Below are 55457 nucleotides of genomic sequence, written 5' to 3'. Positions count from 1 at the left end.
CCGAGGCTTCGGAGGGCGCGATGATGTAGTAGGTGGGCAGGCCGTAGCGGAAGCGGGGGCAGGAGATCTCTTTGACTTCGGCGCCGAGGGCTTCTAGCTGGGCGATCGCCTTGCGCACTGCATCATCCACCACGCTGTCGAGACCCTCCCCGAAGGTCTCGGTGATGATGCCGACCCGCAGACCCTTGAGGTCTGGCTTGAGAAACTGGGTATAGTCGGGAATATCGAGGTTGAGGCTGGTGGAGTCTTTGGCGTCGTAGCCAGCGATCGCATTCAGCAGGATCGCCGTATCTTCCACAGAGCGGCCGAAGGGGCCAATCTGGTCTAGGGACGAGGCGTAGGCCACCAGGCCAAACCGAGACACCAGACCGTAGGTCGGCTTGAGGCCCACCACGCCGCAGAAGGACGCGGGCTGACGAATCGAGCCGCCGGTGTCTGAGCCCAGGGCCACGACGCATTCATCCGCCGCCACCGCCGCCGCAGATCCGCCCGAGGAGCCCCCCGGCACGCGCTCGAGATCCCAGGGGTTGGCGGTGACTTGGTAGCCCGAGGTCTCGGTCGAGCTGCCCATGGCAAACTCGTCCATGTTGGTCTTGCCAACCATCACCGCCCCTGCCTCGGCCAGCTTGCGCGTGACCGTGGATTCGTAGGCTGGCACAAAGCCTTCGAGAATCCGGGAGCCGCAGGTCGTGGGGACGCCTTGGGTGCAGAGGTTGTCCTTGATGCCGATGGGAATGCCGGCCAAGGGGCCAATGTCTTCACCCGCGGCAATCTTGGCATCCACCTGCTCTGCTTGGGCGATCGCCTGCTCTGCGGTGATGTGTAAAAAGCTGCGCAGCTTTGGCTCTAGCGCCTGAATTCTATCTAAAGCTTCTTGGGTGATTTCTTTAGCAGAGCGATCTTTTTTCAGGAGTTGTTGATGCAACTCGCGGATGGATGCCATGCAATGACCTCGCTTCGACTCACAGTCTAAAAGTCTAAAGTTTCAGTATATTCTGTGGACGTCTTTGCCGCTGTTTGGCCCAGATTTTCGCCCACGAGAAAGGGAGGGTCCGGTGCTGGGGGCTCCGTCCCGCTTTGGGGGGCGCTACGCGGCGATCGCACTTTTCAGTCCCAATCTCTAGTCGCGGTAGCGGTCCAAAATCTGCATCGCTCGCTGGCGATACCACGCCTCGGGGTGGCCGGGATAGTCGCGGCGGGCGCGCGCCTCCAGCCGGCGCAGCAACTTGGTTGGTGTGGGCCGCTTGAGGGGAGCGGTCTCGGGCTGGGGAGGCGGTGCTACTTCGGTGGGGCGAGGTGTCCCAGTCGTCAGTCCAGTGATCAATGCCGTCAGGGCAGCGAAAATGGAAGTCATGGCATTCGGGGGAACACGAAGGGTTGTTCCTAGAGTGCCACTTTGGCAGGGCTTTTGGGCGATCGCCCAAAGTCCGTCACAGACTGCAACACAAGCCGCAACAATGCCAGACATTTCGGTACACGGGCTGGGAGCGGCATTGGCACCAGCGTTTTTCGGGAGAGGGAGGAAACCCATGACAGCGGCGATCGCCTTACATCACGGCAGTGCGGGATCGGGTTTTCCGGTGCTGTGTCTCCACGGCCATCCTGGGTCGGGCGCGAGTTTGTCGGTTTTCACGGGCCATTTGTCCCGGCGCTTTTGCACGATCGCGCCGGATCTGCGCGGCTACGGCAAAAGCCGCGTCGAGACCCCTTTTCAAATGGCCGATCACCTCGCCGATCTCGAAGCCTTGCTCGATGCCCAAAACATTCAGCGCTGCCTGGTGCTGGGCTGGTCCTTGGGCGGCATTTTGGCGCTGGAGCTGGCCCTGCGCCTGCCCCAGCGAGTAAGCGGCCTGATTTTGGTGGCGACGGCGGCCCGCCCTCGGGGCAACCATCCGCCCATCACCTGGCAGGACAATGTTTATACGGGGCTGGCGTCTTTGATCAACCTGGCTCAGCCCGGAGCGCAGTGGCATATCCAGACCTTTGGCCAGCGATCGCTCTATCGCTACTTGCTCCAGCGCCACACGCCCACCGCCTACGAATATCTGGCCCGCGAAGGTACCCCCGCCTTTTTGCAGACCTCTCGCAGTGCCCAGCAGGCCCTCACCGCTGCCCTGCGTCAGCGCTACAATCGCCTGTCTGATCTATCGCAAATTCAGTGTCCGGCCCTGATCATGGCGGGGTCGTGCGATCGCCACATCACTCCAGAGGCCAGCTACGAGACCGCCCAGCACCTGCCCCACAGCACCTGGCAACTCTATGAGGATGTGGCGCACCTGTTCCCCTGGGAGATCCCCGATCGGGTGCTTCAGGACATTGATCACTGGCTCGATCGCCACCCTCACGTGGTCAAGGCGATCGCCTAACCCAGGCGCAGCCTGCCCACAGCAGTCCCCACAAACACGAAGAAGCGATCGCCTTTTGTTGGATCAAAGGGCGATCGCTCCTCGCAAGCATCAGGAATCTTTGAAATCAGGAACCCAAGGCTGTCAAAAACCGCCGAGGAAGCAATTTTCAGTGCCTAGAGTTGGCTGCTGAAAACCGGAACGCCTCCCCGGCGCTCAGCTTCCCCCAGGTCATCAGCGATTGTCAGCACAGGAGGCTTGCAGCGTCGAATAGAAACCGCGATGCCCTGAGCGCCTTCTTGCTCCAAGTCTTCAATGTAGCCACTCTTCGCCCTTTGAGCTTCATTCGAGGTTAGGAAGGGACCGAAGTAGTAGGTGCAATGAGGAGTGTCGGTTTTCAGCTCGACCCACCAAGCTAGCCCAAAGGTATGAAGCAAGCTAATTAAGAATTCTTTCATGGTATCCGCCAATTCTTCGCCAACGATGCCAACGATTTACCAAGCGTCCCACACGATACTGCAAGCGTCTGTACGCTGCTTATCAGCCTTCCTCAAACCTTGTTATACTCCGTTGCAATTCTTTTTTCAACGCCATCTTTCTTCATGCTACTGAGGTTCAAAGTTGTGATCCACCGCTGTCGATAGATTTCGTACAGGGCCATACCAGCAGCAACTGAAGCATTGAGGCTCGGGGTTTTTCCTTGCAAAGGAATGGAAACCAAAACATCACAGCAGCGCTGAGTCAGCAAGTTCAATCCTTCCCCTTCTGCCCCAATCACCAGCGCGATCGGGCCGCTGAATTGAACCGTGTGAACGGGCTGACTGGCTTCGGAGGATGTGCCATAAATCCAGAAACCTGCTGCCTTTAATTCTTCCAAGGCTCGGCTGAGGTTGACAACCCTTGCCACTGGAAAAGATTCTAAAGCTCCGGCAGCAACCTTCATGACCGTGGACGTCACACCCACCGCTCGCCGCTGGGGGATCACGAGGCCCTGGGCTCCAATGGATTCGGCTGTGCGAATGATAGCGCCCAGGTTATGGGGATCTGTGATTCCATCGGCGATCACAATCACTGGATTGTCGGCGGCGGCTTTGGCCTGCTCGATCAGATCGCCCATCTCCAAATATTCGTAGTGGGCGACCTGGGCCGCGACGCCTTGGTGGTTGGCGCCTCGGGTGATCTGGTCGAGGCGGCGGCTGTCGACTTCGTCGATGACGGTGCCGTTCAGTTTGGCTTGGTTGAGCAGGGAGTGAAAGCGGGGATCGTAGCGCAGACGGGTGCTGACCCAGATTCGGTTCAGGGGCCGCTGACTTTCGAGGATGGCAAGAATGGGGTGACGCCCGTAGACCAGGTCAGAGTCTTCTGACGTGCTGGCGTTGCCCAGGGGCGCTTCAGCGCTTGGGTGTTCATTGCGATCGCCCCGGGGAGGACGGCCCGCGCGATCGCCCCGGTCGTAGCGCTCACCGCGATCGCTCCGCTCACCCTTGAAGCGAGGCGGGCGATCGCGATCCATGCGGGGCTTGCCCCCCTCAAAGGACCGCCGCTTGGGAGCGTCATCACTGCGGCGCTCTGGTCGATCCGAGCGATCGGCGCGCTCAGGGCGATCGCCGCGATCCAGGCGAGGCTTCCCACCTTCCGCCGATCCGCGACGCAGCTTCGGCTTGCCGCCCTCCGCCGATCCGCCCTCAAAGGAGCGCTTGAACTTCGGCTTGCCGCCTCCACCGGAGGAGCGATTGAATTTGCCCTTAGAAGAATTGTCTTTGCGAGGATGATCAGTCATGGCAGAAGAGATGTTGGGTAGAACTAGATTGGCAAAACCGACGGTCTAAACAGGCGATAAAAGCGATCGCCCCTAGACCCAGCGCGCCTCGTCACATCCGCGATCGCGGTTGGGCGCTGAGTCAAAACCGTTTAAAAAACAACGTTATTAAGAGTGGGCCGTCAGACTCGACTTCGCTTCGAACGGCAAATAGCTAAGCAACTGAAACAACCGAGCCGGATCCGTGAGATAGAGATAGCCCATCAGCGTTTCTAGACTAGAAGCTTGTTGATAGATTTCCGGGCTCACCCGCTTCGTGCGTCCCGACGGCACCGCATTGCGCCCCCGCTTGAGGATGTCGAGCTCCTCCGGCGTGAAATAGGGCTCCAAAGACTGCAAATACTCCGCCTGGCGCTCCGCCCGCACTTGATCCACCACCTCATGGTGATACGTCTGAATCCGTCGAGGCGGCATCAAGTAGCGAGTCCGCACAAACAATTCATAAACCGCGTCACCCAAATAAGCCAGAGCCACCGGAGAGAGCCGACGAATCTCAGCCGAGGTGAGGGCTTGAGACTGGTCACAGGGTCTCCCCAAAGCCGCCCAAGGCAGCGCAATCTCCAACTCAGGTCGTTCCGGTAACGGCTGTGACGGCGTATCCAACGTATTCACCAAAGGAAGGCACCAACGCGCGATCGAAGAGAGGCGAGCAAAGACAGAAACCCAAGGGACCCTGTTTCAGCCCAGAGCTCTAGCAACCCCGACAGGCAACTCATACACAGCAGCGTGATCCACCGGACTGCGCCACCGGGAAAGAAAAAGACTGAAGGAAAAGACCCAAAGCGTCTAGAGGCTATTTTAAACAGTTTTGCTAGAACAGCCTGATCAACCTTAGGCGACTACCGAGACTCTGCAAACCAAAAGCTATCCGACAAGGCCTATCGGATAGCTTTTTCAGTACTGAAATTCATAGCGGCAACTAAGCAGATTTGGTGTTGCCAATGGCGGTGTCTACCGAGGGCTGGAGCGAAAGAAACTGCTCTAGGCGAACAAGCTTGACCGTCTGGGTCACTCGGGGATTTGTGACGATTTGCAGCGTTCCTTCACTTCCCTGGGCTTTCTTTGCGAGCTGCACCAAAGCACCAAGGCCTGAGCTGTCCACGAAGTCGATCTGGGAGAGGTCCAGGATGATATTTTTGGGACCTTCTTCGAGTAATTTGGTCATCACCTTACGGAAGGTCGGCTCCGAAAAGGCGTCTAGCAGACCCGTAAGGCGAAATAGCTGGTAGTTATCCTTAACTTCGCGAGTCCCTCTCAAACTCACGGTCAAGGTCAGTGGCTCAGGAATAGGACCCTCCTAGCTTGATATTCCGCAATTCGAGGCTTCAGTATATGCCAGGACGCCCAGAATCGCAACCTGCTCTCTGGTGGACTTGGTGCGTCCTGGCCGTCAGTCCTGGGGCGCCTCAGGAAGCCGCCGACCTTTGGCGCGCAGCCCGCATCGCCTCGACAAACTGCTCAAACAGATAATCTGCATCGTGGGGACCAGGGCTGGCCTCCGGATGGTACTGCACCGAAAATAGCGGCAGCTCTTTGTGACGCAGGCCGGCAACCGTGCGATCGTTCAGGTTCAGGTGGGTGATCTCGACGTCCGCGCCCAGAGACTCCTCGGTAATCGCGAAGCCATGGTTTTGGCTGGTGATCTCCACCTGGCGCTGCTCGAGACCCGCCGGCTGGTTGAGCCCCCGGTGACCAAACTTGAGCTTGAAGGTGTCAGCCCCAAGGGACAGGCCCAAAATTTGGTGGCCCATGCAGATCCCAAACATCGGTTTGGCTGCTTTGAGGAGTTCTCGGGCGGTGGCGATGCCTTCGGTGACCGCGGCGGGGTCCCCAGGCCCGTTGGACAGGAAAATGCCGTCGGGATTGTGGGCCAGGATCTTCTCGGCGGACGTGTCGGCGGGAACGACGGTGATCCGGCAGCCGTAGCTCGCCAGGCGTCGCAGAATATTGCGCTTGAGACCAAAATCCAGCGCCACGACATTGAAGGGTGCCTCGTCACTGGCGCCGGCTGTGGGGCTAAATTCCCACTCGCTGGGGGTTGCCTCGACCCATTCGTAAGTGTTGCTGGTGGTGACTTCGCGCACCAGATTGAGACCGGCCATGCTGGGAGCGGCTTGGACCTGGCGCAGCAGCTCGTTGGGGTCCAAGATAGTGGTGGAAATGCCGCCGTTGATGGCCCCGGTGGAGCGAATTTTGCGGGTGAGGGCGCGGGTGTCGATGTCGTAGATGGCAACGACGTTGTGCTGCTTGAGATAGTTGGGGAGGGACTGGGTCGCGCGCCAGTTGCTGGGACGAGTGGTGATGTTGCGCGCAATCACGCCGCGAATCTGGGGGCCGCTGGACTCTTCGTCCTCGGGGTTGATGCCGGTGTTGCCCAGTTCGGGGTAGGTGAAGGTGACAATCTGGCCGCAGTAGCTGGGGTCGGTGAGGACTTCTTGGTAGCCTGTCATGCCGGTGTTGAAGACGACTTCTCCGATGGTGGTCCCGGAGGCTCCAAAGGATTTGCCGTGAAACACGGTTCCGTCCGCGAGAACGAGGATGGCGGGTTGGGCATCAAATAGGGACATGGCGACCTTCGCACACAGATTGGCACGAAGGCCATTATGGCATGACAGATTTCGTCAAGATGCAGAAGTCAGAAAATCTCGAAAAGTGTAAAAAGCCGGGGCATTGCTGGGGGATAAACCGTTGGTCATTGGCCTAAGGATTTCGCCACAATGGGGGCTAGGAAGATCGATCCTTCGCGGTTATAGACGGGGCGATCGCACTTCTGTTGACCTTGGTATGGCCCACAGCTGTTGTTTACTGAGCAATCGCGATGGAAGGCTGGATATCGTGCGGTGGAAACGTTGGGCGATCGCTGCTGGACGGGTTGTGGCGGTGGCGGTGGCCGGGACTGGGGATGGCGGTGATGCTGGCGGCGGGGCTGCCGACGGGGGCGATCGCCCAGCCGTCCTCAGATGAGTGCTACATGGTGCAGGCCAACGGCCAGGTGCTGGACTTGGGCTATCTGTGCACGAATACGGGGGCACCGCTACCCCGGGCTATGCAGATCAATGCATTCCAGGTGCCGATCAAGCGCCGCGAGTCAGGGATTCCTGTGATCGACGTGACCTTCAACGGTCGCCATACCTTTGAAATGATGCTGGATACGGGCGCTAGTAATACGGTGATCACGCCGCGTATGGCGAGCCAGCTTCAGGTGAAGCCGGTGGGTGTGGCTCGGGTGGATACGGCGAGCCAAGTGGGGTTGGAGATTCCGGTGGGCGTGGTGAGCTCCATCGCGGTGGGGGGAGTCCAGGTGGCGGATGTGCCGGTGGCGATCGCCGGTCCTGTCTTGGATACGGGGCTGCTGGGCCAAGACTTCTTTGGCGGCTACGACCTCACAATTCGCCAAGATAGGATTGAATTTCAGGCTCGCTAGGGAGCAAAAACAAGACAGTCGGGGGGCAAAGCGATGATGAAGGGCGATCCCAGGGCGGCCAATCAGGGCCTCTGGCGCGTGCTGCAGTTCACCGGTCGGGGGGTGGGGCTGGCTCTGCTGGTGCTGGGAACGAGCGGCTGCGCGCTGGTCGAGATCGTGACCGAGCTGGCGGCCGATCGCCGAGAGGCGGCCCAAGAGCTGGCAGCCTCGACATCCACCCCAGCGCCGATCACCCCTTCGCCCTCGCCGTCCGCTGCGCCCCCGACGCCCAGCGCGCCGCCCCGCGACCCGGCGGCTTTGTTTCAAGATGCAATGGATATTGCGTTTAGCGCGGCCAGCATTGCGTCGTCGGCCCAGTCCTCGGCGGATTGGGAGCTGGTGGCGAGCCGCTGGCAGGAGGCGATCGCCCTGCTCCAGGCGATTCCGGCGGGCAGCCCCAACCGCAGCCAGGCCCAGGCCAAGATCGCCGAATATCAGCGAAATGTGGCGATCGCCCGCGAAAAAGTGCAGCAAACGGCCAATCTCAAGCCCCCAGTGCGCCTGAGCTCCGGTGCGCCCAGCGAGTCGCCGGTGGCCGGGGCCGCCCAAGGGGCGATCGCCGTTCCCATCAAGCGCCGCATTGCCGGCACCCCCGTGATTGACGTCAGCTTCAACGGCGGCTCGACCTACGAAATGATCGTCGACACCGGCGCCAGCATGACCCTGATCACCCAGCCCATGGCCGCTGCCCTCAACGTCCGCCCCGAGGATCCCAACCGCCGCGTGCAGGTGAACACAGCCAATGCTAAAGGCATCGAGCTACCGGTAGGAACGCTGAAAACCCTCGAAGTGAGGGAGGCCAAAGTCGAAAACCTACCTGTGGCGATCGCCGGTCCAAAGCTCGACATTGGCCTGCTGGGGCAGGATTTCTTTGGCCAATACGACGTCACCATCAAAGAAAGCAGCGTGGAGTTTCAAAACCGCGCCTCGGCGCCGTCCCCTGCGCCCACAGCGTCCCCGTCCCCCACGCCCTAGCCCAAGAAATCCACCAGCTGCTCAGCCTTTTGCCAGGCGGCCCCGCTCGCCAAAACCGCGCGCGCTTTCTCAATTCCCGTGCCGTGATCAAGCATGGGCACCGCTCCCCCCACCTGGAGGGCCAAGGACGCGTTTAGGGCCACGACGTCTTGCTGCGCCTGCGTGCCCTTGCCCTGGAGGACCGCCCGCAAAATCTCGGCATTCTCGGTCACATCACCTCCCCGCAGACTCTCCGTCGGCGCGTGGGCCAGCCCCAGCGCCTGGGGATCGAGGACCTGCGTCTCGACCCGACCGTCCGCCAGGACCGCCAAGTCCGTCAGGTCTGCTAGACCCGCCTCATCGAGGCGCTCGCGCCCGTGGAGGACGATCGCCCGCTGCACCCCCAGCTGGCCCAGCGCTTCGGCCATGGTGCCCACCAGGGCTGAGTCGGGCACGCCGATCACCTGACCGGTGGGACGCAGGGGATTGACCAGCGGTCCCAGCAGGTTAAACACCGTGCGAACGCCCAGGGTTTTGCGCAGGGGCGCGACGGCCTTCATGGCTGGGTGCCAGCCCGGAGCGAACAAAAAGGTGATGCCAACGGCCTCCAGGGCACCGTGAATTTTCTCGATGGGGGCACTCAGGTGAATGCCTAGGGCCTCGAGAACGTCGGCGGAACCGACTTTGCCGGAGGCCGAGCGGTTGCCGTGCTTGGCGACCGGAATGCCAGCGGCGGCCACCACAAAGGCCACAGCCGTTGAAATATTAAAGGTCGAAGCGCCGTCGCCACCGGTGCCGCAGGTGTCCACCAAGGGCAGCGTGCGATCGCCCTTGAGGTCGGTCTGGACCGACTGGGCCTGGAGCACCCGCGCCATCCCCGCCAGCTCATCCGCCGAGACGCCCTTGGCCTGGAGCGCGGCCAAGATCCCGCCCGACAGCACCGGCGGGATCGCTTCGCTCAGCCACCCCTGCATCAGGTCGGCGGCTTGGGCTTGGGTGAGAGACTGCTGAGCGAGCAGCTGCTGGAGCAGGTCGGGCCAGTGGAGAGAGGGCGCTGCGGAAGACATGGGTTTCAACGCAAGGGAAAAACGACGCGATACCAAACAGTATTTTCGGCTTGAAAGGCCAGATTTGCCAGCAGTAGACCTTCCGAAGAACTTAAGGCGATCGCCGCGTTTGCCACCAAGGCCAAACGGTATGGTGAAAGTGACGTTTCTCGTCTTCCGCCAAAAAAAGGTCCTCGTCACTATGCCCTGGACAGCTTGGTTTCCGATTTCCGCGATCGCCCTTGGGCTGGTGTGGCCCAGCAGCACTCTGGCCCAGGCCGATTCGCCCCTTGTTTGCCCCCAGACCCAGACCCAAGGCGCTTACAACACTGCCCAAGAAGGCAGCGTCATCGTCCTAGGCCGTCCCGCAAACCATCGCTACGTTGTGATTGTGCCTGCTGCCCGCCAAGAAGCCGCCACCCTCGCTGCGGTGCGCCGGTGCGTCCCCGACGCCTTTCGGACGAGCGCGAAAATGGGCACCTACGTGAATGCAGGCGCCTTTGAGCGCCGGAGCGACGCTGAGGATCTCGCCGAACTGCTGCGTCTGCGGGGCCTAGATGCCCGGGTCGTCTACGCCCGCGAGCTGCGATAGCCCGCTGCCTTGCTCCCGATTGGCCACCGTTGCAGCCAGGGCTTTGGCAGCCAAAAACAGCCCTGGCTGCGCCACGTTGCCAGCAGTGGCGAGAGAGGCTTGGCTTCGGGCAAACTAACGATACGGCCCGGTCAATGCCTGCTCCGAGCGGCGATTTTGTAGGCCCTCAGCTGTATACATGCAAGGTTCTCTGTAATATGAGCCAGACGCCAGAGGTTCAGTTTCCGGTTACCAACCAGCAAGAGCGTCTCATCATGCAAATGCCGCCGCGCATGAGTGTGGTGGAAGCGGTGCCGTTCAAGCAAGCCTTTCAAGACCTTTATGCTCAGTCTCCGTTTCCCACCCAGGTGATTTTAGATTTTCACCAAACAACCTTTATTGACAGCAGCGGCATCGGGGCGCTGGTGAGTAACCTCAAAACGATTCAGCGGCACGGCGGCGGCTTGACCTTGCGAGGCGTGCGATCGCCCGTGATGGCTGTCTTTGCCATGACGGGCCTAGATGCGCTGCTGACCTTCGAGGCCGAGCCCCATCAGGCAACCCCGAGCCCCACCCCCCGCGAAGCAGAAATCTACCCCACCCATCCCTCGGTGCGCTCCTGGCTCAAGCGGCTGATCGACATTGTGGGAGCGCTGACAGGTCTGGGCATCACGGCGATCTTGCTAGTGCCGATCGCGATCGCGATCAAGCTCGACAGCCCTGGCCCGATCTTCTTTGGCCAGGTGCGCTGCGGCTGGATGGGCAAGCGCTTTCGCATCTGGAAGTTTCGCTCGATGTGCACCGATGCAGAGGCCCGCAAAGCCCAGGTGCGCAACGAGCTAGCGGGGCCGCTGTTCAAGAATGCCAATGACCCTCGCGTCACCAAGGTGGGTCGCTTTTTGCGGCGCACAAGCCTTGATGAGCTGCCCCAGTTTTGGAATGTGCTGCGCGGAGAGATGAGCCTGGTGGGCACGCGTCCGCCGACCCCCGATGAGGTGGAGCGCTATGAGGTGCCGGAGTGGCAGCGCCTCGATGTTAAGCCGGGCATGACCGGGGAGTGGCAGGTCAATGGGCGATCGCAGATTCGGGACTTCGAAGACGTGATTCGGCTAGACCTGCGCTATCAGCAAAACTGGAGCCTTTTGTACGACATCAAGCTCATTCTCAAAACCATTGCCATCGTGTTCAATCGCCGCAGTGGTGCTGTTTAGTCCCAAATGGGAACTCTAGCTCTATCGACCGACCCCTGGCGGGGATGGTGCAGACTTCTTGAAAGTGCTGCAGTTGCCAGATCCTCGGTCGCGATCGGGGTGTGAGCTTTTCAAAATTTTGTTGACTTATGCAGTCAGACTTTCTGATTCGACAATCGTCTCTGCAAGTGACCAGCGATCTCAAGGCGCTGGAGACGGTTTTGGCGTGGCTAGAGCAGTTCAACCATCCCGATCTCACCCAAGAAACCTGGTGGCAATACCAGGTCATGGTGGCTGAAGGCTTCACCAATGCGGCCCGCCATGCCCACCAGCACCTACCAACAACAACGCCCATTCTCCTAGAAGTGCATCTCTACACACAGGCGATCGAGATTCGCATTTGGGATCAGGGGCTACCCTTCGACTTGCCTGGGAAACTGGCAGACCTGCTACAGCAACAGCCGCTGCTCGACCCCCTCGAACAAGAATCAGGACGGGGCCTGCTGTTTTTGCACCGCTTGAGCGATGAGCTGAGCTACTCCCCTGTGGAGCCCCAAGGCAACTGCCTACTTCTGCGCAAGTACCTGGTCACGGCGCCTGCACCCTACTCCTAGCTGGACGCCAATGGGTCCGGCCATGGGCGATCGCCCGCCTAGCGCCAATGATGCCCAATTTTAAAAGCTTGATCCCCGACAGGAGCCAGCTTGAGTTCTCAGCGCTAGGGCCAAGTTTAAAGAAAGTGTAAATGGGCGATCGCGTCTCAGCCGTCTTATTGCCTATCTCAAGGCAAGATAGACTCTGCGCGATTCCTGAAACGCACCTCGAAATCCACTTTCCGCCATCCAACCAAAAGCAGATTTTTCGCGGCCCCAAATTCTCCCCAGAGTATGATGGCTGTAACTGTCTACCACCCGCTTGCATGACTGAGTCAGCCTCTCAGGCCGAGATCGTTTGTGCTCACGTCTTCATTTCAGGCATTGTGCAGGGAGTTGGATACCGCTTTGCCGTGCTCGATCAAGCGAGCCGCCTCGGAGTCCAGGGCTGGGTCCGTAACTGCCGCGATCGCCGGGTAGAAGCCCTTTTTGAAGGAAACCCAGAGGCCGTCAAAGCCCTCATTCGCTGGTGTCACAATGGCCCCCCTGCTGCTCGAGTATCCGATGTAACCTTCACCTATGAAGTCCCCAAAGGCATCGAAGGGTTTGAAATTCGGCGCTAAGTCCAGCTTCGTCAAACGCTGACCAAACTTTAAAGGATTCGTAGAACGCCTTTAAAGAATTGAGATCCATTCCTGACCTTTGCCAGTCTCACTGAAACTTCGTTCAGGCATCAGCCCCCATGAAGATTTCCCAAACGCTAATCTGTAGCGTTTCCTGGGGAAACCTATCTGTATGTAAAGTGTAATCGGCATCCTACCGTTCCCTGCCTCGCTCTTGCCGGAACCAGCCCAGAGGACGTCATCGCGAGCGTCCTACCGTGAATAGCCGCCAAACCTATGCGTGTTCTGATTTATTCCTATAACTATCATCCCGAACCCATTGGCATTGCGCCATTGATGACGGAGCTCGCCGAAGGCCTTGCGGCCCGAGGGCATCAGGTCCGGGTGATTACGGGTATGCCCAACTACCCAGAGCGTCGAATTTATCCCACATACCGCGGCAAGCTCTACGCAACAGAATACAAAAACGGTGTGCGGATCGACCGGAGCTATGTGTGGGTCAAGCCCAAACCCGGCCTGCTCGATCGCATCCTGCTAGATGCCAGCTTTGTGGTGACGAGCTTTTTTCGGGCGCTGGGGAGCTGGCGGCCAGACGTGATCTTGCTGACGGTGCCGCCGCTGCCGGTGAGCGTGCCAGCGGCCTTGCTGGGCTGGCTTTATCGGTGTCCGGTGGTCCTGAACTTGCAGGATATCTTGCCGGAGGCGGCGGTGCACGTGGGCCTGCTAAAAAATAAGGCCATGATCCGCGTGTTTGAGGCCCTAGAGCGCTTCGCCTACCGCACGGCAGACGTAATTAGCGTGATCACAGACGGCTTCACGGAAAACCTGGTAGGCAAGGGCGTTTCTCCCGACAAAATTGTCTGCATTCCCAACTGGGTGAATGTGAATTTCATTCGCCCGATGCCCAAGGAGAATGCGTTTCGCGCGGAGCACGGCCTCCAGAATAAGTTTGTGGTTCTCTACTCTGGCAACATTGCCTTGACCCAGGGGCTGGAGACGGTGATCGAGACGGCGTCTCGCTTGGGGCACTGCCCAGAGATTGTGTTTGTGATTGCGGGAGAGGCCCAGGCGCTGCAAAAACTCCGCGACTACTGCCAGGCCTGCGGCGTCACGAATGTTTTGCTGCTGCCCTTCCAGCCGCGAGAGCGGCTGCCGGAGATGCTGGCGGCGGCGGATGTGGGCTTGATTGTGCAGAAGCACAATGTGATTTCGTTTAATATGCCGTCGAAGACGCAGGTTCTGCTGGCGAGCGGTCGCCCGATTTTGGCGTCGGTGCCGGCGGACGGAACGGCGGCTCGAGCGGTGCGCGAAAGCGGAGGTGGTCTGGTGGTGCCGCCGGAGGATCCGGGAGCGCTGGCGAATGCGGTGATGGACCTGTACAAAAATCCTCGAACGGCGGAGGCACTGGGCCAGCAGGGACGGCGGTTTGCCCTGGAGCGCTACGCTTTCGAGCAGTCACTCAATCAGTATGAGGCGCTGTTCAAGACGATGGTGGCGGGGACGGTGGTGACGCCGCCCGCGATCGCGCCTTCGACGGGCGTGACCCACTAAGGCGACGGCGAATCAAGCCGGTTGAGAATCAGCTGAGACGGGCGATCGCCGCCGTGATCGAGGCGCAGGGTGACAATTTGGGCGGTCAGTGTGCGGGCGCTGTGGGCGCGATCGCCGGTCCCCGGATTGACCGGGAAGGCCGGAAAGCAGGCGGCGCTCAGGCTCAGGCGCAGGGCGCTGCCCGGCGCGATCGTCTGGCAGGTGGGCTGGAGCGCAAGGGCGATCGGCTGAGCCTGGGGGGTATCGATGCGCCGATAGCCCTGGCTAAAGGCGTAGACGCGCCCGTCGGGCAGCACTTCGGAGAGGACCGCGCACAGGTCAAAGCTGGGCACATCGGCCTGACAAAAGACTTCAAGCCTCAGATCGCCCGCTAGGCAAAGCTCGACGTCGAGCGGCGCGCTGCTGTAGGTCAGCACATCGCTGCGGCAGTCCACCGCGCCGCGCTCGACGGGGCCAGCGGGAAAGCTGGCGTGGCCCCCAGCGGCGGGGACGGGCCGCCACGGATCGTGGACCCAGCGATCGCGCCCTGCCTGAGACGGCGGCTGGGGCGTTAGGCGTCCATCATCGGTGCGGATGCCCGCTTCTCCGTGACTGGTCAAGAAAAAGCGCTGGGGATGGGCGGTGGGCCAGCTTGGCAGCGATCGCCACTGATTGCGCCCCATCTCAAACAGCGTGACCGGCGGGCGATCGCCCCAGGCCTCGGGCTGATCCTTCAGCCAGCGATCGAACCAGGCGATTTGCCAGCGATCGACCGGGCTCTCGGCGGCGGGGCCGTAGTCGCGATCGCCCACCCGCCGACCCCAGGGCAGGTGCCCCCAGGGCCCCACCAGCAGCGCCTGGGATTTCTGGCTATGCTCAGCGCGATCGCGATAAAAGCGCAGCGTGCCCCGCAAATAGGTGTCAAACCAGCCGCCAATGTGCAGCATCGGCAGATCGACGGCGTCCATTTGGCCCTGGGGGGAGAGCGATCGCCAGTACTCGGCCTGCGGGTCTGGGTGAGCCAGCCAGTCATGATAAAAGGAGTCCGGCGCCAGATCCCGCAGGATCTGGGGATTGGCGGGGACCGGCCCGCCCAGGGGAAGCTGGCGAGACGCCGCCAAGAGGGCGTGGTACGCCGCCTCATCCCCGCGCCGCCGCGCTGTTTCAGTGGCTAGCTGCAAGGCCCAGCCCAGATTCATTTGCAGGCAAAAAGCGCCCCCCTCATAAGCCCAGTCGCGGTGGAGGTCGTAGCCGATCATGGCGGGACACAGGGCCTGGAGCTCCGGCGGACGGGCGATCGCCGCGTACAGCTGCGTCATGCCCTGATAGGAAAAGCCATACATGCCCACCCGCCCCGAGCTGCCGGGAAGCGCCGCCGCCCAGCGCACCGTGTCTTCGCCGTCGGCAATCTCATCGGCAAACAGGCGAAAGGTCCCCTCGGAGGTGCCCCGCCCCCGGACGTCTTGGATCACAACCAGATAGCCGTGGGCAGCGTACCATTCGGGATGGGCGTACACCACGGTGGAGGCGATCGCCCGTCCGTAGGGCTGGCGCATCAGCAGCACCGGAAACGGCCCTTCCCCCTCGGGGCGATAGAGATCGGCATCCAGGCGCACCCCATCGCGGGTGACCATCGAGACGGTTTCCTTGGGCTTGACGGGCAGCATAGCGGGCGATCGCACCAAATCCACAGCTTGTTCACCATATCAAGTCTCGGCAGGATGCGCCCTGGGGCCGACTGTGCCAAAATTGGGCGATCGCTGTGGGCATCTCCCCGGGCTGCCCCACCTGCATTTGTTTTGGACTTCTCCTGGGAAAAAGGTCAGGGCCGTGAACTTTACGATTCAGAACGCGCTTATTCCGGTTGAGACAGGGTATGAAACCGTTGATGTTCATATCACCGCGGGCCGCATTGGCGCGATCGCCCCGCACCTCGACCCCCAGGGCACCCTCATCGACGGCACTCACAAGCTGCTGCTGCCGGGCTTTGTCAACGCCCACACCCACTCCTCCGAAATGTGGCAGCGCGGCATCATCCCCTCGGTGCCGCTGGAGCTGTGGATCGCCGAACTCTACGAATTCGCGCCCCTCGATCCCGAGCATATGTACCTGAGCGCTCTGGGAACCGCCGTCGAAACGCTGCTCTCTGGGGGCACCTGCGTCGTCGATCACGTGGTGCCGATCCCTGGCAAAGAAATCGAGAGCGTGGCGGCGGTGGCCCAAGCCTATCAAGAAGTCGGTATTCGCGCCTTCGTCGGCCCCCTGATCCAAGACCAAGTGGCGGGTGCTGGTATGCCTGCGGGCAGCAGCCCCAGCGACATTGGCCGCTGTCTGCGATCGACCCGCGAGACCCTAGAAATCCTGGAGCAAATAGCCCAGCGGTTCCATGAACCCGACGCGGGCGTGAGCATCATGACAGCGCCCACAGGGATTCAGCTGTGCTCCGATCGCCTCTTTGAGGGCTGTGTGGAACTGAGCGATCGCTACCAGCTGTGCCGCCACTCCCACCTCCTGGAAACCAAAGCCCAAAAGCTCCTCGCCCAAGAAAAATACGGCTGTAGCGCCGTGCAGCATCTCAAAGAAATCGGCTATCTAGGCCCCCAGACCTCCCTGGCTCACTGCGTGTGGCTGGAGGACGCCGAAATCGACATCCTCGCGGCCACCCAGTCCACCGTGGTGCACAATCCCCTCAGCAACCTGCGCCTGGGCAGCGGGATTGCGCCCCTGCTGACCTATCGACAGCGCGGGGTGAACGTGGCCTTTGGCTGCGACGGGTCCGCCAGCAATGACGCTCAGGATCTGCTAGAGGCGATCAAAATCGGCTCGATTTTGCACAACATCACTGACTTTGACTATCGCCAGTGGATCACGCCCCGTCAGGCAGTCGAAATGGCCTCCCTGGGCGGCGCCAAGGGCCTCGCCTCGGGCGATCGCTTTGGCTCCCTCACGGTGGGCAAAGACGCCGATCTCGTGCTCTACGACCTCACCAGCCTGTCGCTGCTGCCCCGCACGGACCCCATTGGGCTGCTGATCCTGGGCCGCCCAACCAATGCGATCAGCCATAGCTGGGTGCGCGGCCGCCCCGTGATCGCCGACGGCCAGATCACCACGACCGATGTTGCTCACCTGCGCCAGCGCCTGTTCGAGCTGTCGAGCTGGATTCCCCAGCGCCAATCCAAGACGGTCCAGGCCATTGAGGCCCGCTACCGCAGCGTGATGGGCCTGCCGGACTAGGGGCCACGGGGTGGGCGATCGCCCCTGAATCCCTGAAAAAATAAATCTGCATAATTTAACGGCACTCCTGCCCGCGCCTTGCTCCAATAAAAGCAGAAGCGTTTGAGAAGCAGGATGGGACTCAAGGGGCAGTTTGCGCGCTGGGTCAGCGTGCTCGGCCTAGCGGGATTGGTGGCCTGTAGCGGCCTGACTTCAACCGATATTGCAACCGATATTGTGGGGGAGGCAACCCCAATGAACCTCGAAAGTACTGCTTTTGCAGCGGGCAGCGAAATCCCGTCGCGCTACACCTGCGATGGCGACAACCGATCGCCTGCCCTGACTTGGGAAGCGCCGCCCGAAGGCACCGGGAGCTTGGCGCTGGTGGTTGAAGATCCCGATGCCCCTGGAGGGACCTTTGTGCACTGGCTGGTGTACAACCTGCCCCCCGAGACGCGATCGCTGCCCGAAGGGGTGACGCCCGACAGCCGCTTGGCCAATGGTGCGCTCCAGGGCAAGAATGACTTTGGCAAAGTCGGCTACGGGGGGCCGTGCCCGCCTCGGGGCACGCACCGCTATTTCTTCAAGCTCTATGCTCTCGGTTCGCCCCTCAATTTGCCGCCAGCAGCGCTCAAAGGCGAAGTGCTCAAAGCGATGCAGGGCAAGGTCTTGGGCCAAGCAGACTTGATGGGGCGCTACACGCGCCAGCGCTAGAGCACGGCCCAGCGGAAGCGCGATCGCCCTTAGAAGGGCAAAACTCGGCATTTTGGCCAGTTTTGGCCGGTTTGGGGCTCTAGGCACGCTAGAGCCTGGGAAGCTCCCGGTTTGGAATCCCAGCAGTTGTTGCTAAAATTTTCGATTAGCTTTCAGGTTTGTGACAAAACATTGCGCGATCGCCTGGAAGTCGAGTCGTCAACAGACGGCAGTGGGGTGAGGTTCCTTCCAGTAAAAATGTCCGGATTTGCGTCTAGGCGATCGCATGGGTTAAAAACCCTCGGAGTCGCCTGAAAGCCGTTCGCTCTCTTACAACCATCTCCGTGTATAAATATCTTCTCCCCCTCGGTGTTTTGGCTGTGACCGGTGCGCCCGTGGTGGCAGCCCCCCAACCAGCCGCCCTCGTGGCGCAAGCTAGCTCTGATCAGGAGCTGCGCGATCTCCTCAAGCAAGGACGAGAATTAGTCCAATCCGGGGACCTGACAGGAGCGCTGGCCGCCTACGAGCGCGCCGCCACCCTGTCCCAGGACAATCCCCGCATCTTCTCTGGGATTGGCTATGTGCAGGCGCGTCAGGGCAACTATGCTGCTTCGGCAGAGGCCTATCGGCGGGCGATCGCCCTCGACAACAAAAACGCCGATTTCTACTACGCCCTCGGGTTTGCCCTGGCCAACCAGGAAGACTATCGCGGAGCCAGCGACGCCTATCGGCGATCTGCCCAGCTCGATCCCAAAAACATTAATGCCCACCTCGGCCTAGGAACGGTCCTCTATCGCCAAGGAGATCCCGCAGGCGCCCTTCAGGCCTATCGCCAGGTCACCAGCCTCGACGCCAAAAACTGGCAGGCCTACGAGTCCATTGGCTCGATCTATTTGCAGCAGGATCGTCCCCAGGATGCGCTGCGCTCGTTCCAGCAGGCCTTGGCGATCGCCCCCAATAGCGGCAACGTCCACCTCAAGCTTGGCGTCACCCAGCTTCTGATGGGCAATACCCAAGCGGGCATCGCCTCTCTTGAGCGCGCCGCTGAGCTAGAGCCCCGCAATGCCGAGGTGCATCTGCAAGTGGGTAAAGTCCTCCAGGCCCAGGGCCAAAATGAAGCGGCCCTCAACTCGCTGCGGCGCGCCGTGGCCCTGCAGCCAAACTTGGCCGAGGCCCAAGCCGCGATCGGCGAGGTGTACATCAACCAAGAAGACTACCTCCGGGCGATCGTCGCCTACCGACGGCTGCTGGAAATTACCCCCAACAATCCCACGGCCTACTACCAGCTCGGCGTCGCCCTCAAAGGCCGCGATCGCCCCCAAGAAGCCAAAGAAGCCTTTAACCGGGCGCGGGATCTGTTCCGTCAGGCCAACGACGCAGAAGGCTTGCAGAAAGCCGAAAGTGCCCTAGACGGCCTGAATTAAGCCCAGCGGCTTTGCCCGAATCTTCCAGGCCCTTGATGATCTCAAGGGCCTTTTTTGAATCTCGGTGCGGCGACTCTCTGGCATTGGTTGAGCCGCTACATTAAGGTCACTGCCTGCTGAAGCTCGTGCTTGGTCGATGGCAGCACTCACTTTTATCTTCTGCGAGATCTGTGTGAACGCAGAGCCGTCTTTTTCGTCTCCTTCGGCTATTGAGCAGCGCTATAGGCGACTCCAAGCAGAACTCATTGGCGGTGTGGTGGCCTTGGTGGGCGTGTTTGTGGCCGGGACGCTGTGGTATTGGCTGGTAGAGGGCTGGCCCTGGACCGACGCTGCCTACATGACCATGATCACCCTGGCGACGGTGGGCTACGGCGAGATCCATCCTCTGGGCGATCGCGGTCGATTGTTTACGATGACGCTTATTTTGCTGGGCGTGATTAGCATCGGCTACATCGTCAACCGATTTACAGAGGCTCTGATCCAGGGCTACTTTCAGGAAAGAATTCGACTGCAACAGCGACGGCGGCTGATGGACACCCTAGCCAATCACTACATTATTTGCGGGTTCGGTCGGACCGGCCGGCAGGTAGCTCTAGAGTTCGCGGTCGAGGGAATCACCTTTGTGGTGGTAGACCTCGATGGGGCGCTGCTGCAAACAGCCCAAGACCTGGGATATCCGGCGCTCCAGGGAGACGCGACGCTGGATGAAACCCTGTTGCGGGTCGGGATCGACCGGGCTGCGTGCATCGTGGCGGCGCTGCCGTCCGACGCCGAGAATCTGTACACGGTGCTCTCTGCCAAGACCCTCAATCCCAAAATTCGCGCGATCGCCCGCGCCAGCACCGAGGAAGCCGTGAAGAAAATGCGGCGAGGCGGGGCTGATGTGGTGATCTCGCCCTACATCACGGGCGGAAAACGCATGGCAGCGGCGGCGATCCGGCCCGAAGTGATGGACTTTTTGGACGGGACGCTGACGGGAGGCGATCGCGCCTACTACCTAGAAGAATTCTTGATCGATCCGGAGACCTGCCCCTTGGTTGGTCTCTCCCTGCGGGACGCGCGCCTGCGATCGCAGTCCGGCGCCCTGGTGCTGGCCATTCGGCGCTCTGAGGGCGCCCTCACCGTGGGGCCGACCGCAGACACCCAGCTATTGCCGCGCGATGTCATCATTTGCCTGGGCACCGCTGAGCAGCTCCGCAGCCTCAACCAAATCCTCAGCCCGAGGCAGGGAAAAAAACTGCGCCTGCCTCGTTCGAGTTCGAGCTAAGGGCGATCGCCCCTAGTCCAGCTTCAGCGCATTCACGGGCACCTCGTCCCAGGTTTCGACCGTGCGCATCCGCGCCACCCAGCCTTCGGCTTTTTGCTGGGGCGTCAGATTCTGCTCAAAGGACTTGTGGCATTCCTTCGCGTGAGCCTCGCTCTTGCTGGCAATGCAGGAATACAAAATTCCGATCGGATCAATCTGCTCATTTACCCAGATTGTCATGGTCTCCCCCTAAAAATCGTGTCGGCAGACTCAGGCTTGCGCCGCTTCCATGGTCTACCGAAGTGCTGAGGGGAGCAAGGGGCGAAAGACCTTTGTTCACACAAAGCCCGCTAGGCCTCTAGCGCGTGCCGCCGCTGTCGCTTGTGGTTGGGCCGCCATCGACGGTGGGCGTGTAGTCCTCCGCCCACGCGGGCTGAAACCACAGGCCTACAACCATCACAACCATCAAGCCATTCATCAGCAGCGCGATCGCTGTTTTTGGAGGATTAAGCCTAAACTGAAAACTCGAGGCTAGAGAGGCGTTCATCAGCAGTAACCGAGGCTGGGGAACAAATGGACGAAAGCCGGAAAGTGAGGGCGAGCGAGCGGGGGACGTTGATGATACTATGCCGTACTCTCCACCCCCAAGGATGTGATAGCCCATCCACTACAAGCGTGATGTTGGGGTCCTTTGCGAGTGACTAAAACCCCTGACCCTTGTGCCCAAATCAGGAATAATGAGTGACTCAGATCACAAAGCTTCTTGCACATCCATCGTACTTGCAGATCCGATAACTGAGTAGCGGACCATCAATTTCAACCCACTGTCCGCAAGGCTGCTACTCCTTTTTACGGGGCCAAAGTACTCAAAGCCGGATCAGTGACCCGACAAATTCGCCAATCGGGTAGCAAAGTTGCCCCGATCCGCTGATAAAACTCAATGGCCGGTGCGTTCCAGTCGAGAACATTCCACTCTAGGCGGCCATAACCGCGATCGCGGGCCACCTGGGCGACCCCCTGGATCAGCGCTTTGCCTATCCCTTGACCGCGATAGTCCGAGCGCACAAAGAGGTCCTCAAGATGCAAACCGGGACGAGTCAGGAACGTGGAATAGGTTGGAAAAAAGAGGGCGAAGCCCACCAGCTGGTGACGGACTTCAGCCACTAGCACTTCGGCATAGGGGCGATCGCCAAACAAGTGGCGCTCCAAGTCCGCCTCAGTCCCCACCATTTCTGGGAGCAGGCGCTCGTAGTCTGCCAAGTCCCGAATGAGTCCGAAAATTGCCCCTGTATCCGTCGAGACAGCCGGACGTATCAGAAAATTTGCAGACATTGCCCTCCTCGAATTCCCTTCAGTCACTAAACTTGCACAGACATATACCCACCCAATCCTACACGCACAATCACTAAAATTCTGCATCCGTCTTTACCTTGAAATCCCAAAAATCTCAGGATTTTCTAGGAAGCCTTAAGGTTCACGACCTCAGAATGTCAGCGATCGCTCAAAAACCGACCAAAAACTTCATCGATCAGCGAGGATGCAGCGCCGTTCCTATTTCAGCCAGCCCTGCAAGCGTCGGGCGACCTGAGGCCGCCGCAGTTTGCGCATCGCTCGAGTCTGGATCTGGCGGACCCGCTCTCGGGACAAATTGAAAATGTTGCCGACCTCCTCCAGCGTATGGGTTTCGCCGGTCTCAATGCCGTAGCGCAGGCACACAATCTCTTTTTCGCGCTCCGTGAGGACCTCGCTGAGCACCTCAGCGATTTCCTGGCGCATCATGCGCTCGCTCATCTGGGCTTCGGGCGATCGCGAATTGTTGTCCTCCAGTAGATCTACGAGCTCCGTATCCTCTTCGCGGCCCACCCGCACGTTCAGCGACAGGGACTGGCGGCGCACCTGCAACAGCTGCTGGAGCTGCTCTTCCGTGATTTCTAGGACCGTTGCCAGCTCCGCCTCCGTCGGCGGGCGCTTGAGGTCGCGGCGCAGCTCTCGCTGGGCCTTCTTGAGCTTGTTGAGCTTCTCGACGATGTGGATCGGTAGCCGGATCGTGCGGGCATCGTTGGCGATGGTGCGGGTAATGCCCTGACGAATCCACCAGTAGGCGTAGGTCGAAAATTTGTAGCCCTTGTCGGGGTCAAACTTCTCCGTGGCCCGGTTGAGGCCCATGGCTCCTTCTTGAATCAGATCTAGAAACGGCACCCCCCGATTGAGGTAGCGCTTGGCGATGGAGACCACCAGCCGCAGGTTCGAGCGGATCATTTTGCGCTTGGCGACCTGGCTGCGGTGCAGCCGCTGCTCTAGCTGGCGCTCGGTCAGGCCCAGCGCGTCGGCGAGTTCTGCCTTGTTGGGGCGGCGGCCGTGCTCTTCTTCAAATTGAGCTCGCAGCTCCTCGATCTCGTTGAGCTGCTGAATGTGGCGCGCCAGCTCGACTTCTTCGTCTGGCTTCAAGAGGGGGTAGCGAGCCATCTCCTTGAAGAAGGCGCCGACGGCGTCGTCGGAGGCATCTTTGCGATAGCTGCTGGTGCGGGTGCTGGGGGCAAGGGAGGTCATGGCTGACTCCTCGGTCAAATGGTCTTCGGTTAAACGGTCTTCAAAAGTGCTAGGAGCGTCTTCGGTTGGGGGATGGCGAAGCGTTGTGTCAGTGTCCATAGCCGTCAAATACTAAATCGGAACTGAAAAGAGCTGAAACTCAAAAAGGGTCGCTTTTCTCCTGGGGGCTTGGGATAGGAGGAAGAGCGATCGCGAATCAAATAATGGTCTGAGCTTGAATCAAAGCGGTTGTCAATGAAGGCTCAGATCTGGCGTAGATTGAGGGCTTCTAAAGAGTGCTGAAAGTGTGCTCAGGTGAAGAAAACTGATTTTGCTTGATGATATCAGGCAAATTTTGAGATTTTGGAGGCCTAGGAGCCTTCTAAGTACAAAAACAAGCATTTTAAAAAGCCAGATGCTCTAGATTTCCGTCAGTCGTGCTGGATTCGGCGTCATCAGTAACGCTCTGAGCCGTTATTCAGGATTTCATGAATAAAGATTAGGATTTCCTTAAGATTTCTCGTTTGGGACGGGCTAAGCAACTGAACAATTGCCATAGAAAAGTGCCAAGAGAATGGGTTTGCGCAGGTCTATTCATGCTGAAGTTAAAAGCGTATACCGCAGGATTTGATTCTGAATTCGAGGAAGAGAAATGAGGATGTGGTCTGCTTCTAGAATCCCACAGGAAAAAGGTTTTGCTGATCTATCAACGGGGAGAAATTAAACTTAAAAAGACTGTTTAGAAATAATTTAGGGTGATGCTAATGTTCTGGAAATTGTATGCCAAATGAGGGATAAGAAAATCTATCAAAATAAACTCTAAAACCTGGCTTGAGTCAATGACAGGGTGCCAAAAATATGGGCCTACGGACAGAAATAGGTATGATTTTTAACCCATCAGGCTGATGATTTGAAGCTCTCTAAAAGGGGGACTGCTGATCCCCGAGAGGCTCTGGCGGCGATCGCGATCGCCTGCGGACTGATTTAGGTCTTTGGCAGGTGGGAGGCAGAGCGGGCCTACCGCAGCCATTGATACGTGCTCGCTGGCCCGCCCTACGCCAAAGCCCCGGAACTATTGCAGTTCCGGGGCTTTGGCAAAAGGAAGACGCTAAGGGCGATCGCTAGCTGCGAAAGCGGCTTTTGGGGACGCGGCCGAGCTGGTAGGCACCCGCGCGATCGAGCTCTTGGTAGTCACCTACCCGGAGACCGAGCTGGCGCATCCGCTCGGGATAGGCCAGCACCAGTACAGTGTCGGAGCTGCCAGGGGGTGCGGCGGTCTGAGCAAGGTACTCTAGGGCCGACTGAGTGCGGGCAAAGTACTTGACTGGGCTACGGGTGTAGAACACCACGCTGGGTTTCTTGAAGCCCACCATGACGAGCTCTTCGTTGGGCTGGCGCAGCTGCACCACGGTCTCGGAGAGCTGACGCAGGGGCTGCTGACGCTCGGTGTCAAACAGCGTGGCGACGGGCAGCAGCACCAGCAGGATAAACAGCACCAGCCCCGCGAGGTTGACGCTCCAGAGCCAGCGGCCCTGGCGCCGCCAGAGCAAGAAAATCCCCACCAAGGCGGCGATCGCCCACAGACCGCAGCCCAGGGTGACCAAACCCGATCGCTGCAGCAAGATCGGGAAGTTTGGCATGGCCGGATCTTTGATTTGATCGACCACCGTCTGGCCGTAGCCCAGGCCCCCAGCCAGCAGACCCATCACAAGGATATTCAGCCAGGCGCTGACCAGAAAGCCCCAGCGGTGGCCGCTTTGGGGTGCGGGCTCGGAGTCCCCAGCGGCGTCGCGGCTGGCAGAAACGGGCGGCGCGATCATGCGCTCGCTCCACAGCAGCCCCACCAAAATCGCGGCGGCGGGCATCAGCGGCAGCACGTAGCTAGGCAGCTTGGTGACGGCAATGGTGAAGAAGCCAAAAATGCCGGCAAACCAAAAGAGGGCGAACATGCCCAGGTGGGTATGGCGCGGCTGCAAAACCCACTGGGACCGTTTCCAGAAGCGCAAACGGGCGATCGCCACCGGCAAAAAGATCGACCATGGCGCAAAGCCCCAGCCCACCACGATGAAGTAGAAATACCAGGGCGCGGAGTGGTTGTTGACCACGCTCGTAAAGCGCTCCAGGTTGTGATAGCCAAAGAACGAGTCGATGTAGGCTTCTCCGTTGGCGGCGATCACCGCGATGTACCACGGCAAAACCAGGCCCAGCACCAGGGGCAAGCCCCAGATCAGGCCCATTTCCCGCAGCACGCGCCAGGTCCCCATGTAGGCCACAAAGGCCAAAACGATCAGGCCTGGGAGCACAATGCCCACCGGTCCCTTGGTCAGGACGGCCAGGGCAATCAGCAGATAAAAGGCCAAAAACCAGCCCCGCTGGACCTGGGGCCGCTCAGGCTGGGCATAGCCGACGAAAAAAGCCAGCAGCGCTGTCCCCATGCAGCCGGACAGCAGCATGTCCGAGACGCCCACCCGGGCCCAGGCGATCGTCTCGGGTGCGAGGGCGATCAGGGCGCTGCCGATCCAGGCGGAGAGCCAGAGGGGACGGGTGTAGAGCGGGGCCGCCGTGGCGTCGGCCGCCTCCTCTTTGCCCAGGCGAGGATTGGGATAGCCGAAGCGGCGCAGGACGTAGAAGCCAAAGGCCATCAGCCCAAAGGCCGCGATCGCCGACGGCAGGCGGACGGCCCACTCATTGACCCCGAGCACGGTGTAGGCGATCGCCTGAAACCAGTACACCAAGGGCGGCTTATCAAAGCGCGTCTCCTCGTTAAAGTACGGCGTGATCCAGTCGCCCGTCACTGTCATTTGGCGAGACGCCTCCGCAAATAGCGGCTCCGTTTCGTCCACCAAGCCAATGCTGCCGAGCTTCAGAAAAAAGGCCACAAAGCCTATCCCAACGAGCCACAGAACCGAAAAGCTCCAGAGGGCCGTGGGATGGCGCTCCCAAGACTGAAAAAATCGATGAATTGGACGATCAAGGCTAATTTTCATGAAATTCGAGGAACAAACAGTGAACGGGCCAACCCAACCCGAGGGTAGCGCGCCAGCGCATTGCGCCGATGGTCTACCGCAAACTTCTGACCGCGGGCAAGACTTCAAGACGCATGTCTGCCCCGGGCAGTTGCAGTTGACTTGGATATTTTCCCAGACCCGTTCCTGCCAGGAAACGGTGTCCACCGTCTCGGTCCTCGGGAGACCAGCGATCGCCGTCTGAGGCCATTGCCGCTGCGGGGGCGATCGCTAGCCGATAGGCTTGACGCGCTGCACCCCGCCAAAGATGGCCTCCCCTTGCAACTCCGCCATCGCCGGATGGACTTCGATTTTAGTCACCGTGGCCAGATTGACAAAAATCGTCTCGGTTTCGGTGTGCAGCGTCCACCAGGGATGCTCCAAAATCCGGCGCACCATCTGCTGAAGATCGTTGGTGGTCGAAACGGTTTCGAGGGGAACGTTGAAGCTCTCGACTGTGCCGTTGAGGTAGTGAAAGGAAAAGATGACCGGAATTGCGCCGCTGGGGGCTTGCATGGTGCCTGTCCTTTCGAGAAGTATGAAATCAAAAAGCGTTTGACTCCTCTGGTGTACTGCGCCAAGGGCGATCGCCAAAAGCCTCTGGAGTTAGAACCTGGGCGATCGCCCCATCTCTCCGCCGCGATTCTTGCCAAAATCACGCATTCAGAACCGAGGACAGGGCGCTGCGCTCCGTCGCCGGATAGTGCAGCACCATCACCGACACATCGGGCCGCCGCCGCGCGATCGCCTCCGGCTCCGCCCCCAGCGCGTGAACCCCCATAAAATTCGCCTGGGTGCTGGCCGTCAAAATCAGCAAGTCATCGGTGCGCAGTATTTTTACCAGCCGGCTAACCGCATTGCCCCGCACCCGCTGGATTGGGGTGTCGCTCTCCAGCCCAAAGTCCTCTAGATCGCGGTGCTCTCGCACCGACTGGGTTTGAGCAAAGACGATGTGTAAGGGGGCCTTGAGCTCTGTCGAGAGGGTCTTGGCTAGGGACAGCGTCTGCCGCAGGACTGGTGACGGCTCGACCGGCTCGGCGATCGCCAAGAAAATTCGCGTCGTGTTTTGCAGCGGCTGACAAAAGCGGCTGATCAGCACCGGCACACTCGCGCGGCTCACCACCTTGTCGATCACGCTGCCAAAGAAATTTTCTCGATAGTTCGAGTAGCCCTTCCAGCCGCAGATAATCAGGCTGGCGTTGCGCTCTTGGGCGCTGTGCAAAATGCCCTGCTCGATAGAGCTGTCGACCCGGCCAATGGTTTCGACCTGGGTGACCGCCGCGTGGGCCAGGGTTTCGGCCGTCGTCAGCAGCTGCGTCTGGCGAATCCGGTCTGCCTCACTGAGATTGTCGCCGCGATCTTGGAGAATGTGCAGAGGCAGCAGCGTCCCCTGGGCTACCTTCGCCAAGATCAGGGCCAGATTGAGCAAATTGTCCTCGGTGCTGGGATTCGCGACTGGCACCAGCACGCGATCGCCCAGCGGCAGCGTACTGCTGCTCACGGGAGTTGATCTTTCGGGCTTGAGCTGGCGACCCCAGCGATCGGTGATCCAGGGCGAAGCCACGCAAGTCACCAAAATCATTGCGATCGTGCCGTTCACCGTTGCTTGGTCCACCAGCTTGATGTCAAAGGCCACCGTGATCGCCGCCAGGGTCGAAGCCGCCTGGGCCACCGACAGTCCAAACATCACCATGATGCTGGGAAACTTGAAGCCAAAAAACTTGCCCGGTCCCCACGCCGCCGCAAACTTGCTGATCACCTCTGCCCCGATCATCACCCCTGCGATCGCCAGGGCCTGGGGCTGCTTGATCAAAATCAGCGGGTCCACCAGCATCCCCACCGAAATCAAGAAAATCGGCACAAACAGCGTATTGCCAATGAACTGAATCCGATTCATCAGCGGGCTGAGCTGGGGCACGATCTGGGCGATGGCAATCCCCGCCAAAAACGCTCCCACAATGGGCTCCACCCCGATCAGACTCGCAATGTAAGACACCACAAACAGCGTCGCCACCACAAAGGTAAACTCCGCCCCCTCATCGTGGCCGAAGCGCCGAAAAAACCACCGCCCCAGTCGCGGCACGCCCCACAGCGTTGCAAAGGTATAGATCGCCAGGGACGGAATCAACGTCAGCCAGAAGCCCAAGGTGAGGTTGCCCTGGTTGGCTCGCACCACCACCGCCAGCACCAGCAGCGCCAGCACGTTGGTGATCAAGGTCGCGCCCAGGGTAGCCGTCACGGCTTGGGCTCGCATGATGCCGAGCCGCGTTAGAATGGGCAGCGCCAGCAGCGTGTGGGAGGCGAAACAGGAGGCGACCAAGATGGATGCCAAAACGCTGTAGCCCATCAGGAGCATGGCCCCTGTCCCGATCACCATGGGCAGAGCAAAGGTGGCCAGCCCGAAAATGACGGCCTTGTCGGCGTTGTATTTGAGGTCGTCCAGGCTGGTCTCTAGGCCGGCCAAAAACATCAAAAACAGCAGGCCAACGGTGCCTAGCAGAACGATAGTGCTGTCGCGCTCGAGGACGCCTAGGCCTGACGGCCCGACCAGAACCCCGGCCAGAATCAGGCCCACAATCCCGGGCATCCGGAGCCGCTCAAACACCAAGGGGGCGATCAGCATGATCGCCATGATCATCAAAAAAATCAGAACAGGGTCGGTGATGGGCTGGCCAAGCTGGCCGATCACGGGAGTCGCAACCCAGGCTAGGCTGGGGGCCCCAGATAGGAAATCAAACAAAAGGTTCACGCTGTCTTCCTCGCATCGCTAGCATCTGCGGCGTCTGTCGATCGCGTGCCACAATGGAAAGCCGGATTGAGTCTGGAAAAGTGCGATCGCGCTTTCAGCGAGCATTATCCCAGCAGAATCTATTCCGGCAACAGGTTTTTCGGCGTGGTGCGGGCGAAAATGGGGCTGCGAATCTACGGTAACCGACAACTCAAAACCCTGCCGGGACAGATGACGCGGCCAACGCCAGCGCGAGTGCGGGAGGCACTGTTCAACATTTGGCAGGGCGACGTTGTGGGCTGCCGCTGGCTGGATCTGTGCGCGGGCAGCGGGGTAATGGGCGCGGAGGCCCTGTGTCGAGGGGCGATCGCCGCAGTGGGGATCGAGCAGTCGGGGCGCGCCTGTGCCATTGTGCGCGACAACTGGCGGCAGGTGGCCACCCCGGAGCAATCTTGGCGCGTGATCCAGGGAGATGTGGCCCAGCGCCTGCGCAGCTTGGCGGGTCAGCAGTTTGATCGCATTTATTTCGATCCGCCCTACGCCAGCGATCTCTATCAGCCGGTGCTAGGGGCGATCGCCCAGCATCAGCTCCTGGCTGCGGGCGGTGAACTGGCGGTGGAGCACAGCCCCCAGCGCCAAGACTTTCAAGCGAGTTCGGGGCTCGTCGTGTGCCGGGTCAAGCTCTACGGCAACACCGCGCTCACGTTCTTTCAGAATCCTGAAACCCCCTAAAAACAATCAAGAGCTGGGCCGTGGGGGCCGCAGCTCTTGGTACGGGGCGCGATCGCCAAATGCTAGAGGTTGAATTGATTGCCGCGACGGTACTGCTGGTAAGCCGCAACAAACAGCCCTGCCAGGGTGATAGGGATCAGGCCCAAAACAATGCCTGAGAGCAGAGGTTCTACCACGGGAGATCTCCTTGTGAACGATTGATCAACAGTTTGACATTGATTGTAGGACTTTGGATATCGCCTGCTCTCGTGCCGCTGCTGTGGGGGGATGAATCCTGCCGGTCTTGTGCTCGGCTCAGCGTCCTGACCGGTAACGCTGACCCTCGAAGAAAATGAGAGGAAAACTTAAGAAAATTTCAAACTTGTTAGACTGCTGTCATCTAGACAACAAAATACCGAGGGATTGCCCAAGAAACATCCCTAAAAACTTTTAAGCTATGTTATCAAATTAATAAGCTATGTTATCCGGCGTCGATCCCGAAAACTCCCGTCAGCCAAGGCATTAGTGCCCGCCCGTCTGAAACGCTCAAGCTTTGATTTGGATAACCATAGCTCCCTTGGCTGAGCGAAACTCTGATATTTCCAGTCCGTTGCTACTTTTTGGCCAGAAATTTGGATAATCAGCTTGCCAAAACCGATATTGAGCTGCCGATCCAGCGGATCGCGATCGCAGTCATTGCGATGGGGCTGGCGATCCTCTTAGGAATCTTCGGTTGGCAGCGATTTCAGGCCTCTGATCCATACATCCAAGCCGTGCTGACCTCGCCGGGAGATCCGGTGCAGGGGCACGCCATCTTTCAGATCAACTGTGCAGGCTGCCACGGCTTAGAAGCAGATGGTCGGATCGGCCCCAGCCTAAAAGAAATCTCGACTCGCAAGTCCCGTGTCAGCCTGATTCAGCAGGTGATCAGCGGCAAAACGCCCCCGATGCCGAAGTTTCAGCCCAGCCCCCAAACCATGGCTGACCTGCTGGAATATCTCGAAAAGCTTTAAGGAGCCCCGATCGGGTTTGCCCGTAGAGGCTCGCGAGGTTTGGGCAACCGTTCCTACGCGTTTGTGAACGGGGAATCTCCAGCCATACGCAAAGCGTTAGCTGGATGAGCGTCAAAGGCTGAACTGCTGAGCATAAAAGCGGGCGTAGCGATCGCCCTGCTCAATGAGTTCCTCGTGGGTGCCTGCTTCCACGATCTGGCCCTGCTCGATCACCAAGATGCGGTTGGCTCGCCGCACTGTCGCTAGACGGTGAGCGATGATAAACACCGTGCGATCGCGCATGAGCCGCTCAAGGGCTTCTTGGACGAGGGCTTCGGACTCCGAGTCGAGGGCCGAAGTCGCCTCATCGAGGATCAAGATGCGGGGATTGAGCAAAACGGCGCGGGCGATCGCCAATCGCTGACGCTGACCCCCCGAGAGATTCACGCCGCGCTCGCCCACCCAGGTCTGGTAGCCGCTGCTGAAAGCACTAATAAATTGATGTGCGTTGGCAATTTTGGCGGCCTCTTCCACGGCCTTTTGGTCAAAGTCCGCCTGACCAAAGGCGATATTTTGGGCAATACTGCCCGAAAACAGAATGGTTTCCTGGGGAACGATGCCAATTTGTCGCCGCAGGCTCTGGAGCGTCACCTGACGAATATCGACGCCATCAATCAAGATGGAGCCAGCCTCCGGATCATAAAAGCGCGGCAAAAGATTCACTAGGGTCGTCTTGCCTGCCCCAGACGCTCCGACTAGGGCGATCATTTCCCCCGGCTTCACCTGCAAGTTGAGATCCTGGAGCACTGGCTGATCCGCCTGATAGCCAAAGCGAACCCCCCGATATTCCACGCTGCCGCTGACGGTGCTGAGGGCGATCGCGTCGGGCGCTTCGATCACGGTAGGCTGCAGCTCCAGCAGCTCAAAGATCCGGTCCACCGAGGCCTCGGCCTGCTTGAACTCGTTGTAGTTGCTCGTGGTCAGGGAAATGGGGTCGATCAGCAGCGCCACGGCGGCAATGTAGCTGATGAACTCCGCCCCGGTCAGGTTGCCCTCCGAAATCTGCCAGCCCCCCAATAAAAAGAGCAGCAGCACGCTCATGGCCTCCAGGAAGCCCACCACGGGAAACTGAATTGCCTTGAGCTGCTCGGTGCGGTAGCGGGCGCGGCGGTTGCGCTCGGCCTCCTGGCCAAAGCGCTGGCCCATATAGTCCTCGGCGGCGAAGGCCTGAATCAGCCGCATGCCGCTAAACACCTCAGTGAGCAGGGATGCCAGGTCCGAGATGCGGTTCTGGCTGCGCTGGGAGACGACCCGCAGCTTTTCGCCAAACCAGCCGATCAAGCCCGCCATCAGCGGCGCAATAATCAGGGTGCCCAGGGTGAGCTGCCAGTTGAGATAGACCATGTAGCCCAGCACGACGATCAGCTGGAGCACGCAGGGAATGAACTGGTGAAAGACTTTGTTAATGACTTCGCCGATGCGATCGATGTCTTCGGTGAGGCGGTAGGACAGGTCGCCGACCTTCGCCGACTCGAAGTAGCTGAGGCTGAGACTCTGGAGGTGCCGGTAAACGCGGTTGCGCAGGTCAAGGGCGATCGCGAAGGCGGCCTTGGCCATCAGGGCATCCTGGCCGTACTGCACCAGGCCCCGTATCAGGAAAATCACCGCCCCGAGCGCCGCGAACTGGGCGATCGCCTCCACATTGCCCTCGCCGATGAAGCCGCCCACTCGCCCGGCGAGCCACGCCAAAATCGGCCAAAACACCGTGAAACCCAGGGTGCAGCTCAAGGCCTGAGCAATGGTGCTTTGGTGGGGTTTCAGGTAGGGAATGAGTCGTTGGTAGTTGGAGCGGATCTTCAAGGCGGCGCGTCCTGAACAAAGGGTTTCTCTGTTTGACGCTATCAGGTTCGCTCAAGTTTTAAACGCTTTTGGGGCGATCGCGCCTGTCCGCGGCCTCTGGCAAGATGAAGAAAATACCGAGGAATCACAATCGTGGGACCGATCAAAGGCCGCAAAATCTGGAGTGTCAAAGTCTGGCTGGGAATCCTCTGTGCCCTTTGGGCGCTCACCTGGAGCGTGCCCGGGGCGATCGCCGCTGACCTGGATCTCGGCGCAAAAGTCTTTGAGGTGCACTGCGTCGGCTGTCACCTCAAGGGCGGCAACATCGTGCGGCGCGGCAAAACTCTCCAGCTCCGAGCTCTCCAGCGCAACGGCGTCGACACCCAGGAGGCGATCGCCGATCTGGTCACCCACGGCAAAAACAACATGTCTGCCTACGGCGATCGCCTCACCCCCGAAGAAATCCAGGCCGTATCCGCCTACGTCCTCGATCGCGCCCAGACCGGCTGGCGCTAGGACTGGCCCTAATACCGGCCCGCCAGCCCCCCAAAATGCCCAAAAAAACTGGCAAGGGAAACGCGTCCTTTGCCAGGGTACAGGGTGAAAATTTTTAGATGCGTTCAGTGACGTTTCAGGGGTCCAGCCTTATGCTCTGTTTCTACAGGGCTGGCTGGCCTGATTCCGGGCGATCGCCCCAAACTCGCGATCGACGCCCCTAATCTTCGCGCTCCGACTCACTGCGATGACCCAGCAACCGGTCCAGCATTCCCAGGGCGTCTGAGCGCGACTGTCCGGTGTTTTGCTCGTGGCGCTGCCAAAATGCTCCCCACCAGCTCCCAGGCTGCTGCTTCGAGCCGTCGTACTCCGTCGGGCGGCCCGTCTCGCCCTCTACCACTAGGCTCCCGACATAGTCGGCATCGGCATAGACCCGATCAATCTGAGCCCTGATCTCTTTCAAATCTTTCTCCGAGACCACGCCATTGCTGGTGCCCTTGTAGAACTGCACCGTCACCCGAATCGGGAAGCGCGGATCCCGCTCGATGGGCTGATTGTCGATCTCTGTGAAGGGACCCTCCACCGCACCGTGGCCAATCACCGCCGCCTCCACGTCGCTGGGGCCGCGGGTGCCCATCGACTCAGCTGCCAAGGGCGCTGCCATCGGCACCCCAGTGTTGAACTGGGAATAGTCAGGTTCGCGGTACTTGAGCGGCACCTGGATCAGCATCACCATATTCAGCCCCTCAGCGCTAGAAGAGGCCGTCGAGCTACCCTCGTTCCCGCTAGCTTCGAAATCGCTGATCCGCTGCCCCGTGAGACTGGCCCGCTCACCATTTTTGTTAAAGAAAAGCCGCTGTCCCCAGGTTCGGCCCGCGGCGAAGCCGTCTCGCTGGTTGTCGATGATCGTGACGCTGCTGCCTTCCCGCGTCGCCAAGATCGTCAGCACTGCCGGATTGCCCGCCGAAGACTGATAGTTGAAAAGAACGGGGTTGAATTCGGCAATGCCGCCCTTCGGAATCGGCAAAAAGCAGGCCTGGGCGCTGACTAGGGCATGGGTGTCGCGGTCTGCTAGCAGCGAGGTTTCGCGGCCTTTCCAGGAATTCGGTTCGCTCAGGTAGGACCGGAGGTTGCCCAGGAGTTCGCGCAGCGACACGCGCCGGAGGTCTTTCCCTTTTTCGTTGCCGACCAGGACAAAGAACTGATCCAGGGGCACGTCAGCCGACACGTCTGCAAAGTTGGGATGACGAATCACGGGCATGAGGCTGAGGTCGTAGGCGCCGGTGCGGGGATCGCGCTGCTGGACCTGGATGCTCATGTCGCTGATGTTGGGGCCAACGCTGGAGTTTTTGTAGCGTCCGGTGTCTTCCCAGGTGATGTTGAGAATATTGAGACCAAGGCGCTGGGCCAGAGCCTGAGCCTGGGGGTCTGCGGCCATGGCGACCGTCCGCTCGACGACTTGGCGATAGGCTGCGTAGGCGGCTTGGCCAGGGGACGAAGAACGCGGGGTGCTCATGGGCTGAGTGTTCTCGACGGCAGGAGAGGCTGCGGGCTGGATGCCCCAGGGGAGATCGCTCGCATTGACACTCTGCCAGGGCTGGGTGACGGCAATACTGAGGCTAGTAAGACACAGGAGGGTGAAGAGGGCCGGACGCATGATGGCAGTCTCCAAGACAGCAGAAGGCGAGAGTTCAGGACGATGGGCGATCGCTCTCAAGTTCCTTCTTCACTTTAAAGCTCCGGAATTACCGATTAGCTTGGGTTGCAGTTTTGGTAACCAAACGCACCCATCGAGCGATCGCCCGATGCCTAGCCCCCCAGGATTTCGTAGGTTTCAACCTCCAAAACAGGACCAATCATGGCCAAGGTCATGATGTCTTGGCGCACCTTGCCCCGGACTTTGGCGGTGATCCCCGCTTGTAGCAGGTCTTTTGGGGTGTTGCTGTGGAGCTCGTAGGTTTCGGCGTCGCTGACGAGGGCCCAGGCGCCCATGCCAAAGCCCTTGCGATCGATGGTGCCGGAGACTTCGATGGTCATGCGATCGCGTCCTCGGTGCGCAGAGCCAATCGGGCCAAGCCCAGACACAGCAGGGCGTTGATCCCCAAAAAGAGACGAGCGCCTAGGCCGCTACCCAGCCACATCAGGCTAGGGGCGATCGCCGCACTGGTAGCCAGACACACGCTGATCCCCAGGGCCGTGCCGATGGCGAACCAGCGGGCCTGGGGATGGCCCAGCAGCAGCAGGATCAAAAACCCTGGGATCAAGACGCTGGCAAAAATCGGATTCAGGGCGCTGGTGCCCTGAATGGCATTGCCCAGCTCGGGGATCGAGCTGCCCATCACCCGGAAAGGCCACTGGGGCGCATCAAATAGATACAGGCCCCGCAGGAAAAAGAGACCCGAGCTACCCGCGACCAATCCGCTGGCCATGCCCCAGCTCCACCGGAAGGGGAAGTAGCGCCGCAGAATCCAGGCCAGCAGATAGGAGCCCAGAACCATGGCGATTTTGGGGGCGATCGCCACTGCGCCACCATCGATCCAGAAGCGGGGATTGAGATAGCCGTTATCCCGCAGCCATCGGAAGAAATCTCGCGGCGAAATTTGCTGCTGACCCGCCAGCTTCACCGCTGCGCCCACGTCTAGCTGGCCCGCGCCGTAGTGGTTCAGGGGATCGCTGGTCACGGCCCGCGCCGACTCCTTCAGCACGCTGAGGACTTCATCGGGGTTCTCGACCCCCATGGCTTTCACCAGCGCCGCTGCTCCCGCCACGTGGGGCGCGGCCATGCTGGTGCCCTCAAAGGAGGCAAAAACCGCATTGCCCGTCTGGGGATCGATCGTGTTCTGCAAAATGCCGCCCAGATCGCCATCTTGCTTGGAGCCGCCCGGAGCCGCCAGATCCACCCCTGCCCCGAAGTTGGAGTAGGGGGCTTTGGCGCCGGTCGCGTCTAGGGCTGACACGCCGATCACGTGGGGATAGCGAGCGGGATAGCCCGCTGCGTTCTGACTGGCGTTGCCAGCGGCGGCGACGATCACGACCCCTTTGCTGTGGGCGTAGTCGATGGCTTCGGCCATCAGCTGGCTCTCGCCCGGGCCGCCCAGGCTCATATTGATCACGCTGGCCCCATTGTCCGCCGCAAAGCGAATTGCTTCGGCAATGTCAGCCACGGAGCCCCCACCGCTAGCCCCCAGGACTTTCAGCGGCATGATGCGGGCGCTGTAGGCGATCCCGGCGACGCCGTAGCCGTTGTTGGTGGCTTGGGCGATCGTGCCAGCGACGTGGGTACCGTGGCCGCTGTCGTCGTTGGCCTGGGCGCGATCGTTGACGAAGTCGTAGCCCTCGACAAATTCAGTGTCTTCGAGGTCGGGGACGCGGCTGACGCCGGTGTCGATGATGGCGACGGTGACGCCGTCTCCCTGGGTCTCATCCCAGGCGGCCTCGACGTTGATGCTGCGCAGGTTCCACTGCTTGTCGTAGTCAGGGTCATTCGGGACCGCGAGGGCCTGGTACTGATAGTTGGGCTCGATGTATTCCAGGTAAGGCTTGAGGTCGGACTGGCGCAGCGTCTTGAGCAAAGCGCGATCGCCCGTCACGATGTAGATATTGTCGCTCGTTGAAAAGGCGCTGTTGAGCTGAGGCGTCTTGCCGTAGCGCTGGCTGAGGGTGTCGAGCACCTCGCCAATTTCTGCTGCCCGGTCTTCCCGGAAATCCAAGATGAGGCTGTCGTAGGTGCCTCGATGGGCCAATCCTGAATAGTTTCCCAGAGCCCAGCCAAGCCCCAAGAAGAAGAGGAGGACCAGAACCAATTTCTTCATGTCGACGTGCCCGTATCCGGCAAGGTTGTTCACCACCATAGCCCAGGACTTTGGGAGCTCGCCCCCGTATTGCAGGCTAGTTACCTGAACCTTGGCTACGGAGGGCTGTCGGGATGGGGCGCTCTATGAGACGATGGTGCCGTTCCTCGGCAAGGATTGAGAAGGGGCATGGAGCGAGGTCTTCTGTGGCTGCCGCTGCTGGCGGTGTTTTTTTGGCTGGCGTGGTCGGGCTGGAACGAGTATCAAAAGGTCGAGGCCTATCGGCGCTGGGCGGCGGACTATGACAAGGCCAAGTACGATCTCTACGCAGTGCTGGGCCAGCAGGGCGATCAGCTCACCTGGGGGCTGCCGACGCGCCAAGGCCCGGTGAATCTCCAGCAGGTGTCCTTGGGAGAGGTGCGCGAGATCCGGCTCCAGGTGGACGGCCAGCCCGTTGCCGCCGAGAGCCTGCCCCAGAAAGCCCGCAAGATCGCCCTGGAGCTGGTTTTGGAGCGATCGCCCGCCGCATCGGTCTTGGTGCCGTTCACAGACCTAGAGATGGCCGGCCAGTGGGCTGCTTATCTAGAGCGAGAGCGATCGAAGTTTGCGGGCGATCGCCCCTAGTGTGCTCCAGCCCTTGCCGTACAATAATTCCTGCTTTGCACCAGCAGCGGAGCGTCTCCAGCTTTGCCGACTGCCGGAGCAATTAGCCACCCCCATTTCTAGAGCCACGCTTAAATTTTCCGGGTATCTCCTGTGTCCTGCGAAAGAATTTGAATTATCCGCAGTGGTTCAGAAACCGGTAGCGTGGTCTAAAGTGATGCTGGACGGCAAAGGCTCTAGGGCCAGCACGTGACAGCGCGTGTCTCAACAAAACTCCCTATCGCAGAGAGCTTAGGATGGCTAGTGGTATCGCTTCAGTTTCTCGAACAGAGTTAGCGCAGCGCCGTCAGCAGCTCCGGCGTCAGCGGCAGGTCCGGCGCCTACAAACTGGGTGGCGCTTCCTGGCCATTTGCGGGCTAGCAGGCGGCCTCCTGTGGGTGATCACCCTGCCAGCCTGGGTCATCCGCAAGCCAGAGCAGGTGCAAATCGAAGGCCATCAGCGCCTCTCGCCCCAAACGGTCCGCACCCTGCTGCCCTTGAATTATCCTGAATCCCTGCTGCGCCTCGAGCCCCAAGAGATTGCCGACCAGCTCAAGGCCAAGCCGCCCATTGCCGACGCGATCGTGACCCGCCAGCTCCTGCCGCCGAGCCTCACGGTGCAAATCCAGGAGCGCCAGCCTGTCGCGATCGCCCAGTCCACTCCCCAGAGCTCGAGCAGTGCCTCATCCGGCCTCCTCGACGCCGATGGAACGTGGATGCCCTTAGAGAGTTTTACCGCTCTAGAACAATCGTTCCAAAAACCCGCCTTGGTCGTCATTGGCGACTGGTCGCAGTACCATACCGATTGGTCTGCGCTCTATGAGTCCGTGCGGCGATCGCCCCTCAAAGTCTCAGAAATTGATTGGCGCGATCCGAGCAATTTAATTCTCAAGACCGACCTGGGGATCGTTCACTTTGGTTCCTATAATTCGAGATTTGACGAAAAGCTCCAAGCCCTCGATCGCATGCGTCAGCTTCCCAAGCAGCTCGATCTTAAGCAAATTGACTACATCAATATCACCAATCCAGAATCGCCCCTCGTGCAAACAAAACAAGGGAAAAACTAGCAAATACTGCGCTCAAGGGCTGGTCAAATTTGTGACCTTAAAGCCATTAGAAAGTCCCTTGAAGACGACCCAGAGATTTTTCTAATCTTGCCTTCTAAGCTTCCCAATCCCATGAACCATTTCCTTGGATTTGTTGACCGCCTTACCCTATAGTTGACTAGAAGTTGACGGAAGCTCGCGAAGCTTAAGAAAGTTGTTTATATAACATTTCCAACCCTAATGACATCTGATAGTAAACTAGGGCTTGATCATGAAAACGCCCACCCCCAAGCGCAATCTACCTTTTCGCTGCCAGTGGATAACAATACGACCTCAAATCCGTTTGGTAACGCAGGGCTGAGCACCAGCACGCCCCACAGCCGAGGCGATCTTCCGCGTGAAGATCCCAGAGGTCGTGATATTGTGCCGAGCAGCATCGCCAGAATCAAGGTAATTGGCGTTGGTGGCGGTGGTTGCAATGCCGTCAACCGCATGATCGCCAGTGAAGTGTCTGGGGTGGAATTTTGGTCCATCAACACCGATGCCCAGGCCCTCACCAATGTGCCCCGGGCGTCCCAGCACCTCCAGATCGGCCAAAAGCTGACCCGAGGTCTCGGGGCCGGTGGAAACCCTGCCATTGGCCAAAAAGCAGCCGAAGAGTCCCGCGATGAGCTAGCTGCCGCCATCGAAGGCGCAGACTTGGTGTTCATCACCGCTGGTATGGGCGGCGGTACCGGCACGGGCGCAGCGCCTGTGGTGGCCGAGGTCGCCAAGGAAGCCGGAGCCCTGACCGTCGGCGTTGTGACGCGTCCCTTTACCTTTGAGGGTCGACGCCGGACCAACCAGGCCGAAGAAGGAACCGCCGCCCTCCAGGGCCGCGTAGACACGCTGATCATCATCCCCAATGACAAGCTGCTGTCGGTGATCTCTGAGCAGACGCCGGTGCAGGAGGCTTTTCGGGTTGCCGATGACATTCTGCGCCAAGGGGTTCAGGGGATCTCAGACATCATTACGATCCCCGGCTTGGTGAACGTGGACTTTGCCGACGTGCGGGCCGTAATGGCCGACGCGGGCTCGGCGCTCATGGGCATTGGCGTGGGCTCCGGTAAGTCTCGAGCCCGAGAAGCCGCGATGGCGGCGATCGCCTCTCCGCTCCTTGAGTCCTCCATCGACGGTGCTAAAGGCGTTGTCTTCAACATCACGGGTGGCCACGATCTCACCCTCCACGAAGTCAACTCCGCCGCTGAAATCATCTACGAAGTGGTGGATCCCAACGCCAACATCATCTTTGGCGCGGTGATCGACGAACGCATGCAGGGAGAAATCCGCATCACGGTGATCGCGACGGGCTTTTCGGGCGAGGTGCCTCAGCAACCGCCCGCAGCTCGCGTGACCCCGGTCAAGCGACCTGTGACGCCGCCGCCTCCAACTTCCTCACCCGCTGCGGACCCCCGATCGGCGAAGCCCTCTGTGGGCGGTCTCGATATTCCCGAATTTCTGCAGCGTCGGCGGCCCAACCGCTAGGCAGTCTTGACCAGCGCGGACAGATCGAGCGTCTCCCCGGGGGCCGGGGTTTGCAGACGCGTTGAAGCGCAGTGCTGAGCAAGCAGCGCTTCGAATTCGGCGAGGCTGCCCACCGAGCGAATCACCTTGGGCAGGAGACCGCTGGCGTTGATTTCGCCGTGGGTGGTCGGAACGTACACTTGGGGCCGCAGGGCTTGGGCCAGGGCGAGGGCCTGCTGGGGACCCATGATGACTTCGCCCAAAAGCGGAAAAATTTGCCCGATCACCGGGGCGATCGCGACATCGACGCGACCGACCTTTTCGGCAATGCCTGTTTCGGGCCGAAACTGGTGCGGCTCGTAGTACAGACGGGTGCGCTGCCGAGTGTCTTCCAGGACATAGCCATTTTCGAGCTGACCCTGAATGGATGCGCCCGGCACCGCCAGCACGCTGACGTCACCCAGGGCGTAACTTTCCCAAGGGGACAGGGCCTGGACCTGCTGGTAGCCCAGCTTGCGGGCTACTTTGGCGGCGCTGGGGGACGCAAGGACGGGGATGCTGCGATCGAGGCGCTCGAGGGTGGGAATGTGGCAGTGATCATCGAGGCCCTGGGAGAGCAAAATGGCGTCGATGGGGGGCAGGGTCTGGGGCGTGAAGGCCGGGGCCTGCCGGTGGTAGGCGGTAAACAGAAACGGAATCCCGTAGAACACCATGGGGTCCACCAGCCACGGATCGACCAGCAGCGTGCGATCGCCGATCCGAAAAATCCAGCTGTTGAGGTCGATGAAGGTAAGCTGCATACTAGGTTGCAAGATTTCTTGAGGGTCTCTTGTTCCCCACCATACCGCCTTCGCCGGTTTCCCGTGGGGCTGCCCTGTTGCTAGTGGCTCGACGTGGATATTGACGATGACCGATCAAGCGCAAATTCCGGTGGCATTGACGATCGCAGGCTCGGATAGCGGGGGGGGAGCTGGCATTCAGGCAGATTTGCAGACCTTTGCCTTTCACTGTGTCCACGGCACCAGCGCGCTGACCTGCGTGACGGCCCAAAACACCGTAGGCGTCACGCGGGTCGATGCCCTGCCAGCGGTGGCGGTGGCGGCTCAGATCGAGGCCGTGGTCAGCGACATTGGGGTGCAGGCGGCCAAGACGGGAATGCTGCTGAACCAAGAGATCATTGCGGCGGTGGCTCAGCAGGTAACGCAGTGGGGGATCCGATCGCTGGTGGTGGACCCGGTGATGGTGTCGCGGACCGGGGCGCAGCTGATCGACGATGGGGCGATCGCCACTCTGCGGACCGACCTGATTCCCCAGGCGACCCTGGTTACCCCCAACCGCTACGAAGCGCAGATCCTGAGCGGCCTGACCCTGGAAACCCTGAGCGATATGCAGGCGGCGGCGGAGATGATTTGGCAAAAGAGCGGCGGTCCGGCGGTCCTGGTGAAGGGAGGCGGGATGCCGGGAGCGCTGCGGGGCATTGACGTGTGGTTCGATGGGCAGCAGATGGAAACGCTGACGACGGAGTGCGTGGACACGCCCCACACCCACGGGACGGGCTGTACCCTCTCGGCGGCGATCGCCGCGAATCTGGCCCTGGGCAAAACGCCCCTAGAGGCCGTGCGCGACGCCAAAACCTACGTGACAACGGCGCTCCACCACGCTTTGGCCCTGGGCCGTGGCCAAGGACCGGTGGGACACTTTTTCCCGCTGCTGCGCTCCGCTAGCAGCCCCAAAGGCTAGACACAGAAAAATTGGGACAGGCGATCGCCTGTCCCAAAACAAAACCTGAAACCTTGACTAATCGACGCGCTCTAGCTGCCAGAGAATTTGGTTGCCTTCTCGGCGCACGCGCGATACAACCCAGTTGCGCCAGACCCAGTTGTCGCCTCGACTGGTCACGGCACTGGCATTGACGTCCATCAGATCGGCCAGCTCTGAGCTGCTGATCAAGTAGCCCTGCTTGGCAATCTCATCGGCCATATGCAAGGTCTCAACTAGGTTGCGAAGTTGTGTAACTCGCACCTCACGCGGGACACTGTCCAGGCTGTCCTGATTTGTCGCGGCTGTAGATTCGACCATAGGAGTTTCGATGATAGGAGGGGCAGCGAGATTACTTATGGATTCTACCGAGTTGTCATTTTTCCTGTCGGTTGCCACAGAACTTCTGGGTGCGATTTCGGAGGATTGGCGCAAGTTGGGTGCTTTCCCTTGAGCAAAAACGCGGGCGATCGCGTCGCAGCGCTCGTTATCTTTGTTACCTGCATGGCCCCGCACGTAGTGCCAGCTGACCTTGGAGCTGTTGAGCCGATCCAAGGTCTCCCAGAGGTCTTGGTTGAGAACGGCGCTGCCGGTGCTGGTTTTCCAGCCTTTGCGCTTCCAGCCCGCCAGCCATTGGGTGACGCCCTTTTTGACGTACTCGCTGTCGGTGTGCAGCGCGATGGGTTCGCTTTGGGGGCGATCGCGCAAAAATTCGAGAGCCGCGATCGCTGCCTGCATCTCCATGCGGTTATTGGTGGTTTGGGCCTCGTGGCCGCCCAGTTCCTGGACCGTACCATCAGCAAAATTCACGACGACCCCCCAGCCCCCCGGGCCAGGATTGCCAGAGCAAGCGCCATCGGTGTAAATCGTCGTAATCAGGGCTCCCATGCCATCTCTCCACGCAACGAGTCCCTAGGCTAGCAGATTCCCCAGGGACTCCTGGGGCCGTTGACAGCGTTTATTCGGCGGGCGTGTCCGGCGCGTCCTGGGGCAGATTGGCGGCGGATTCTGCCTCGGCCTGGGCCTCGGCGTAGGCCTGGCGGCTGGCGCGGCCCTCGATCTCTTCGAGCAAGAAGTCTTTGATGGCGACGAGATCGTTGCGGAAGGGCTGCACCGCCAGCACTTGGTCGAAGCTGGCCAGGGACTCTTCGTAACGCTTGAGCTTGAGCAGGGCTTGGCCGCGCTGCTCCCAGATCAAGACGGCGTTCGGCTGGAGGTTCAGGGCGCGATCCCAGGCGGCGACGGCCTCTTCGAGGTCCTGGAGCTGGTGCATAACGTTGCCGTAGCCGAGCCAGACCTCGTAGCGCTGGGGGGCCAGGGAAACCACCTGGGTGTAGCCCTGGAGGGCTTCTTGGAGGCGCTTGAGGGCGACGAGCACCACGCAACGGTTGATTTGGGCTTCTAGGTAGTCGGGTTTGAGGGCGAGGGCCTGGTCGTAGCTGGCCAGGGCGTCTTCGTTGCGATCGAGGTTGCGCAGGGCAATGCCGCGGTTGGACCAGGTGTCGTGGGCGTCAGGGGCGATCGCCAGGGCCTGGTCGTAGCTGGCCAGGGCTTCGGTGTAGCGGCCTGAGGAGGCGAGGGCGACGCCGCGATTGGCCCAGGCTTGGTAAAAGTCGGGTTTGAGGGCGATCGCCTCATCCCACGCCTCGATGGCTTTGACCACCGAGCCCTGCTGGTACAGCTCATTGCCAGCCGTAAACAGCGCCTCAATGGCGTCGGTCATGGGCACAGACTCCGCCAGGGGAGTCTGCTGCTGGGCCAAGATGCGCTGGCCCAGGACTTTGGCCGCGTCACCCAGGGCGCTGGGGTCCGCCTCTGCATACTTCAGCAGGCGCGCGGCCAGGTTGTAGTCGGGGGAGCTGGCCAGGACGCGATCGCCGTAGCGCTGGAGCCAGGCCACCCAGCGCTCTGTATTGCCGCGATCGCCCATCTGGGCAAAAAACTTCTGCACGCGGGGCTGATTCCAGCCCTGGAGGACGCCCTCGGTCACCTGGTCAAACAGCAGCTCATGGTCGGCATCGCTCAGGGGCGGCAAGGCAGCCTCAGACTCGGTTTCAGAAGAAGGGCCGGTGTCGCCACCGCGCCAGCGTTGCCAGAGATGTTTGAGCATGGCTGTTTTGAAGCGTGTGAATGGGCCGTCCCTTCTAGGATGCCCCAGGGCGCGCAGATGCTGTCGGCAAGGTGCCGAGGAATTTTGGGGCCAGAGCCAGCGCGCGATCGCCCCGTGAGTCGGCCTTTTGGGACCTTTCTTGCGACCCTGGCCCCGCCTGCGAGAGTTCCCCTCCGCCCAAAAATCCAGTTACTCTGGTGAGTGGCACGCTGACTTTAGCTAACGCAGAGGAATTTAGAGGCATGACGGCAACCGTCGCTCAACAAAAATACGAAATTAAAGACATTAATCTCGCTCCCGGCGGGCGGCAGCGCATTGAGTGGGCGGGTCGGGAAATGCCGGTTCTGCGGCAAATTCGCGATCGCTTTGCCCAAGAAAAGCCCTTTGAGGGCCTCCGCCTGGTCGCTTGCTGCCACGTCACCACCGAAACCGCTCACCTCGCGATCGCCCTCAAGGCCGGTGGTGCCGACGCCGTCCTGATCGCCAGCAACCCCCTGTCTACCCAAGACGACGTTGCGGCTAGTCTGGTCGCCGATCACGGCATCCCCGTCTACGCCATCAAAGGCGAAGACGCCGAAACCTACAACCGCCACGTTCAGATCGCCCTCGACCACCGCCCCAACATCATCATCGATGATGGCAGCGACGTCGTCGCGACCTTGATCCAGGAGCGCCAAGACCAGCTCGCCGACATCATCGGCACCACCGAAGAAACCACCACCGGCATCGTCCGTCTGCGGGCCATGTTCAAAGATGGCGTTCTGACCTTCCCCGCCATGAACGTCAACGACGCTGACACCAAGCACTTCTTTGACAACCGCTACGGCACCGGCCAGTCCACCCTCGACGGCATCATTCGCGCCACCAACCTGCTGCTGGCGGGCAAAACCGTCGTGGTGGCCGGCTACGGCTGGTGCGGCAAGGGCACCGCTCTGCGGGCGCGCGGCCTCGGTGCGAACGTCATCGTGACCGAAATCGACCCCGTCCGCTCCATCGAAGCAGTCATGGACGGCTTCCGCGTGATGCCCATGACCGAAGCGGCTGCCCACGGCGATCTCTTCATCACCGTCACCGGCAACAAGCACGTGATTCGCCGCGAGCACTTCGAGAACATGAAGGACGGCGCTATCGTGTGCAACTCGGGTCACTTCGACATCGAGATCGACCTCAAGTCCCTTGAGTCCATGGCCACTGAGGTCAAGGAAGTGCGCAACTTCACCCAGCAGTACTGCCTGTCCAACGGCAAGTCTGTGATCGTCTTGGGCGAAGGCCGCCTGATCAACCTGGCCGCGGCTGAAGGCCACCCCAGCGCGGTGATGGACATGAGCTTTGCTAACCAAGCCCTCGCGTGCGAGTACCTGGTGAAGAACAAGGCAACCCTGGAGCCCGGTCTCCACTCCATCCCGACGGAAGTCGACCAAGAGATCGCTCGCCTGAAGCTGGTGGCGATGGGCATCAACATCGATACCCTGACCGATGAGCAAGTCGAGTACATGAACTCCTGGACCTCGGGCACCTAAGGGACCCCTGATCCGAGCGATCGCCAGGACGAAGCGCCTGAAAGCGATCGCGGCTACTGACCGCTCGGCGTAGCCAGCGGCCTAAATAGATGCCGATATCGCAAAGCGCGCGTTCCTTCAGGAACGCGCGCTTTTGCTGTGAGCCTTGGCAAAATCTTTGCTAGGGGTGATGACCCGGGAAGGCTGGGACGACACACTGGGGTCAGCAGTGCTAGGAATGGGAGAAATCTGTGGCGATTACCGACTGGGTGATTCAGACCATCGAGGCCTTGGGCTACGGCGGCATTGCGGGGCTGATGTTTTTAGAAAATCTATTCCCGCCCATTCCGTCGGAGCTGATCATGCCCCTGGCTGGCTTCACGGTGTCCCAGGGAGAAATGCGCTTTGGCTGGGTGGTGGCGATGGGCACGCTGGGGACGGTGCTGGGAACCCTGCCGTGGTACGCCCTGGGGCGCTGGCTGGGGAGCGATCGCCTCAAGGCCCTGGCCGATCGCTACGGTCGCTGGATCACCCTGTCGAGCGAAGACATTACCCGCTCCGAGCGCTGGTTTGCCAAGCGAGGGGCGATCGCCGTTTTGTTGTGTCGCCTGGTTCCCGGGATTCGCACCTGGATTTCGGTACCGGCAGGAACCTACGCCATGTCCCTGCCGATATTTTTGCTGTACTCCACGGTGGGCACGCTGCTGTGGGTGGCGCTGCTGACCTACGCGGGCTTCGTGCTGGGCAGCAACTACGACCAAGTCAAGGCCATCTTGTCCCCGATTTCTCGGGGTCTGGCGATCGCCCTGCCCCTGCTGCTGATTGGCTGGATCTGGCGGCGCTACCAGCGCCAGTCTTCTCGCTAGAGATTTCTAAGTGCCCAGCATTTGCAGCTTGTAGAGGCTGGCGTAGAGGCCGTCCTGGGCCAAAAGATCTTCGTGGCGGCCCGACTCCACTAGCTGGCCCCGCTTGAGCACCAAGATCCGATCGACGTTGCGAATCGTCGAGAGGCGGTGGGCAATGATGATCGCCGTGCGGCCCTCGAGCAGGTTCTCCAGCGCCTCTTGGACCAGGGCTTCGGTGCCGACGTCCAGGCTGGCGGTCGCCTCATCGAGGATCAGCACGCGCGGATTGCGGATGGCGACGCGGGCAAAGGCCAGAAGCTGCTTTTGGCCGCCGGAGAGGTTGGTGCCGCGCTCCCGCAGCAGGGTGTCGTAGCCGTAGGGCAGCTGCTCAATAAAAGACGCAACGTTGGTCTTTTCGGCAGCATCCCGAATCTGCTCCAGGGTGTAGGTCTCGCCGAGGGAAATATTGCTCTTGACGTCGCCCGCAAACAGGAAGCTCTCCTGCAAAATCACGCCCATGTGGCGGCGCAGGTCCTCCTGGGTGAGGTGCCGAATGTCCACGCCGTCCACGAGAATGCGGCCTTCCTTGGCCTCATACAGTCGGCACAGCAGCCGAATGATGGAGCTTTTGCCAGCGCCGGTGGGGCCGACGAGGGCGACTTTTTCCCCGGGCCGGATCACGAAGTCGAGGTCCTTGAGGACGTACTCGCCCGGCTTGTAGTAGAAAGAAACTTTTTCGAAGCGAATTTCCCCCACGCGATCGCCCGGCGTATAGGCGGGTAAGGACTGGGGCTGCTCGGGGTCGCGGATCTCGACCGGCTCTGCCAGGATGTCGCGAATGCGCTCGACAGCGGTGAAGCCCGCCTGGAGCATGGTGAACTTCTCCGCGAAGCGCCGCAGGGGGTCAAACAGCCGCTGAGCGTAGAGAATAAAGGCCGACAGGGTGCCGAAACTCAGGGTGTCTCCCATGACCATGGCACCGCCACCCCACAGCACAACGGCGATCGCCACCAGCGCCACCCACTCCAGGGTCGCCGAGATCGCTGAGTCGTGGAAAATCGTCTGATCGACCTCTTCGATGTAGCGCTGGTTGGTCTGGCGAAACAGCTCCGAGTTGAAGCGCTCTCGCCGGAACAGCTGGACAATATTGATCCCGACAATGTTTTCTTGCAGGTTGGAGTTGAGGGCTGACAGCTCCTCCCGGGCCGCGTAGTTGGCGATGCGATACTTGCGCTGGAAATAGATAATCAGGGCGCTGGTCGGAATCAGCATCAGCACCAGCATCAGCGCCAGCTGCCACTGCAGCAGGAACATCGTCACCGCGATCACCAAGATCGAAAACAGATCGCTAATGATGCCGATCGCCCCGGTCGAAAAGACGTCCCCCAGCGCCTCCACATCACTCGTCAACCGCGTGATCATCCGTCCCACGGGCGTGCGATCGAAAAAGCTCATCGCCAGGGACGTCACGTGGTGAAACAGGTCATTGCGGATGTCCGCCGTGATCTGCTGACCCACTTTCTGCACCAGATAGCCCTGAAAGCCCTGCAACAGCAGCCGCAGTACCACCGTGAACATCAGGATGCCGCTGACGATGGTGAGGCTCTCATTGAGAGGGCGGCTTTGCAGAAAGGCGTAGACCTCCTCTTGGCGAATCAGCGAGATGGCCTGGCCAATCAAAATCGGCTGTACAGCGCCCGCTAGCGCCAGCGGCACCAGCAGCACCATGGAAATGGTGAGCAGCCGCCCGTGACGGCGGGCGTAGGGCACAAGGCGCAGAAATAAGCGCCAATCATTCTCGCGCGGTGGCCGTTTGGTCAGCGGCTCGGCCAGGGAGGGTGCAGCCATGCAGGTTCAAGAAAACGGTAATGGGGACAACAAAATGCGTCCTTCCCACTGTAGCGAAGGACGCTAAGGCTGGGGCGAGCTTTCGCGGCCTAGGCGGCGGCGAGGGTCAGCTCCCGCAGCTGCTCGACCCAGGCGTTCATGTTGTCGGGGTTGAGGCGGTAGCTGAGGGGATGGGCGATCAGGCGGGCGGTGCTGTCAAAGAGAATGTCGGTTTCGATCAGGCCGTTTTCTTGGAGGGTGCGGCCAGTGGACACCAAATCCACGATCGCCTCGGACATGCCGGTGATCGGCCCGAGCTCCACGGAGCCGGAGAGGGGCACGATTTCCACGGGCAGATCCAGGCTCTCAAAGTATTCTTGGGCGCAGTGGACAAACTTGGAGGCGACGCGGCCGTGCACCGGGATCTCTAGGGCGGAGCGGTAGGGGCTGGAGGCTTTGACGGCGACGGAGAGGCGGCAGTAGCCAAATTTGAGGTCGATGACCTGGGCGACGTTGGGCGACTTTTCTTTGAGAACGTCGTAGCCTACGATGCCGAGCTGAGCCTGGCCGTATTCGACGTAGACCGGAACGTCCTGGGCCCGCACGAGGAGGGCTTTGGCTTGACCGGTGGGGTCGGTGATCTGTAGCTGGCGGTTGCCTGACTCCAGGAAGGTGCTGAAGTCGAGGCCAATCTGTTGGAAGAGGCGAATGCTGTCTTTGAGCAGGGCACCTTTGGGGAGGGCGATGGTAATCATGGTGGTGGATCGGCGGCCTTCGGCACTGAGCAGGACCATAATAAGCTGTTAATAGGCCTGTCCTCACCCGGAATTTTGGCGGCGGGCTCCCCGAAAAACGGCGATCGCACCTGAAATCATGCGCATCCTCTTGGTTGATGACGAAGCGGCCATGGCAGACCCCCTGAGTCGCCAGCTCATGCGGGAAGGCTACGCGGTGGATGTGGCCTACGACGGCTCGACGGGCGGCGCTTTGGCGGCCCAGGGCCAGTATGATCTGCTGATTTTGGACTGGATGCTGCCCCAGCGATCGGGTATCGAGATTTGCCAAGAGCGGCGATCGCGCGGAGACACGACCCCGGTGCTCTTTCTCACGGCCAAGGACACCGTGGACGATCGCGTCGAGGGCCTAGACGCCGGGGCCGATGACTATCTGGTCAAGCCCTTTGAGCTGCGAGAGCTGCTGGCGCGGGTGCGGGCGCTGCTGCGACGCCCAGCGACCCTGGAGTCCCCGACCCCCAGCCAGCGCCTGACCCTCGAAGATCTCGTGCTCGATCGCGACAACCAAGTGGCCTACCGCCAGGGCCGCACCATCGAGCTATCTGAAAAAGAAGAAAAGCTCTTGGCGTACTTTATGCAGCACGGGGGGCAGCTGCTCACCCACGAGCAGATCCACGGCTATCTGTGGGGCGACACCAACCGCCCCAGCAGCAACGTGCTGGCGGCCCAGGTGCGTCTCCTGCGCCGCAAGATCGAAGCCCCTGGCGAGAAGGTGCTGATCCACACCATCTACGGCAAGGGCTATCGCTTTGGGGAGGCCTAGGCCAGATCAAAGAGCAGAAACTCGGCGCTGTGGTCAGGCCCAGTGGCGATCGCCACTTTTTCTTCTTGGCTGATGGCGGCCCCGTCCCCCGCCTCCATCGGCTGACCATTCACCGTCACCTGGCCCCGCGCCACCTGGACCCAGGCGTGGCGACCGGGCTGCAAGACGTGCACCACTTCGCTGGCGGGCTCTAGCACCGCTGCGTAGAGATCCACCGACTGATGCACCGTCACCGAGCCGTCGCGGCCGTCGCGAGAGGCCACGAGCTTGAGGTCGCTGGGCGTCTCGACCAGAGAAAAGGCCTTCTGCTCGTAGCTCGGCGGCAGATTCTGGGTCTCGGGCAAGAGCCAGATTTGCAGCAGGTGCACCTGCTCGGAGTCCGAAGCGTTGAACTCGCTGTGCTGGATCCCGGTGCCCGCCGTCATGCGCTGCACCTCTCCCGGCACGATCTGGGCACCATTGCCGAGGCTGTCCTTGTGAGCCAGCGCCCCTTCGAGGACGTAGGTGATGATCTCCATGTCCCGGTGGCCGTGGGTGCCGAAGCCCTGGCCCGGCGCCACGTAGTCTTCGTTGATCACCCGCAGCGCCCGAAAGCCCATGTGCTGTGGGTCATAATAGTTGGCAAAGGAGAAGGTGTAGTTTGTGTTGAGCCAGCCATAGTTGGCGTGACCGCGTTCGTGAGCTTTGCGCAGGGTCAACATAGAAGCCTCCGGTCCAAAACGTGGATGGGTGCAGGGCGATCGCCCTCAGAATAAACGAAAATCAGGTCCTAAAGCTTGGTGTGGCTGCCATCACAAAAAGCGCCATTTTGGCTCTGCTTGCAGTTGCAGAAAGCCACGGTTTTGGCCTCCTCGATTTCCACCTTGATCGGCGTGAAATCACTGCCTTTGTGAGCGCCATTGCAGAACGGCTGATTGCTGGAAAGCCCGCAGCTGCAATAGTAGTAGGTTCCAGGCTCGACTTTTAGAACAGCGGGCTTGGTGTCGGCGATATTGGCGTTGGACATGATAATTTGATGATGAAATCGCGGGAGTTTTGAAGCGTGAAATCAATTTTTTTGTATTTGATTCTCGCTTTGTTCTTGCTGATTTCAATTCTAAGAAAAACGTCAGTTCTTGAGAAGTATGCACTTTTTAGTAAGGTAGTTTCCAAAAAGTAACTATCCCCCGATTGAGAGCTTCACAAGTTTTTGAATTGACTAGATTATTAATCAGTAACGGCTGCAAATTACGACGCCATCGCCATGCATTCTCCCGATTCTCCGTCCATGCTGGATTTGTCGGCTGAGGGCCACACGCTCTTGAGCTGCGCGGTCGAAACCACCCTCGATATTTTGGGCGGGCGCTGGAAAGTGTTGATTATTCGGGAGCTGCTGACCGGCGTGAGGCGCTTTAACGAACTCCAGCGATCGCTCCCCGGCATCACCCAAAAAATGCTGACCCAGCAGCTGCGAGAGATGGAAGCTGACGGCATCATCCACCGCGAAATCTATCCCCAGGTGCCGCCCAAGGTCGAATATTCCCTGACGCCCCTGGGAGAAACCCTGCGGCCCCTGCTGCAAGCGATGCATGACTGGGGCGTCACCTACGCTCAGCTCAAGCGCCTCGACAGCGAAACTCAGGACTCGGTTGGGTGAGCCATTATCTGAGCAAAAAAAATCCCCAGTCCGGGTGGGCTGGGGAAATTAATCAGGGTGCATCTACCACTTCTTTTTTCTGGAGAGGCCCAGGAGATCCGGAGAGTTTTGGGGCGATCGCCTCCAAAAAATCGCCAAAAACCGGTAACTTTTCCTCACCAAAATCAGTCTGATCGGGTAGAACCCCAGTGGGAAACACAGTCAGAGGCTGCGAGTAGCGTCCTGCGGTGGGCGATCGCGTTTTGCTCAGTCTCGATGGGTCCTCCGCGAAACGCTCAGCCAGTTGGCAGCCTACAATCGTCTCAAAAGGGCCGTGCAAGGGGCGATCGCCAGCGCTTGCGACCCTTGCCTTCGGAGCGATCGCAAAACCACGCTAGGGGGAGTAACGTTTTGGGACCTCAGCAGGAGTGCGCTAACGCCGTGATTCAGGAATTTCATATTTCTGTCACCCCCATTGGTGGGGACGAATATCTCGTGCGCACGGAGCAGGTCGCTCCGGGGGTGCCCCTGGCTGAGGAGCAGGTTGTGTGGCCCGTGGAGCAGTGGCTACGGCTGGCGGGGCGGCTGATGGATGAGCCCATCGCCGGGGTCTTGCAGGGTAGCACAGAGCCCGCGTCGCCGGATCTGGTGCAGCTGGGGCAGCAGCTCTACAACGCCCTGTTCCAGGGCACCATTCGCGATAGCTGGGTGACCGCCCAGGGCGTGGCCCAGCACCGTCAGGCCGTCCTGCGTCTGCGCCTAGGCCTCGGCCCCAAGGACAGCCGGGTGTGGGCGGTGCCCTGGGAGGTCCTCTACGCTGGCAATCGCCCTCTGGCGACGGGGATGGATGTGGTGTTTTCGCGCTACCGGGCCATCTACGCCGGGCGGCCCCCGGCCCAGGTGCAGCAAAACTGGGCGCCCGATTCAGACCGGCCTTTGCAGATTTTGATGGCGATCGCCACCCCCGCCGATCAGGTCGGGCTGGCCCTCAAGCAAGAAGCATTGCAGCTCCAGGCTGAGCTGCAAGCGCTCCAGGAAGACGCCGAAACCAGCGGCCCCGAGATCGAGCTGACGATCCTCGAGCAGCCCGGCCGCGAGCAGCTCACCCAGGCCCTGGAGCAGGGCCGCTACCAGGTCCTGCACTACGCCGGTCACAGCGAATTTAGTCTCTCCGGCGGGCACCTCTACCTGGTCAACGGCCGCACCGGCCTCACCGAAACCCTCAGCGGTGACGACCTGGCGGGCCTGCTGGCCAACAACGGCATTCGCATGGCCGTGTTCAACTCCTGTCGTGGCGCCCACAGCCCTCTGGCCGCGATCGATCAGGCCATGAGCCGCAACCTGGCCGATGTCCTGGTGCAGCGGGGCGTCCCGGCGGTGCTGGCCATGGCAGAGCGCATTCCCGATGAGGTGGCGCTGACCCTGACCCGCCTGTTTTATCGCAATCTCAAGCAGCGCTACGCCATCGACCTGAGCCTCAGCCGGGCGCGGCAGGGCCTCATTTCTGCCTATGGCTCCAAGCAGCTCTACTGGGCACTGCCCATTCTGTATTTGCAGCCCGAGTTTGATGGGCGTCTCCTGCCAGCGCCTCCGGACAGTGAGGGCGAAGGGCTAGCCGACGTGGCCAATGCGCCTTGGCTGCCCTGGACGGGGATTTTGCCGGTGGAGGAGGGCGACGCGGTCATCGATCCGGGCGAAATCGACTGGGCGAGCGATCGCCTGGAGGGGGCCGAGCTGCTCAATGGGGCGATCGCCGTGGAAGACGCTGAGCCGGAAACGGAGCAGGCCGCAGAACCCCAAGCGGATCAAGCCCCCGGGCGATCGCCCTCGAGCAGCTTGCCCTGGGAGGCAGAGGCCCCGGAGCGGCCAGGGGCAGACAACGATGAAATCTACGGCCCCGAAGACTACGACGCCGAGGACTACAACCCCGAAGACTACGGCGACTTCGATGAAGAGGATTTGGGTGAATTCGTTGACGATCTTGGAGAATACGAGGATTTCGGCGGCTTTTCGGGAGATGTAGAGGGCTGGGACCAGAACGAAGCGGATTACGAGAATGATGCCAGCGTGGTTGCGGACCTGTTTCGCCAGATCACCACGTCCGAGCCGCCCGCCGAAGCGCCTAGTTCTGCGCCACCAGCGCCCGAGCCGGTGCCTGTAGCAGTGGCGGCCGCGCCCGCCGAGCCAGCGCCTGCCTTGCCAGTCGTTCCTGTGCCCCCTGAGAAAACGACCCCGAAGCCGTCACTGTTGGCCTCCAGCCGATCGCGCTTGGCAGTGCTGATCGCCATGGGAAGTATCGTCGGCCTAGGGGCGATCGCCGCTGTGGGGCTGTGGGTGCGCGATGTCCGCCTGAGCCGCGATCTGGGTGAGCTGCCGCCCGGTATCGAAGCCCGCACAGACCAGGCTTCGACGAGCAGTGTTGCCCCCGAGGATCTGGCCCAGGCCGAGACCGCCACGGTCACGGCGATCGCCATCGAAAGCTTCTCCCAGCCCAATCTCGATCGCGGCAACGCCGCCGTGGCGGCCCTCCTCGACCGGGGAGCCCTTGCCCAGGCCAAGGCTGCCCTAGCCACCGTCCCCAATCAAACCTTGGATGACCCCGGCGTGAGCTTCTTGCGGGGGCGTCTCGCGTGGCAGTCTCTCCAGTCTGGCGACAAAACCTTCAGCATCGACGACGCGCGCCGCTACTGGGAAACCGCCGCCAAAGCCGACGCTGAGAACCCCCTCTACCAAAACGCCCTGGGCTTTGCCTACTACCTCGAAGGCAACCTCAATCGGGCCAATGATGTGTGGCTGGCCACCCTTGCCGTAGATGAGTCTGCGCCCGCTGGGGCCGCCGGAGACAAGGCGGCGACCCTCTCCCCCGCCACCCTCAACGCCTACGCCGGTCTCGCCCTCACCCTGGCCAAGGCCGCCCAAAATGAGTCCCCCGACCAGCAGGCCAATTTGCGCAGCAAGGCCGCCAAGCTGTATCAGATGGTGATGTTGGAGGACCCGGTGCGCTTCCAGCCGGACGCTCTGGCCAAGGACTGGCTCTGGACGGAAACCATGATTCGCGAGTGGCAGGCGATCGCCCAGCTCAAGGACTAACCCGAGCGATCGGCGAAATGACTGGAGCACCCCCAAAGCGTTCTGGTGCTGACGCTCTGGGGTGCATGGGGCATGGGTTCTAGAGAGTCCCTACTGGGCCGCAGCCGATCGCGCTCTCGGGCGAATCGGCGGACTGTTGGCCATGGAGACCGCCATGCGCAGCAGGTTTTGGCGCTCGCTGGCTAGGAAGCTGGCCGTGTAGATCATGCTGTCTTGCTTCCACATCAGGGACGAAAAGGGCGATGGCTGATCGCCTCCGCCTTCGAGCAGATAGCCTTTGATGTTGCCGCTCAGGGTCAAAGGGGCAGCAGCGGCCACGTGGCGGCGGTAGGCTGCCTCGGCGTCGGGGTCTCCCTGACGATCCGCAGAGAAGCTGCCAACCAGACAGGGCATGGGGCCGCTGGTACAGGTAAACAGTCCCACGGTCAGATCTGGCGGGGCCTGAGAGCTGAGGATCCGCACGGTCATTTCCTCCGGGGCAAAGCTGGCCGGGCCGCCCAGCAGCACTTCGGCGGGCAGCCGCATGACAAACCCTGCGGGCAACCCTTCCTGAATCTGGGCCATGTAAGGGCTAAAGAAGCCATCAGGCGCCGCGATCGCCCCGCGAGCTGCCCCCATCACCAGAGGCAAAGCTAGCAATGCGGACCAAGCACTGTGCCATCGCATCGACATAACACCCCAGTCTCATCTCAAATAGCGAGCACACCCTAGCAAATCTGCTCAAAAAGCGATCGCGAACGACACAAAGAAACACGCGAACCTAGGGCTTGAGAACTACGGAAACCGCTAGAAAACCTGCAATGCCTAGCCTTGAGAGCGACGCCTCATCATGCACGGCGATCGCGCTCTAGATCAAAAATTACTTTCTCGCAGCACCAGTCGGGCGATCGCTCAGGGTATTTCAAGATCGCCAAAGTCAGCAGCCGATCCGCCGTTGCCTCATCCTTGGTCAAGTTTACAAGCTGTCGATAAAGCGCCCGTTTTACCGGCACCCTTTGGCCTGTTTTCGGCACGCGGGTTTTGGTTTTTTTCGACTGTTGACGCTGCAGGAGTTCCTGAGGCGAATTCGGAACTTTTGATCGCGCCTTGGGAATCACTTTTGGCATCGGTGGCGGCGGCGGTGGCGAGGCCGCGCTGTAGCGATGGTGCGTGACGGGCTTTCGAG

At 60.5% G+C, this 55457-nt stretch carries 54 protein-coding genes (2 of these 54 only partly in view); 24 read left to right on the top strand and 30 right to left on the bottom strand.

The window, feature by feature from the left end:
- Together gatA and GEI7407_RS18925 are read right to left on the bottom strand one after the other, a co-directional pair.
- On the bottom strand, nt 1–943 hold the 5' portion of the coding sequence (gene gatA / locus GEI7407_RS18930; protein WP_015173828.1) for an Asp-tRNA(Asn)/Glu-tRNA(Gln) amidotransferase subunit GatA. It extends 509 nt beyond the left edge of the window; the window shows 943 of its 1452 coding nt (coding positions 1–943); the start codon lies at nt 941–943; its stop codon lies beyond the left edge, outside the window.
- Nucleotides 944–1120: 177 nt separating this feature from the next.
- Entirely contained in the window at nt 1121–1354 is a 234-nt protein-coding gene (locus tag GEI7407_RS18925; protein WP_015173827.1) for a hypothetical protein, read from the bottom strand.
- 175 nt (nt 1355–1529) lie between these two features.
- On the opposite strand from GEI7407_RS18925, the gene GEI7407_RS18920 reads away from it, so the two are divergent.
- Nucleotides 1530–2366, top strand: coding sequence for an alpha/beta fold hydrolase (locus tag GEI7407_RS18920; protein WP_015173826.1), 837 nt, complete (start codon nt 1530–1532; stop codon nt 2364–2366).
- A 155-nt stretch (nt 2367–2521) separates the two neighbouring features.
- Here GEI7407_RS18920 and GEI7407_RS18915 read toward each other — a convergent pair whose 3' ends face one another.
- The 5 genes from GEI7407_RS18915 to carA form a co-directional block, all read right to left on the bottom strand.
- Entirely contained in the window at nt 2522–2803 is a 282-nt protein-coding gene (locus GEI7407_RS18915) for a DUF1816 domain-containing protein (protein WP_015173825.1), read from the bottom strand.
- Nucleotides 2804–2895: 92 nt separating this feature from the next.
- Nucleotides 2896–4125: a 23S rRNA (guanosine(2251)-2'-O)-methyltransferase RlmB gene (rlmB, locus tag GEI7407_RS18910; protein WP_015173824.1), complete on the bottom strand. Its 1230-nt coding sequence runs from the start codon at nt 4123–4125 to the stop codon at nt 2896–2898.
- A gap of 147 nt (nt 4126–4272) precedes the next feature.
- Nucleotides 4273–4728: a ribonuclease III domain-containing protein gene (locus GEI7407_RS18905; RefSeq protein WP_150109826.1), complete on the bottom strand. Its 456-nt coding sequence runs from the start codon at nt 4726–4728 to the stop codon at nt 4273–4275.
- A 355-nt stretch (nt 4729–5083) separates the two neighbouring features.
- Nucleotides 5084–5428, bottom strand: coding sequence for an STAS domain-containing protein (locus GEI7407_RS18900; protein WP_015173822.1), 345 nt, complete (start codon nt 5426–5428; stop codon nt 5084–5086).
- Nucleotides 5429–5570: 142 nt separating this feature from the next.
- Nucleotides 5571–6731: a glutamine-hydrolyzing carbamoyl-phosphate synthase small subunit gene (gene carA, locus GEI7407_RS18895; RefSeq protein ID WP_015173821.1), complete on the bottom strand. Its 1161-nt coding sequence runs from the start codon at nt 6729–6731 to the stop codon at nt 5571–5573.
- Between the two features lie 251 nt (nt 6732–6982).
- Between carA and GEI7407_RS18890 the strand changes: the two genes are divergently transcribed.
- Nucleotides 6983–7588, top strand: a complete 606-nt coding sequence (locus GEI7407_RS18890; RefSeq protein WP_015173820.1) for a TIGR02281 family clan AA aspartic protease — start codon at nt 6983–6985, stop codon at nt 7586–7588.
- A 33-nt stretch (nt 7589–7621) separates the two neighbouring features.
- Complete coding sequence (locus GEI7407_RS18885) at nt 7622–8602, top strand: TIGR02281 family clan AA aspartic protease (RefSeq protein ID WP_015173819.1); 981 nt, start codon at nt 7622–7624, stop codon at nt 8600–8602.
- Here GEI7407_RS18885 and trpD read toward each other — a convergent pair.
- The gene (gene trpD / locus GEI7407_RS18880) at nt 8599–9648 is read right to left on the bottom strand and encodes an anthranilate phosphoribosyltransferase (protein WP_015173818.1); all 1050 of its coding nucleotides are present in this window, start codon (nt 9646–9648) and stop codon (nt 8599–8601) included. The genes GEI7407_RS18885 and trpD overlap by 4 nt on opposite strands.
- Before the next feature lie 130 nt (nt 9649–9778).
- On the opposite strand from trpD, the gene GEI7407_RS19795 reads away from it, so the two are divergent.
- From GEI7407_RS19795 to GEI7407_RS18855, 5 genes are all read left to right on the top strand, one after another.
- Nucleotides 9779–10219, top strand: coding sequence for a hypothetical protein (locus GEI7407_RS19795; RefSeq protein ID WP_015173817.1), 441 nt, complete (start codon nt 9779–9781; stop codon nt 10217–10219).
- A gap of 197 nt (nt 10220–10416) precedes the next feature.
- Complete coding sequence (locus GEI7407_RS18870) at nt 10417–11409, top strand: sugar transferase (protein ID WP_015173816.1); 993 nt, start codon at nt 10417–10419, stop codon at nt 11407–11409.
- Nucleotides 11410–11537: 128 nt separating this feature from the next.
- Nucleotides 11538–12002, top strand: coding sequence for an ATP-binding protein (locus tag GEI7407_RS18865; protein ID WP_015173815.1), 465 nt, complete (start codon nt 11538–11540; stop codon nt 12000–12002).
- Between the two features lie 305 nt (nt 12003–12307).
- Nucleotides 12308–12604 carry an acylphosphatase gene (locus GEI7407_RS18860; RefSeq protein WP_015173814.1) on the top strand — a complete coding sequence of 99 codons (297 nt, stop codon included), beginning with the start codon at nt 12308–12310 and terminating at the stop codon, nt 12602–12604.
- Nucleotides 12605–12880: 276 nt separating this feature from the next.
- Complete coding sequence (locus GEI7407_RS18855; RefSeq protein WP_015173813.1) at nt 12881–14155, top strand: glycosyltransferase family 4 protein; 1275 nt, start codon at nt 12881–12883, stop codon at nt 14153–14155.
- Here the strand turns inward: GEI7407_RS18855 and GEI7407_RS18850 are convergent.
- The gene (locus GEI7407_RS18850) at nt 14152–15801 is read right to left on the bottom strand and encodes a CocE/NonD family hydrolase (protein WP_015173812.1); all 1650 of its coding nucleotides are present in this window, start codon (nt 15799–15801) and stop codon (nt 14152–14154) included. The two genes, GEI7407_RS18855 and GEI7407_RS18850, sit on opposite strands and share 4 nt — an antisense overlap.
- 163 nt (nt 15802–15964) lie before the next feature.
- Between GEI7407_RS18850 and GEI7407_RS18845 the strand changes: the two genes are divergently transcribed.
- From GEI7407_RS18845 to GEI7407_RS18830, 4 genes are all read left to right on the top strand, one after another.
- The gene (locus GEI7407_RS18845) at nt 15965–17368 is read left to right on the top strand and encodes an amidohydrolase (protein WP_015173811.1); all 1404 of its coding nucleotides are present in this window, start codon (nt 15965–15967) and stop codon (nt 17366–17368) included.
- Between the two features lie 114 nt (nt 17369–17482).
- Nucleotides 17483–18061, top strand: coding sequence for a YbhB/YbcL family Raf kinase inhibitor-like protein (locus GEI7407_RS18840; protein WP_015173810.1), 579 nt, complete (start codon nt 17483–17485; stop codon nt 18059–18061).
- A 323-nt stretch (nt 18062–18384) separates the two neighbouring features.
- Complete coding sequence (locus tag GEI7407_RS18835) at nt 18385–19464, top strand: tetratricopeptide repeat protein (protein WP_150109825.1); 1080 nt, start codon at nt 18385–18387, stop codon at nt 19462–19464.
- A gap of 136 nt (nt 19465–19600) precedes the next feature.
- Nucleotides 19601–20731: a TrkA family potassium uptake protein gene (locus tag GEI7407_RS18830; protein ID WP_015173808.1), complete on the top strand. Its 1131-nt coding sequence runs from the start codon at nt 19601–19603 to the stop codon at nt 20729–20731.
- A gap of 12 nt (nt 20732–20743) precedes the next feature.
- Here GEI7407_RS18830 and GEI7407_RS18825 read toward each other — a convergent pair whose 3' ends face one another.
- The 7 genes from GEI7407_RS18825 to GEI7407_RS18795 all read right to left on the bottom strand — a co-directional run bounded on the left by GEI7407_RS18825 (nt 20744) and on the right by GEI7407_RS18795 (nt 28882).
- Nucleotides 20744–20950: a hypothetical protein gene (locus tag GEI7407_RS18825; protein ID WP_015173807.1), complete on the bottom strand. Its 207-nt coding sequence runs from the start codon at nt 20948–20950 to the stop codon at nt 20744–20746.
- Nucleotides 20951–21068: 118 nt separating this feature from the next.
- Nucleotides 21069–21257, bottom strand: coding sequence for a hypothetical protein (locus GEI7407_RS21225; RefSeq protein WP_015173806.1), 189 nt, complete (start codon nt 21255–21257; stop codon nt 21069–21071).
- 302 nt (nt 21258–21559) lie between these two features.
- Nucleotides 21560–22042 carry a GNAT family N-acetyltransferase gene (locus GEI7407_RS18820; RefSeq protein ID WP_015173805.1) on the bottom strand — a complete coding sequence of 161 codons (483 nt, stop codon included), beginning with the start codon at nt 22040–22042 and terminating at the stop codon, nt 21560–21562.
- Between the two features lie 219 nt (nt 22043–22261).
- Nucleotides 22262–23359: an RNA polymerase sigma factor, RpoD/SigA family gene (locus GEI7407_RS18815; protein WP_015173804.1), complete on the bottom strand. Its 1098-nt coding sequence runs from the start codon at nt 23357–23359 to the stop codon at nt 22262–22264.
- A gap of 1001 nt (nt 23360–24360) precedes the next feature.
- On the bottom strand, nt 24361–26226 hold the full coding sequence (locus GEI7407_RS18810) for a glycosyltransferase family 39 protein (protein ID WP_015173803.1): 1866 nt from the start codon (nt 26224–26226) through the stop codon (nt 24361–24363).
- Nucleotides 26227–26475: 249 nt separating this feature from the next.
- On the bottom strand, nt 26476–26760 hold the full coding sequence (locus tag GEI7407_RS18800; RefSeq protein WP_015173802.1) for a hypothetical protein: 285 nt from the start codon (nt 26758–26760) through the stop codon (nt 26476–26478).
- 139 nt (nt 26761–26899) lie between these two features.
- Nucleotides 26900–28882 (bottom strand): cation:proton antiporter, encoded by a 1983-nt coding sequence (locus tag GEI7407_RS18795; protein ID WP_081587370.1) that lies wholly within the window; start codon nt 28880–28882, stop codon nt 26900–26902.
- Nucleotides 28883–29152: 270 nt separating this feature from the next.
- Here GEI7407_RS18795 and rsmD point away from each other — a divergent pair, with 270 nt between their 5' ends.
- The gene (gene rsmD / locus GEI7407_RS18790) at nt 29153–29704 is read left to right on the top strand and encodes a 16S rRNA (guanine(966)-N(2))-methyltransferase RsmD (RefSeq protein WP_015173800.1); all 552 of its coding nucleotides are present in this window, start codon (nt 29153–29155) and stop codon (nt 29702–29704) included.
- 62 nt (nt 29705–29766) lie between these two features.
- Here rsmD and petG read toward each other — a convergent pair whose 3' ends face one another.
- Nucleotides 29767–29880 carry a cytochrome b6-f complex subunit V gene (petG, locus tag GEI7407_RS18785; protein WP_041268530.1) on the bottom strand — a complete coding sequence of 38 codons (114 nt, stop codon included), beginning with the start codon at nt 29878–29880 and terminating at the stop codon, nt 29767–29769.
- Between the two features lie 435 nt (nt 29881–30315).
- On the opposite strand from petG, the gene GEI7407_RS18780 reads away from it, so the two are divergent.
- Entirely contained in the window at nt 30316–30696 is a 381-nt protein-coding gene (locus tag GEI7407_RS18780; RefSeq protein WP_015173799.1) for a cytochrome c, read from the top strand.
- Between the two features lie 111 nt (nt 30697–30807).
- On the opposite strand, the gene GEI7407_RS18775 is transcribed toward GEI7407_RS18780, so the two are convergent.
- The gene (locus tag GEI7407_RS18775; RefSeq protein ID WP_015173798.1) at nt 30808–32535 is read right to left on the bottom strand and encodes an ABC transporter ATP-binding protein; all 1728 of its coding nucleotides are present in this window, start codon (nt 32533–32535) and stop codon (nt 30808–30810) included.
- Between the two features lie 132 nt (nt 32536–32667).
- On the opposite strand from GEI7407_RS18775, the gene GEI7407_RS18770 reads away from it, so the two are divergent.
- A complete protein-coding gene (locus GEI7407_RS18770; protein WP_015173797.1) occupies nt 32668–33030 on the top strand; it encodes a c-type cytochrome in 363 nt (120 codons plus the stop codon).
- Between the two features lie 199 nt (nt 33031–33229).
- Here the strand turns inward: GEI7407_RS18770 and GEI7407_RS18765 are convergent, their stop codons facing one another.
- The 3 genes from GEI7407_RS18765 to GEI7407_RS18755 all read right to left on the bottom strand — a co-directional run bounded on the left by GEI7407_RS18765 (nt 33230) and on the right by GEI7407_RS18755 (nt 36821).
- Nucleotides 33230–34666, bottom strand: coding sequence for a hypothetical protein (locus GEI7407_RS18765; protein ID WP_015173796.1), 1437 nt, complete (start codon nt 34664–34666; stop codon nt 33230–33232).
- A 152-nt stretch (nt 34667–34818) separates the two neighbouring features.
- The gene (locus tag GEI7407_RS18760; protein WP_015173795.1) at nt 34819–35046 is read right to left on the bottom strand and encodes a hypothetical protein; all 228 of its coding nucleotides are present in this window, start codon (nt 35044–35046) and stop codon (nt 34819–34821) included.
- Nucleotides 35043–36821 (bottom strand): S8 family peptidase, encoded by a 1779-nt coding sequence (locus GEI7407_RS18755; RefSeq protein ID WP_041269259.1) that lies wholly within the window; start codon nt 36819–36821, stop codon nt 35043–35045. The genes GEI7407_RS18760 and GEI7407_RS18755 overlap by 4 nt, the downstream gene beginning before the upstream one ends.
- Nucleotides 36822–36989: 168 nt before the next feature.
- Here GEI7407_RS18755 and GEI7407_RS18750 point away from each other — a divergent pair, with 168 nt between their 5' ends.
- The 3 genes from GEI7407_RS18750 (at nt 36990) to ftsZ (ending at nt 40012) form a co-directional block, all read left to right on the top strand.
- On the top strand, nt 36990–37424 hold the full coding sequence (locus tag GEI7407_RS18750; protein WP_015173793.1) for a hypothetical protein: 435 nt from the start codon (nt 36990–36992) through the stop codon (nt 37422–37424).
- Between the two features lie 275 nt (nt 37425–37699).
- Nucleotides 37700–38509, top strand: a complete 810-nt coding sequence (locus GEI7407_RS18745; RefSeq protein WP_015173792.1) for a cell division protein FtsQ/DivIB — start codon at nt 37700–37702, stop codon at nt 38507–38509.
- Between the two features lie 219 nt (nt 38510–38728).
- A complete protein-coding gene (gene ftsZ, locus GEI7407_RS18740; RefSeq protein WP_015173791.1) occupies nt 38729–40012 on the top strand; it encodes a cell division protein FtsZ in 1284 nt (427 codons plus the stop codon).
- On the opposite strand, the gene GEI7407_RS18735 is transcribed toward ftsZ, so the two are convergent.
- Nucleotides 40009–40791, bottom strand: a complete 783-nt coding sequence (locus tag GEI7407_RS18735) for an MBL fold metallo-hydrolase (protein WP_015173790.1) — start codon at nt 40789–40791, stop codon at nt 40009–40011. The genes ftsZ and GEI7407_RS18735 overlap by 4 nt on opposite strands.
- 106 nt (nt 40792–40897) lie before the next feature.
- On the opposite strand from GEI7407_RS18735, the gene thiD reads away from it, so the two are divergent.
- Entirely contained in the window at nt 40898–41731 is an 834-nt protein-coding gene (gene thiD / locus GEI7407_RS18730) for a bifunctional hydroxymethylpyrimidine kinase/phosphomethylpyrimidine kinase (RefSeq protein WP_015173789.1), read from the top strand.
- A gap of 57 nt (nt 41732–41788) precedes the next feature.
- On the opposite strand, the gene rnhA is transcribed toward thiD, so the two are convergent.
- Entirely contained in the window at nt 41789–42637 is an 849-nt protein-coding gene (gene rnhA, locus GEI7407_RS18725) for a ribonuclease HI (RefSeq protein ID WP_015173788.1), read from the bottom strand.
- A 70-nt stretch (nt 42638–42707) separates the two neighbouring features.
- A complete protein-coding gene (locus GEI7407_RS19790) occupies nt 42708–43859 on the bottom strand; it encodes a tetratricopeptide repeat protein (protein ID WP_015173787.1) in 1152 nt (383 codons plus the stop codon).
- 242 nt (nt 43860–44101) lie between these two features.
- Between GEI7407_RS19790 and ahcY the strand changes: the two genes are divergently transcribed.
- The gene (gene ahcY / locus GEI7407_RS18715) at nt 44102–45379 is read left to right on the top strand and encodes an adenosylhomocysteinase (protein WP_015173786.1); all 1278 of its coding nucleotides are present in this window, start codon (nt 44102–44104) and stop codon (nt 45377–45379) included.
- A gap of 236 nt (nt 45380–45615) precedes the next feature.
- Nucleotides 45616–46224: a DedA family protein gene (locus GEI7407_RS18710; RefSeq protein ID WP_041269257.1), complete on the top strand. Its 609-nt coding sequence runs from the start codon at nt 45616–45618 to the stop codon at nt 46222–46224.
- 6 nt (nt 46225–46230) lie between these two features.
- On the opposite strand, the gene GEI7407_RS18705 is transcribed toward GEI7407_RS18710, so the two are convergent.
- Together GEI7407_RS18705 and hisG are read right to left on the bottom strand one after the other, a co-directional pair.
- Nucleotides 46231–48051 carry an ABC transporter ATP-binding protein gene (locus GEI7407_RS18705; RefSeq protein ID WP_015173784.1) on the bottom strand — a complete coding sequence of 607 codons (1821 nt, stop codon included), beginning with the start codon at nt 48049–48051 and terminating at the stop codon, nt 46231–46233.
- Nucleotides 48052–48140: 89 nt separating this feature from the next.
- Nucleotides 48141–48785, bottom strand: coding sequence for an ATP phosphoribosyltransferase (gene hisG, locus GEI7407_RS18700; protein ID WP_041269255.1), 645 nt, complete (start codon nt 48783–48785; stop codon nt 48141–48143).
- Nucleotides 48786–48903: 118 nt separating this feature from the next.
- Between hisG and rppA the strand changes: the two genes are divergently transcribed.
- Nucleotides 48904–49587 carry a two-component system response regulator RppA gene (gene rppA, locus GEI7407_RS18695; RefSeq protein ID WP_015173782.1) on the top strand — a complete coding sequence of 228 codons (684 nt, stop codon included), beginning with the start codon at nt 48904–48906 and terminating at the stop codon, nt 49585–49587.
- On the opposite strand, the gene GEI7407_RS18690 is transcribed toward rppA, so the two are convergent.
- Both GEI7407_RS18690 and GEI7407_RS18685 read right to left on the bottom strand, forming a co-directional pair.
- Nucleotides 49584–50288, bottom strand: a complete 705-nt coding sequence (locus GEI7407_RS18690; protein ID WP_015173781.1) for a pirin family protein — start codon at nt 50286–50288, stop codon at nt 49584–49586. The two genes, rppA and GEI7407_RS18690, sit on opposite strands and share 4 nt — an antisense overlap.
- A 68-nt stretch (nt 50289–50356) precedes the next feature.
- Nucleotides 50357–50593: a CDGSH iron-sulfur domain-containing protein gene (locus tag GEI7407_RS18685; RefSeq protein ID WP_015173780.1), complete on the bottom strand. Its 237-nt coding sequence runs from the start codon at nt 50591–50593 to the stop codon at nt 50357–50359.
- Nucleotides 50594–50830: 237 nt separating this feature from the next.
- On the opposite strand from GEI7407_RS18685, the gene GEI7407_RS18680 reads away from it, so the two are divergent.
- Entirely contained in the window at nt 50831–51223 is a 393-nt protein-coding gene (locus GEI7407_RS18680; protein ID WP_015173779.1) for a helix-turn-helix domain-containing protein, read from the top strand.
- Between the two features lie 420 nt (nt 51224–51643).
- Complete coding sequence (locus tag GEI7407_RS21520) at nt 51644–54292, top strand: CHAT domain-containing protein (RefSeq protein WP_015173778.1); 2649 nt, start codon at nt 51644–51646, stop codon at nt 54290–54292.
- Between the two features lie 90 nt (nt 54293–54382).
- Here GEI7407_RS21520 and GEI7407_RS18670 read toward each other — a convergent pair whose 3' ends face one another.
- Nucleotides 54383–54931 (bottom strand): hypothetical protein, encoded by a 549-nt coding sequence (locus tag GEI7407_RS18670; RefSeq protein WP_150109824.1) that lies wholly within the window; start codon nt 54929–54931, stop codon nt 54383–54385.
- A gap of 188 nt (nt 54932–55119) precedes the next feature.
- Nucleotides 55120–55457: the 3' portion of a hypothetical protein gene (locus GEI7407_RS21215; protein ID WP_015173776.1), read on the bottom strand. The gene runs 262 nt beyond the window's last position; only the last 338 of its 600 coding nucleotides appear in the window; its start codon lies off the right edge, out of view; the stop codon is at nt 55120–55122.

Source organism: Geitlerinema sp. PCC 7407 (assembly GCF_000317045.1).
GTDB lineage: Bacteria > Cyanobacteriota > Cyanobacteriia > PCC-7407 > PCC-7407 > PCC-7407.
Note: the sequence above shows the minus strand (reverse complement) of the source record. Positions and strands in the feature narration are given on the sequence as shown.

Bases quoted from the DNA above. Each gene is read 5' to 3' on its own strand.
- GEI7407_RS18750 (WP_015173793.1), top strand. From the start codon at position 36,990: ATGGAGCGAGGTCTTCTGTGGCTGCCGCTGCTGGCGGTGTTTTTTTGG.
- rsmD (WP_015173800.1), top strand. From the start codon at position 29,153: ATGGGGCTGCGAATCTACGGTAACCGACAACTCAAAACCCTGCCGGGA.
- GEI7407_RS18840 (WP_015173810.1), top strand. From the start codon at position 17,483: ATGGGACTCAAGGGGCAGTTTGCGCGCTGGGTCAGCGTGCTCGGCCTA.
- GEI7407_RS18825 (WP_015173807.1), bottom strand. From the start codon at position 20,950: ATGACAATCTGGGTAAATGAGCAGATTGATCCGATCGGAATTTTGTAT.
- ftsZ (WP_015173791.1), top strand. From the start codon at position 38,729: ATGACATCTGATAGTAAACTAGGGCTTGATCATGAAAACGCCCACCCC.
- rnhA (WP_015173788.1), bottom strand. From the start codon at position 42,637: ATGGGAGCCCTGATTACGACGATTTACACCGATGGCGCTTGCTCTGGC.
- GEI7407_RS18680 (WP_015173779.1), top strand. From the start codon at position 50,831: ATGCATTCTCCCGATTCTCCGTCCATGCTGGATTTGTCGGCTGAGGGC.
- GEI7407_RS18925 (WP_015173827.1), bottom strand. From the start codon at position 1,354: ATGACTTCCATTTTCGCTGCCCTGACGGCATTGATCACTGGACTGACG.
- GEI7407_RS18690 (WP_015173781.1), bottom strand. From the start codon at position 50,288: ATGTTGACCCTGCGCAAAGCTCACGAACGCGGTCACGCCAACTATGGC.
- GEI7407_RS18870 (WP_015173816.1), top strand. From the start codon at position 10,417: ATGAGCCAGACGCCAGAGGTTCAGTTTCCGGTTACCAACCAGCAAGAG.
- trpD (WP_015173818.1), bottom strand. From the start codon at position 9,648: ATGTCTTCCGCAGCGCCCTCTCTCCACTGGCCCGACCTGCTCCAGCAG.
- GEI7407_RS21225 (WP_015173806.1), bottom strand. From the start codon at position 21,257: ATGAACGCCTCTCTAGCCTCGAGTTTTCAGTTTAGGCTTAATCCTCCA.
- GEI7407_RS18735 (WP_015173790.1), bottom strand. From the start codon at position 40,791: ATGCAGCTTACCTTCATCGACCTCAACAGCTGGATTTTTCGGATCGGC.
- GEI7407_RS18815 (WP_015173804.1), bottom strand. From the start codon at position 23,359: ATGGACACTGACACAACGCTTCGCCATCCCCCAACCGAAGACGCTCCT.
- GEI7407_RS18755 (WP_041269259.1), bottom strand. From the start codon at position 36,821: ATGAAGAAATTGGTTCTGGTCCTCCTCTTCTTCTTGGGGCTTGGCTGG.
- GEI7407_RS18860 (WP_015173814.1), top strand. From the start codon at position 12,308: ATGACTGAGTCAGCCTCTCAGGCCGAGATCGTTTGTGCTCACGTCTTC.
- GEI7407_RS18795 (WP_081587370.1), bottom strand. From the start codon at position 28,882: ATGATCATGGCGATCATGCTGATCGCCCCCTTGGTGTTTGAGCGGCTC.
- GEI7407_RS18705 (WP_015173784.1), bottom strand. From the start codon at position 48,051: ATGGCTGCACCCTCCCTGGCCGAGCCGCTGACCAAACGGCCACCGCGC.
- GEI7407_RS18850 (WP_015173812.1), bottom strand. From the start codon at position 15,801: ATGCTGCCCGTCAAGCCCAAGGAAACCGTCTCGATGGTCACCCGCGAT.
- GEI7407_RS18830 (WP_015173808.1), top strand. From the start codon at position 19,601: ATGGCAGCACTCACTTTTATCTTCTGCGAGATCTGTGTGAACGCAGAG.
- GEI7407_RS18765 (WP_015173796.1), bottom strand. From the start codon at position 34,666: ATGCGTCCGGCCCTCTTCACCCTCCTGTGTCTTACTAGCCTCAGTATT.
- GEI7407_RS18855 (WP_015173813.1), top strand. From the start codon at position 12,881: ATGCGTGTTCTGATTTATTCCTATAACTATCATCCCGAACCCATTGGC.
- GEI7407_RS18810 (WP_015173803.1), bottom strand. From the start codon at position 26,226: ATGAAAATTAGCCTTGATCGTCCAATTCATCGATTTTTTCAGTCTTGG.
- GEI7407_RS18920 (WP_015173826.1), top strand. From the start codon at position 1,530: ATGACAGCGGCGATCGCCTTACATCACGGCAGTGCGGGATCGGGTTTT.
- hisG (WP_041269255.1), bottom strand. From the start codon at position 48,785: ATGATTACCATCGCCCTCCCCAAAGGTGCCCTGCTCAAAGACAGCATT.
- GEI7407_RS18685 (WP_015173780.1), bottom strand. From the start codon at position 50,593: ATGTCCAACGCCAATATCGCCGACACCAAGCCCGCTGTTCTAAAAGTC.
- GEI7407_RS18890 (WP_015173820.1), top strand. From the start codon at position 6,983: ATGGAAGGCTGGATATCGTGCGGTGGAAACGTTGGGCGATCGCTGCTG.
- GEI7407_RS19790 (WP_015173787.1), bottom strand. From the start codon at position 43,859: ATGCTCAAACATCTCTGGCAACGCTGGCGCGGTGGCGACACCGGCCCT.
- ahcY (WP_015173786.1), top strand. From the start codon at position 44,102: ATGACGGCAACCGTCGCTCAACAAAAATACGAAATTAAAGACATTAAT.
- GEI7407_RS18885 (WP_015173819.1), top strand. From the start codon at position 7,622: ATGATGAAGGGCGATCCCAGGGCGGCCAATCAGGGCCTCTGGCGCGTG.
- GEI7407_RS18820 (WP_015173805.1), bottom strand. From the start codon at position 22,042: ATGTCTGCAAATTTTCTGATACGTCCGGCTGTCTCGACGGATACAGGG.
- carA (WP_015173821.1), bottom strand. From the start codon at position 6,731: ATGTCCCTATTTGATGCCCAACCCGCCATCCTCGTTCTCGCGGACGGA.
- GEI7407_RS18865 (WP_015173815.1), top strand. From the start codon at position 11,538: ATGCAGTCAGACTTTCTGATTCGACAATCGTCTCTGCAAGTGACCAGC.
- rppA (WP_015173782.1), top strand. From the start codon at position 48,904: ATGCGCATCCTCTTGGTTGATGACGAAGCGGCCATGGCAGACCCCCTG.
- GEI7407_RS18800 (WP_015173802.1), bottom strand. From the start codon at position 26,760: ATGCAAGCCCCCAGCGGCGCAATTCCGGTCATCTTTTCCTTTCACTAC.
- GEI7407_RS18760 (WP_015173795.1), bottom strand. From the start codon at position 35,046: ATGACCATCGAAGTCTCCGGCACCATCGATCGCAAGGGCTTTGGCATG.
- rlmB (WP_015173824.1), bottom strand. From the start codon at position 4,125: ATGACTGATCATCCTCGCAAAGACAATTCTTCTAAGGGCAAATTCAAT.
- GEI7407_RS18745 (WP_015173792.1), top strand. From the start codon at position 37,700: ATGGCTAGTGGTATCGCTTCAGTTTCTCGAACAGAGTTAGCGCAGCGC.
- GEI7407_RS18915 (WP_015173825.1), bottom strand. From the start codon at position 2,803: ATGAAAGAATTCTTAATTAGCTTGCTTCATACCTTTGGGCTAGCTTGG.
- thiD (WP_015173789.1), top strand. From the start codon at position 40,898: ATGACCGATCAAGCGCAAATTCCGGTGGCATTGACGATCGCAGGCTCG.
- GEI7407_RS19795 (WP_015173817.1), top strand. From the start codon at position 9,779: ATGGTGAAAGTGACGTTTCTCGTCTTCCGCCAAAAAAAGGTCCTCGTC.